The 57671-nt window shown below is 44.0% G+C and carries 39 protein-coding genes, 4 tRNA genes and 2 pseudogenes (2 of these 45 only partly in view); 26 read left to right on the forward strand and 19 right to left on the reverse strand.

Annotated elements, in window-relative coordinates:
- From JMV76_RS06395 to JMV76_RS06405, 3 genes are all read right to left on the reverse strand, one after another.
- Window positions 1–646 carry the 5' portion of a WG repeat-containing protein gene (locus JMV76_RS06395; RefSeq protein ID WP_201502019.1) on the reverse strand. 146 nt of this gene lie to the left of the window's left edge, so only the first 646 of its 792 coding nucleotides appear in the window; its start codon is at window positions 644–646; the stop codon falls past the left edge of the window.
- Window positions 647–768: 122 nt separating this feature from the next.
- Window positions 769–3747, reverse strand: a complete 2979-nt coding sequence (gene polA / locus JMV76_RS06400; RefSeq protein ID WP_374190045.1) for a DNA polymerase I — start codon at window positions 3745–3747, stop codon at window positions 769–771.
- Window positions 3748–3944: 197 nt separating this feature from the next.
- Window positions 3945–4358 carry an organic hydroperoxide resistance protein gene (locus tag JMV76_RS06405; protein ID WP_109591048.1) on the reverse strand — a complete coding sequence of 138 codons (414 nt, stop codon included), beginning with the start codon at window positions 4356–4358 and terminating at the stop codon, window positions 3945–3947.
- A gap of 278 nt (window positions 4359–4636) precedes the next feature.
- Here JMV76_RS06405 and JMV76_RS06410 point away from each other — a divergent pair, with 278 nt between their 5' ends.
- The 11 genes from JMV76_RS06410 (at window position 4637) to rimI (ending at window position 14715) form a co-directional block, all read left to right on the forward strand.
- Complete coding sequence (locus tag JMV76_RS06410) at window positions 4637–5560, forward strand: hypothetical protein (protein ID WP_201502020.1); 924 nt, start codon at window positions 4637–4639, stop codon at window positions 5558–5560.
- A gap of 188 nt (window positions 5561–5748) precedes the next feature.
- A complete protein-coding gene (locus tag JMV76_RS06415; RefSeq protein WP_045453786.1) occupies window positions 5749–7344 on the forward strand; it encodes a peptide chain release factor 3 in 1596 nt (531 codons plus the stop codon).
- A gap of 213 nt (window positions 7345–7557) precedes the next feature.
- Entirely contained in the window at window positions 7558–8412 is an 855-nt protein-coding gene (locus JMV76_RS06420; protein WP_201502021.1) for an RsiV family protein, read from the forward strand.
- 295 nt (window positions 8413–8707) lie between these two features.
- A complete protein-coding gene (locus JMV76_RS06425; RefSeq protein WP_201502022.1) occupies window positions 8708–9865 on the forward strand; it encodes an FHA domain-containing protein in 1158 nt (385 codons plus the stop codon).
- Between the two features lie 203 nt (window positions 9866–10068).
- Window positions 10069–11565 (forward strand): anthranilate synthase component I family protein, encoded by a 1497-nt coding sequence (locus JMV76_RS06430; RefSeq protein WP_201502023.1) that lies wholly within the window; start codon window positions 10069–10071, stop codon window positions 11563–11565.
- Window positions 11566–11748: 183 nt separating this feature from the next.
- Window positions 11749–11824, forward strand: a tRNA-Thr gene (locus JMV76_RS06435).
- 67 nt (window positions 11825–11891) lie between these two features.
- Window positions 11892–11975, forward strand: a tRNA-Tyr gene (locus JMV76_RS06440).
- A gap of 83 nt (window positions 11976–12058) precedes the next feature.
- A tRNA-Gly gene (locus tag JMV76_RS06445) sits at window positions 12059–12132 on the forward strand.
- A 119-nt stretch (window positions 12133–12251) separates the two neighbouring features.
- A tRNA-Thr gene (locus tag JMV76_RS06450) sits at window positions 12252–12326 on the forward strand.
- A gap of 523 nt (window positions 12327–12849) precedes the next feature.
- A complete protein-coding gene (tuf, locus tag JMV76_RS06455; RefSeq protein WP_055124836.1) occupies window positions 12850–14040 on the forward strand; it encodes an elongation factor Tu in 1191 nt (396 codons plus the stop codon).
- 180 nt (window positions 14041–14220) lie between these two features.
- On the forward strand, window positions 14221–14715 hold the full coding sequence (gene rimI / locus JMV76_RS06460; RefSeq protein WP_201502024.1) for a ribosomal protein S18-alanine N-acetyltransferase: 495 nt from the start codon (window positions 14221–14223) through the stop codon (window positions 14713–14715).
- Between the two features lie 63 nt (window positions 14716–14778).
- Here the strand turns inward: rimI and JMV76_RS06465 are convergent, their stop codons facing one another.
- The 3 genes and pseudogenes from JMV76_RS06465 to trxB all read right to left on the reverse strand — a co-directional run bounded on the left by JMV76_RS06465 (window position 14779) and on the right by trxB (window position 17141).
- A complete protein-coding gene (locus JMV76_RS06465; protein WP_201502025.1) occupies window positions 14779–15213 on the reverse strand; it encodes a MerR family transcriptional regulator in 435 nt (144 codons plus the stop codon).
- Between the two features lie 96 nt (window positions 15214–15309).
- The gene (aat, locus tag JMV76_RS06470; RefSeq protein WP_201502026.1) at window positions 15310–16119 is read right to left on the reverse strand and encodes a leucyl/phenylalanyl-tRNA--protein transferase; all 810 of its coding nucleotides are present in this window, start codon (window positions 16117–16119) and stop codon (window positions 15310–15312) included.
- Window positions 16120–17141 (reverse strand): annotated as a pseudogene (gene trxB / locus JMV76_RS06475) (thioredoxin-disulfide reductase). It abuts the gene before it with no gap.
- A gap of 569 nt (window positions 17142–17710) precedes the next feature.
- Here trxB and JMV76_RS06480 point away from each other — a divergent pair.
- Together JMV76_RS06480 and JMV76_RS06485 are read left to right on the forward strand one after the other, a co-directional pair.
- On the forward strand, window positions 17711–21082 hold the full coding sequence (locus JMV76_RS06480; RefSeq protein ID WP_201502027.1) for a DNA translocase FtsK: 3372 nt from the start codon (window positions 17711–17713) through the stop codon (window positions 21080–21082).
- A gap of 219 nt (window positions 21083–21301) precedes the next feature.
- Window positions 21302–22795 carry an amidase gene (locus tag JMV76_RS06485; RefSeq protein WP_201502028.1) on the forward strand — a complete coding sequence of 498 codons (1494 nt, stop codon included), beginning with the start codon at window positions 21302–21304 and terminating at the stop codon, window positions 22793–22795.
- Between the two features lie 30 nt (window positions 22796–22825).
- Here JMV76_RS06485 and JMV76_RS06490 read toward each other — a convergent pair whose 3' ends face one another.
- The 8 genes from JMV76_RS06490 to dapC all read right to left on the reverse strand — a co-directional run bounded on the left by JMV76_RS06490 (window position 22826) and on the right by dapC (window position 31840).
- Window positions 22826–23719 (reverse strand): DODA-type extradiol aromatic ring-opening family dioxygenase, encoded by an 894-nt coding sequence (locus JMV76_RS06490; protein WP_201502029.1) that lies wholly within the window; start codon window positions 23717–23719, stop codon window positions 22826–22828.
- 115 nt (window positions 23720–23834) lie between these two features.
- Entirely contained in the window at window positions 23835–24323 is a 489-nt protein-coding gene (gene rlmH / locus JMV76_RS06495; RefSeq protein WP_045447690.1) for a 23S rRNA (pseudouridine(1915)-N(3))-methyltransferase RlmH, read from the reverse strand.
- Between the two features lie 128 nt (window positions 24324–24451).
- Window positions 24452–25000, reverse strand: coding sequence for a DUF421 domain-containing protein (locus JMV76_RS06500; RefSeq protein ID WP_201502030.1), 549 nt, complete (start codon window positions 24998–25000; stop codon window positions 24452–24454).
- A gap of 147 nt (window positions 25001–25147) precedes the next feature.
- Window positions 25148–25663, reverse strand: a complete 516-nt coding sequence (locus tag JMV76_RS06505; RefSeq protein WP_201502031.1) for an ABZJ_00895 family protein — start codon at window positions 25661–25663, stop codon at window positions 25148–25150.
- A 43-nt stretch (window positions 25664–25706) separates the two neighbouring features.
- Entirely contained in the window at window positions 25707–27713 is a 2007-nt protein-coding gene (gene dacB, locus JMV76_RS06510) for a D-alanyl-D-alanine carboxypeptidase/D-alanyl-D-alanine endopeptidase (protein WP_227690147.1), read from the reverse strand.
- A gap of 119 nt (window positions 27714–27832) precedes the next feature.
- Entirely contained in the window at window positions 27833–28438 is a 606-nt protein-coding gene (locus JMV76_RS06515) for a 3'-5' exonuclease (protein ID WP_045447696.1), read from the reverse strand.
- Window positions 28439–28472: 34 nt separating this feature from the next.
- Window positions 28473–30413 carry a DUF294 nucleotidyltransferase-like domain-containing protein gene (locus JMV76_RS06520; RefSeq protein ID WP_201502032.1) on the reverse strand — a complete coding sequence of 647 codons (1941 nt, stop codon included), beginning with the start codon at window positions 30411–30413 and terminating at the stop codon, window positions 28473–28475.
- 158 nt (window positions 30414–30571) lie between these two features.
- Complete coding sequence (gene dapC, locus JMV76_RS06525) at window positions 30572–31840, reverse strand: succinyldiaminopimelate transaminase (RefSeq protein ID WP_201502033.1); 1269 nt, start codon at window positions 31838–31840, stop codon at window positions 30572–30574.
- A gap of 257 nt (window positions 31841–32097) precedes the next feature.
- Here dapC and JMV76_RS06530 point away from each other — a divergent pair, with 257 nt between their 5' ends.
- On the forward strand, window positions 32098–32769 hold the full coding sequence (locus JMV76_RS06530; RefSeq protein ID WP_201502034.1) for a hypothetical protein: 672 nt from the start codon (window positions 32098–32100) through the stop codon (window positions 32767–32769).
- Between the two features lie 385 nt (window positions 32770–33154).
- On the opposite strand, the gene glnD is transcribed toward JMV76_RS06530, so the two are convergent.
- Both glnD and map read right to left on the reverse strand, forming a co-directional pair.
- Entirely contained in the window at window positions 33155–35917 is a 2763-nt protein-coding gene (gene glnD / locus JMV76_RS06535; protein ID WP_201502035.1) for a [protein-PII] uridylyltransferase, read from the reverse strand.
- A 214-nt stretch (window positions 35918–36131) separates the two neighbouring features.
- Complete coding sequence (gene map / locus JMV76_RS06540) at window positions 36132–36923, reverse strand: type I methionyl aminopeptidase (protein ID WP_372815769.1); 792 nt, start codon at window positions 36921–36923, stop codon at window positions 36132–36134.
- Window positions 36924–37233: 310 nt separating this feature from the next.
- On the opposite strand from map, the gene JMV76_RS06545 reads away from it, so the two are divergent.
- From JMV76_RS06545 to JMV76_RS06595, 11 genes are all read left to right on the forward strand, one after another.
- Complete coding sequence (locus JMV76_RS06545; protein WP_109592717.1) at window positions 37234–38310, forward strand: esterase/lipase family protein; 1077 nt, start codon at window positions 37234–37236, stop codon at window positions 38308–38310.
- A 75-nt stretch (window positions 38311–38385) separates the two neighbouring features.
- Window positions 38386–39498, forward strand: coding sequence for a lipase secretion chaperone (locus JMV76_RS06550; RefSeq protein WP_201502036.1), 1113 nt, complete (start codon window positions 38386–38388; stop codon window positions 39496–39498).
- Between the two features lie 234 nt (window positions 39499–39732).
- Entirely contained in the window at window positions 39733–40173 is a 441-nt protein-coding gene (locus JMV76_RS06555) for a transposase family protein (protein WP_201501705.1), read from the forward strand.
- An 11-nt stretch (window positions 40174–40184) separates the two neighbouring features.
- Window positions 40185–40565, forward strand: a complete 381-nt coding sequence (locus JMV76_RS06560) for a transposase family protein (RefSeq protein ID WP_238069273.1) — start codon at window positions 40185–40187, stop codon at window positions 40563–40565.
- Between the two features lie 161 nt (window positions 40566–40726).
- Window positions 40727–41215 carry an META domain-containing protein gene (locus JMV76_RS06565; RefSeq protein WP_201502037.1) on the forward strand — a complete coding sequence of 163 codons (489 nt, stop codon included), beginning with the start codon at window positions 40727–40729 and terminating at the stop codon, window positions 41213–41215.
- Window positions 41216–41485: 270 nt separating this feature from the next.
- Window positions 41486–42490, forward strand: coding sequence for a PD40 domain-containing protein (locus JMV76_RS06570; protein WP_201502038.1), 1005 nt, complete (start codon window positions 41486–41488; stop codon window positions 42488–42490).
- Window positions 42491–42672: 182 nt separating this feature from the next.
- Window positions 42673–43338, forward strand: coding sequence for a hypothetical protein (locus tag JMV76_RS06575; RefSeq protein WP_201502039.1), 666 nt, complete (start codon window positions 42673–42675; stop codon window positions 43336–43338).
- Between the two features lie 251 nt (window positions 43339–43589).
- Window positions 43590–45602, forward strand: a complete 2013-nt coding sequence (locus JMV76_RS06580) for a flotillin family protein (RefSeq protein ID WP_201502040.1) — start codon at window positions 43590–43592, stop codon at window positions 45600–45602.
- Between the two features lie 287 nt (window positions 45603–45889).
- The gene (locus tag JMV76_RS06585) at window positions 45890–52060 is read left to right on the forward strand and encodes a DNA repair ATPase (RefSeq protein ID WP_201502041.1); all 6171 of its coding nucleotides are present in this window, start codon (window positions 45890–45892) and stop codon (window positions 52058–52060) included.
- A gap of 245 nt (window positions 52061–52305) precedes the next feature.
- Complete coding sequence (locus JMV76_RS06590; RefSeq protein WP_010196547.1) at window positions 52306–52476, forward strand: DUF2256 domain-containing protein; 171 nt, start codon at window positions 52306–52308, stop codon at window positions 52474–52476.
- A gap of 51 nt (window positions 52477–52527) precedes the next feature.
- Complete coding sequence (locus tag JMV76_RS06595) at window positions 52528–52674, forward strand: DUF2256 domain-containing protein (RefSeq protein WP_201502042.1); 147 nt, start codon at window positions 52528–52530, stop codon at window positions 52672–52674.
- A gap of 79 nt (window positions 52675–52753) precedes the next feature.
- Here the strand turns inward: JMV76_RS06595 and JMV76_RS06600 are convergent.
- Together JMV76_RS06600 and JMV76_RS06605 are read right to left on the reverse strand one after the other, a co-directional pair.
- A protein-coding gene (locus tag JMV76_RS06600; RefSeq protein WP_201502043.1) for an IS3 family transposase occupies window positions 52754–53919 on the reverse strand; the annotation gives its coding sequence in 2 pieces (ribosomal slippage) (window positions 52754–53661 and window positions 53661–53919; 1167 coding nt in all).
- 68 nt (window positions 53920–53987) lie between these two features.
- A pseudogene (locus tag JMV76_RS06605) lies at window positions 53988–55069 on the reverse strand (IS3 family transposase); the annotation flags it as partial.
- An 11-nt stretch (window positions 55070–55080) separates the two neighbouring features.
- Between JMV76_RS06605 and JMV76_RS15240 the strand changes: the two are divergent.
- Window positions 55081–55308 (forward strand): MvaI/BcnI family restriction endonuclease, encoded by a 228-nt coding sequence (locus JMV76_RS15240; RefSeq protein ID WP_201502091.1) that lies wholly within the window; start codon window positions 55081–55083, stop codon window positions 55306–55308.
- A gap of 114 nt (window positions 55309–55422) precedes the next feature.
- Here JMV76_RS15240 and metH read toward each other — a convergent pair whose 3' ends face one another.
- Window positions 55423–57671, reverse strand: the 3' portion of a protein-coding gene (gene metH / locus JMV76_RS06615; protein WP_201502044.1) for a methionine synthase. 1540 nt of this gene lie beyond the right edge of the window; 2249 of the gene's 3789 nt are visible here — the last part of the coding sequence; its start codon lies off the right edge, out of view; its stop codon occupies window positions 55423–55425.

Consider the following 57671-nt stretch of genomic DNA (forward strand, 5'->3'; position numbering starts at 1 on the left):
GCATGTCATACTCCGTAGGGACGATTATTTTATTATCTTTATTTATCATGCCATAACCATTCTCTTTTGCCACGACTGCCAAGCCATTATGAAATGAATCAGCATTCAGATAGTTTAAGGGTACAACAGTCTTTCCACTGCTATCAATATAACCCCACAGTTCATCCTTTCTTACAGGTGCTAGTCCTTCTGAGAAATACCTGATTTCGTCAAACTGATATGGAATAGTAAGTTCGCCAGTATCATTAATAACACCCCATTTACCCTCGTACTCAACAGCCGCCTTACCTTCAGAAAAAGGTCTGACATCATCATATATTATCGGAATAATGACTTGGTTTTTTTTGTTGATGTATCCATGATGTTCATTTTTTTTAACGATGGCGAGTCCATCAGAAAACTCAGCAGTAAAGTTATAACTGAATGGAACGATGATATTGGCTTGTTTATCAATAAAACCATATTTCCCATCTTTCTGAGCACTTGCTAAACCTTCATTAAAGTCACATAGCTCACCCCAACTTACTCCCTTCGACAACTTATATCCTGGCAATAATCCGCATGCTATTACGTAATTGCTTAAAGACAAGCTAAAAGCTAGGATGAGTGTGGTCGATAATTGTTTGATAACGGAATCCTTAGTCATCAACGTCAGCTCCTACGAATTAGATACTATCGATTGGGTATGATATGGGCAATCTAAAGAACAGCCCATATCCTATAAAATAAAAACGTTAGGTCTTGAGCTGTTTTATTATACAAAAACGCTTAATGCGCCTCATCCCAATTCTCGCCAGCACCCGTCTCAACCAATAACGGCACAGCAAAGTCGACGTTCCAGCCCTTTTCGACAGCAGTTGTCGTTAAGACGTCTTGCATAGCATGAGTAATGAGTTGGCTAATCTCATCTACCTTGTCACTATCCACTTCGAACACCAATTCATCATGGACTTGTAGCAGCATTTTGGCTTGCGCTTTTGGCAGTACTTTATCGACGGCAATCATAGCCAGCTTAATTAGATCTGCCGCTGAGCCTTGTAGCGGTGCGTTAATAGCCGCGCGTTCAGCGCCTTGTTTGACCATGCGGTTGCTGTGAGTGATATCAGGCGTGTAGAGCTTACGACCCAATATCGTCTCGACATAGCCTTGCTCATGAGCACTGGCGCGAGTATTGATCATATATTTTTTGACACCAGGATAGCGATCAAAATACATATCGATATAATCTTGTGCCTCATTGCGGCTCATTTGTAGCTGCTTGGCAAGTCCAAAGGCGCTCATACCATAAAGCAGACCAAAATTAATGGCTTTGGCATTACGGCGCTCGGTCGAGGTTACGTCGGCAACTTCTTTGCCAAGTACTTCAGCGGCAGTCGCAGCGTGAATATCTAAACCTTCATTAAAGGCGTCAGTTAAGTTTTTATCGCCTGAGAAATGCGCCATGAGACGCAATTCAATTTGTGAATAATCCGCCGCCAAAATAACGCGACCTTCTGGTGCGATAAAGGCTTGACGAATCAAGCGACCAGTCGCGGTACGAATCGGAATATTTTGTAAGTTAGGATCAGTCGAAGACAAACGCCCAGTACTGGTCAATGCTTGATGATAGCTGGTATGCACACGATCAGTCTCAGCATCTGCGACATTATCGAGCGCATCGGTATAGGTGCTTTTGAGCTTGGACAGTCCGCGATATTCCAATGTGATATCGACCAACGGATGGTCAATCTTTGATAATACTGCTTCGCCAGTCGAGTATTGACCTGACTTGGTTTTTTTACCGCCCGGAACGCCTAGTTTCTCAAACAGCATTTCACCAAGTTGCTTCGGTGAGCCTAAGTTAAATTCTTCACCAGCGACTTCATAAGCGCGTTTTTCAAGCGCGATAATCTCTTCATCAAAACGTTTCGATAGCTCGTTTAAAAACGGGCGCTTGATTAAAATGCCATTTGCTTCCATTTGGCAGAGGATTTCTGCGGTTGGAATTTCTAACTCGTGTAGCAATTTGGCGTTATTTTCGTCATTAGCCAGTTTTCCACTAAACAAATCAAACAACTGATAAGTAATATCGGCATCTTCGCAAGCATAGTCGCTGGCAATATCGATGGCGACTTGATCAAAGGTTACTTGCTTGGCGCCTTTGCCTGCGACGTCCTCAAAGCTGATGGTTTGGGTATGCAAATAATGGCGCGCCAAATCATCCATGCCGTGACGAGTAGCGGCCGCATTGATGACATAGCTGGCAAGCATGGTGTCCATCGCCCAGTTATTAGGGCTGGCATGAATAGCGCCTACTAAATCAATACCATAATGACTGAGAATGTGCGCGTCATATTTTAGATGTTGACCGATTTTGCCGATATTTGGGTTTTCCAAAATAGGTTTAAGTTTCGCTAATACCGTATCACGATCAAGCTGCTTTGCAGTCAGCTCATCACCTTCCAGACGATGAGTCAGCGGAATGTAATAGGCTTCATGCGCTTGCACGGCAAAAGACAGCCCAACGATTTCCGCCTGACGCCAATAGACGCTTGTCGTTTCGGTATCAATAACGAAGTGCGGTGCAGCCTCTAACAATTTAACCAAGCTATCAAAGGCAGGTTCATCAAGGATGGTATGCCATGCTCTATCAGGATTTTTGCTGTCAGTGATATTCTCAATAGTGCTTGATTGTAGCGACTTGGCTATTTGCGCTTGTGACTCGGCATCGGCTTGACTGTTAGCGACACTTTGCGAGCCGTTAGCTGGGTGATTTGGGTGGTCAAGAGAAGCAAGCTCATTTCTAAACTCAAGCTCGCTATACAGCTCGCGCAATTCATCTATATGAGCACAAGGATTGGTATCGATTTTCAAATCATTCCAGTCTTGACCGATATCTAAGTCTGTGACGATAGTGGCCAGTTTGGCATTGAATGGAATTTCCTCTGCATGCTCAATCAAGCCTTTAGCGCCGCGTCCTTTAATAAAGCCAATATGCTTTAACATATTGTCGATATCACCGTACTCAACGAGCAAGTCTTTCGCCGTCTTTTTACCGATACCGGGCACGCCTTTAATACCGTCAGAAGCATCACCCATTAAGGTCAAAAAATCAATCATTTGGTTTGGATTAATACCGAATTTTTCGATGACCGCTTGTGTGTCCGTTACTTTACCCGTGAAGCTATCTTCCAATATTACGCAGTCATTGACCAGTTGCATCATGTCTTTATCGCCGGTTGAGATAACCACATGATGACCTTGCTCGACCGCACGGTGCGCCAGTGTGCCGATAATGTCATCCGCTTCTGCACCTTCGATGCGTAACAGTGGAATGCCTAAGGCGGTCACCAAACGATGGATATAAGGAATTTGCTCCACCAGCTCTATGTCGATGGGCGGACGAGCCGCCTTATAATCAGCAGACATATGATGGCGAAAAGTAGGTGACTTGGTATCAAAACAGACCGCCATATGGGTGGGATGATATCGACGCATCAATTTTAACAGCGCATTGAGCGTGCCACGGATGGCATTCGTTATTAGCCCCTGCGAGTTTTGCATGGTTTTTGGCAAGGCGTGATAAGTGCGAAACAGATAATAAGAGCCATCAACCAAAATAAAAGGTGGCTGATTTTTGTCCACGTGACTGGTGTCCATAGTCGCTACGTTGGGCATGGTATCAAAATTTGGTAAGGCTCTAGGATCAAGCGCTTGATGCGAGTTGTGGTTATTGTCTGCGGAGGATTCGGTCATATGGTCAGTCATAGAGGTCACTTATTATTAGGTATCAGATAGAGTCAATATCAGATAAAACGATGCTTCCATTATAACGATAAAATCAGACCTTGCCGAACTTCTCGATAGTTATGATATTTCTACTGCTGATAGATGCTCATAAAAAAAGAACCCAGTATTCACTGAGCTCTCTTATAGATAAAGCCGATATTGTTATTGTTAAAAATCTATCTCACTTCTGAAGTCACTTCACTATCGATATTACCGTGAGTCGCTTTAGAATATGGGCAGACTTTATTGGCTTTTTCGACCAACTTTTGGAACTCATCCGCTGATAGCTCTGTGTTTTCAGCAGTGACATGAATTTTCACGGCTAATTGAAAATCTAAGCCTTCACCTTTCATTAAATCTACGGATACTTCAGTGGTAGAGTCAAATTTTGCTTTTTCTGCCCCTTTGACCGCAGCAAGTGCGCCATCAAAGCAAGCGGCATAGCCCATCGCAAATAACTGCTCTGGATTATTACCGTCTTTATCAGAGCCGGGTGCGACCATATTAATCGTCAAATCACTGTCTTGCAGACTGGCATTACCTGTACGACCGCCAGTAACTGTTGCTTTGGTGGAATATAGTGTTTTCATAACATATCCTTTGTTGTGAGTTTTTATGTTTAAGCAATAAATTTTGATAGGGATTCAGCATAACAAACCAGTGCATGAGCAATATAGGTCAGTCGTAAGTATATACTGTGGATTTGTAAGTGAACTGTTAGTAGAATCTTTAGCTGCATTTAACTATCGCAAGAAAAGCTTAATCGCTATAAGTGACAGAAGTATTAATGTAATATAGGAATATAGCTGTAAAAAATAAAGTTATCAAAATAGATGATAAAAAATCTAACCAATAAAGGTCTTATTCGATGAATAAATCAATAGTGTTACCTATTGCACTTTCTTTGCTAACATTTACCCTTGCCGGCTGCGGCGGGGAGGATGATGGTATTTATGGTTCGGGTAGTAATAAGATTACGCTGACCAGCTTTGACAATAGCTATGATAAGCAAGCGAAAGATAGCGCTATTGCACGCATCGATGAGACCTACCGTACTGGTGAGCGTGAAATCAAGATAAAAAATATCGTTAATAATTATAGTACTCAAGGTTTGAATACTTTGGACAGAACGGTATTGGCAGACAATTTTGAAGGACGACTGGAAAACAAAAACATTGAAGTTGATAACCGCATTGTCAAACGTCCTATTTATGAAAAAAACAGTAATAACAAGCTAGACTACGAAACCAATTATAAGACGCTCAACTTATCAGGCTTGCAGGCAAACAGTTATAGCGCTGGTACAAACATAAATAACAGTCGCGGTATTCTCACCGACTTAAATAATTATCCTAAGATTCCAGCCAATGCAGAGTTTCCGATAGGCTCTGTTTGCTATATTCCAGTAGTCGAGAGCGAACGCTCGTTTTTAGCCTTTAACGACAAAAACAAGACGGGATATACATCGCTCGATAAGTGGATTGATGCAGCTGAAAACCGCTTTAGCGATGATAGAGGCTACAGAACTTCTGAGTTTGGTGTAGGCATAGGCAATAAGCAAAAAGCGGCACAAGTGACGTTCTCTGAATACCGAAATCAGCCTGCTTATCAGTACAATGGTGTCGAATATAACGATGGCACGAATGATAAAAATGCTATTTATGAAGCAAATTATGTTGCCAAAGGTGTGATGAATCCGAATACTAACAGTCTTCGCGGTGTGGTGGATTGTACGATAGTCAATGAAGTCGCAGGAGATTTCTTGGCCGCACAAATCAAACGTTACTATTAATCTTAAAAATGCATCATGTTAAAAAATTGACCAACACTCTCTATTTGACTATCTAGGGAGTGTTTTTTTATGCGCTAATTCTGCACCTTGACGCTAAATCCGCTACAATACGCTCATTATTTATTCTATTTAGTTAGATTACTGTCTAAAAGACAGCCTTTTTGAAGTTAAGGTTGAAGCCAAAAATTATGAGCGTAGATCCAAAGAAATTAAACAAAGAAGTTGCTAAACGCCGTACTTTCGCCATTATCTCGCATCCCGATGCAGGTAAGACCACCATGACTGAAAAGTTACTGTTATGGGGTCAGGCAATTCAGGTAGTAGGCGAGGTCAAAGGCCGCAAAACTGATCGACATGCGACATCAGATTGGATGAGTATGGAGCAAGAGCGTGGTATCTCGATCACTACTTCTGTCATGCAGTTTCCTTATCAAGACCATGTGGTCAACCTATTGGATACACCGGGTCACGCCGATTTTAGTGAAGATACCTATCGTACCTTGACCGCTGTGGATAGCGCGCTGATGATGGTCGATGGTGCTAAAGGGGTCGAAGAGCGAACCATCAAGCTGATGGAAGTCTGCCGCATGCGCGACACGCCAATCATCTCATTTGTCAACAAGCTGGATCGTCAAATTCGTGAGCCACTTGAGCTGCTTAGCGAGATTGAGGCAGTGTTAAAAATTAAATGTATTCCAGTGACTTGGCCTATCGGTATGGGACAAGATTTCGTTGGTGTCTACCATCTGACTGAAAACAAAACCTACCTTTATGAAAAAGGTAATGGCGGCAAGATGACAGTCTCTGAGACTCGCGCGGGCTATGATTATCCAGACATTCGTGAGCGTTTGGGTCAATTGATGTTTGATGCCTTCGAAGAGTCACTTGAGCTGGTACAAATGGCGTTAGAAGAATTTAGCGTTGAGGCGTTCTTAGCGGGCGAGATGACGCCAGTATTGTTCGGTACAGCATTGGGAAACTTTGGCGTAAACATGGTACTTGATACCTTGATCAAATATGCACCGCCACCCAAGTCGCATCCGACCAATGAGCGTGAAGTAGCGGCAACAGAGACGGATTTTAGTGGTTTTGTCTTTAAAATTCAGGCCAACATGGACCCACGCCACCGTGATCGCATTGCATTTTTACGCGTGTGTTCAGGCAAGTATGAAAAAGGCATGAAGCTAAAGCATGTACGTTTGGGTAAAGATGTACGTATTGCCGATGCACTGACCTTTTTGGCAGGGGACCGCGAAGCGTTAGAAGAAGCGTATCCGGGTGATATCATCGGTTTGCATAATCACGGCACCATCTCTATCGGTGACAGTTTTACGGAAGGCGAAGAGCTGAATTTTACGGGTATTCCGCATTTCGCGCCTGAATTGTTCCGCCGTGTCATTCTAAAAGATCCGCTCAAATCTAAAGCCTTGCAAAAAGGGCTACAGCAGCTAAGCGAAGAGGGCGCGACACAGGTCTTTATGCCGCAGATTAACAACGATTTAATCTTGGGTGCGGTTGGTGTACTACAGTTTGAAGTGGTCGCGCATCGTCTCAAAGAAGAGTACAAAGTACAGTGTATCTTTGAGCCGGTATCGATTGCCACCGTACGCTGGATTCATTGTGATGATGAAGTGGCATTGGCGAAATTCAAACGCAAAGCCCATGACCAGTTGTCGCTAGATGGCGGTGGTTATTTAACGTATCTTGCCCCATCACGGGTCAACTTGCAGCTTATGCAAGATCGCTATCCAGAAGTCACTTTTAGTAATACTCGTGAGCATTAAAATCCATTATTTCATGAGTTAGTTTATCTTTTAAGACACGCCAGCCGTGTCTTTTTTATTAGCTTAGATTTAGGCATTAAACGAGAGAGGGTAGGTAGCTATTCGTTAGCAGGAGACAGCAAAACCCTAAAAACACAAACAGTGTTCCTACAATACATCGTCATTGTTACGGTAGAATATCAAGTAACATCTTATGTTTATGAAAGAGGATATATGAACGCTGCGAATCAAATTGATATCAATAAGCCAACAATGAATCCGCATTTATCGATGACAACAAGTCGTAGTCGTCTGCTGAGACTGCTTGCCGGCAGTTTACTGCTAGGTAGCATCGCGATGCCTGCAAATGCAGGTAATCTCATCAGTAGCACGGATTATCTAGAATATGAGCTGCCTAAAAAAGTGCAAGCAAAGTGTGTTGAGCGCGATAACTGTCCAGAGATTGACATCAAATATCTGAAGACCAATCACGGTTGGATCAATGATATCGCCAATGCGCGTATTAATAATTTAGTTGTCAATAGTAAACCGACTGAATCTGCGCCTATCAAAACGAACGTCAATCAGACAATGGTGAAAGCCGCCATTGATGATTTTGCCAGCTCACAGTTTATAGATATGCCAGAGGGCAGTTCATGGGCTTATAGCCTAATGGTAACGCCTGAGTATTTGGGTCATGTCAGTGATTTTGAACTGTTCGAAATCAATACTTATGTCTTTACTGGTGGCGCTCATGGCATGCCTTATAGCGAATACTTGATATTTGACCTTGGCACCAAAAAACAAATCACGCTTGAGGATATGCTTCAATCAGGCAAGGAATCACGTTTTAAAGCGCTTGCTTATGATGCTTATAAAACGTGGGTCAAAACGGTTGACGACGATGTCAGCAGTTATGAGAAAAACTGGCCATTTACCTTAAGTGACAATGTGACACTGACGGACAAAGGCATCGATATTCGTTATCAGCATTACGCTATCGGCCCATATGCCTACGGTATGCCGGTACTTAGTATTCCGTACAGTAAGCTCGACGGTGTCATAAAGCCGCACTTTATACCTAAATAGTTCGGAGGGTCATTGCATAACTTATTACGGTTTATATTAGGGCGTGTCTTCAATTCACTCGATAGTCCTCTAAATGGGCTAAAAATGGCTAAATCTTGCCAAACATCGTCAAATAGCTGGTTAATATCCCGATATTATCTGCGCTATTTTCCTTGTTTGACGGCAATTTATCTCATTTTTATCACCATTTTTGAAATGAAGACACGCCCTAAAAAAATCGTAAAATCTCTTAAAAAATTGGCAATGATTTATCTAAAACCATTTGAAATTTAATAAAAGAATAAGGAGTTACCGCATGACGAACAATACAGATAGTATGAAGGCAACAGTCGACACAGAGACTTGGCAACTTAATGCATTAACAGAAGCGCTTGGTGACCTAACGTTGACGGTCAATGACAGCCTGTCTGTTGGTCGTGGCAGCGACAATGACGTGGTACTTGGTAGCAAGCAAGTATCGCGTAATCATGCGGTGTTAAGCATCTTAGATGGTCGATTGTATGTCAAAGATTTAGACTCATCGAACGGTACATTTATCAACGAGCAGCGTATCGATGGTAATACATCGAGCCTTTTACAGGTAGATGATACCATTGGATTTGCCAGTTTCAGCTTTCAGGTGAACGCGCCACTTGCTGCTACAGATACTGATGTATTAGCGCCCGTAGCAGTAGAGGATTCAGTGGCTGAGACGGAGACAGTGGTTGCTGAAACGACTGCCGAAACACAGGCTTTCGAAGACTCGACAGTGAGTGAACCTGTTGTTCATGAATCAGTAGCAAAAGAGCCGATTGTTAAGCAAACGGGCATCGAAGCTATACTGCCTGTGACAGCTGATGTGAAGACAGTACCTGTTGATAGCGCCTTGGATAGAGTAGTAGACTCAGAAGCGGTAGCTGAGACCAGTGTTAATGAAACGGTTGAACCAGTCTTACAGGAGCCGATTCAGGAGCCTATTGTGAAACAAACGGGCATCGATGAAGTCTTAACGGCTATAGATAATACCGTGTCCGACACAACTGACGCGGCACCAGTCGCTGCTGCAACTGTAGCAGATACACAACCTGCTGTAAGTCAGCCAGAAGCCGTCACAGCGACAGAGGCGGCACCGACAGCACCTGCTCATGATACGTTATTAGTAGAGCAGTCAGCTGTACATGAAAAGCCAGCAGTTGAATCAGAGCATGACAAAACGACTAAAACTGCTCTACAAGAAGAAGCAGATCCCGATATTCTACGAGCTAAGCAGGCGGCAACCGCACAATTTTCTGGCACTGCCAATCTAGATCAATCTCGTGATCTTGGGACAGAAGGTAATAATGCGATGGATCAGGCTATCAGTAATTCAGGACAGGCAGAGAAAAAACCAAGCGGTGGTTGGTTTATTTGGGTGTTTATTACCATCATTATTATTGCGTTAGCATTATGGTTATTTAACATGGGCGGTGCGTAACCAAGTACTGACCAGTGCGTTTGAGATACGCTAATCCAATCGGGCTTTGGTATAATTGTTAGCTACTATCGGCTAATAGTCCAGCAACCCTCACGAATATGCCACTTTGATAGCGTCAACATTCAATAGAGTGTTGACGCTATATTTTATTTAACAGTCTGCTGTTTTATCTTTTGCCAATATTTTGTTAAGAGAGCATTATTATGATGAACTTTGAAGAATATCAAGCTTTTAAAGACCGTGGCTTTAGTCATGCTCCACTGATAAAAAAACGTCTAATGGACGCACAGACACCAGTATCTGTATTTTCTAAAGTACGTGATTTAAGCGGCTCTGCATATTTATTTGAGTCTGTCGTAGGCGGGGAGCGTTGGGCACGATATTCGATGATTGGTTTAGGTAGTGATCTCATTTTGCAGTATGCCAATGGTAATATGACCGTCAAAAAAAATGACCATACCGATATCGATGCAGTCGCTGACCCGTTTGACTATATCCGTCAGCTAATGGCGCAATATAAGATGCCAACAGTCGAGGATATTGCAACGCTACCGAGCTTTAGCGGCGGCTTAGTAGGTTACTTTGGCTATGACATGGTGAGGGTTATCGAGCCAAGCGTGGGTTTGTCAGACGCCCCCAATCCGATGACAATGCCGGATATGTGGCTGATGCTGTCAATGAGCGTGATTGTTTTTGACAGTTTAGAAAATACGTTATCTATCATCGTTTATGCTGATTGTCACACTGAAGATGGCTATAGCAATGCCATCCGCGAACTAGAAAAAATTGAAGAAAAACTGGCAGAAATGCCAAATCTGAGCGCACCCGTAATGCCGACGCCGACATTTACCTCACAAACAGGCGCGCAGAAATATTGTCATGATGTCAATAAAATAAAGGATTACATTTTAGCAGGCGATGTCATGCAAGTCGTTCCTGCGCAGCGTTTGACGGCCGATTATACTGGCGACTCATTAGCAGTCTATCGTGCCCTACGATTTTTAAACCCATCGCCTTATTTATTTTTGGTACATGGTTACACCCTCGATGATCACAAGCGTTTCGACATTATTGGTGCCTCCCCTGAGATATTATCACGTATCGAAAATGGCAAAGTGACGGTACGACCATTGGCGGGTACTCGTAGACGAGGAAAAAATGAGGCAGAAGATTTAGCGCTTGAAAAAGAGCTGCTGAGTGATAAAAAAGAGATCGCCGAGCACTTGATGCTTATCGATTTGGGTCGTAATGATATTGGCCGAGTTTGTGAATATGGCAGTGTCAAAGTCACCGAAAAGATGTTTGTCGAGCGTTATTCGCAAGTGATGCACATTGCTTCTAATGTTGAAGGGACGATATTGCCCAATAAGGATGCGTTGGATGTATTTTGTGCGACGTTCCCCGCTGGTACGCTATCAGGTTCGCCCAAAATACGCGCCATGCAAATCATTGACGAGATAGAGCCAGTACGCCGAACGGTATTTGGTGGCGCAGTGGGTTATCTGGGCTGGCATGGCAACATGGATACCGCCATTGCTATTCGTACTGCTGTGATGCGCCGTGGTAAAATTCATATCCAAGCGGGCGCTGGGGTTGTTGCTGATTCTATTCCAGAAGCAGAGTGGGAAGAGACCAACAAAAAAGCATTGGCGTTGGTCAAAGCGGTAAAAATGGCGTGTAATGGTTTACGGATTCGCTAGGGACTCCAGTCATAAACACACAGTATGCGGTTATTGTGGAAAAACAGCCTATATTTTAATTAAAAAAAACATCATTACAATCAATCAGTTATATTTTTTTATTGAAATAATCATAAAAAAGGCAAAAAAGGGCTTGCGTCTTTCAAAAAATTTGATAGAATAGCCACCACTTTAAGAGAACAAGCCGACTTAGCTCAGTTGGTAGAGCAACTGACTTGTAATCAGTAGGTCGCCAGTTCGATCCCGGCAGTCGGCACCATCTCTCTTAAAGTAGCTTTTTATGAATCTGTCTTAAACTAAAGTCATTTTTGTTTAAAGCAAACTAAGGTGGGATTGGGGAGCGGTCAAACCCAACAGACTGTAAATCTGTCGCGAAAGCTTCGAAGGTTCGAATCCTTCTCCCACCACCATATTTCTTAAGTTTGTCATAGCGCCAAGCATACTCTTTATCCTTAATGACTCTCGATTAGAGTCCTCTTGAATAAGAGTAATTGCGGGTGTGGTATAATGGTAACACCTTAGCCTTCCAAGCTAATGACGCGGGTTCGATTCCCGCCACCCGCTCCATATATACAACATCGCAAAGATTACCAATAAATCATCACGACAGTCAGTTTTGGTATTGCTGTATCGTGATATTTTTTTTAGTAAATCCATAAGTTGTTTTTTGTGGTTATTAAAAACATGCTCATATAGCTCAGCGGTAGAGCACTCCCTTGGTAAGGGAGAGGTCTTGAGTTCAATTCTCAATATGAGCTCCATTTATTGTTTAAACCTCTTGTGTTTGCTTTGCCATCTTTAAACAGTTCGTGTCGATATCGAAATTACAAAATATTGAAAATTATAAATTACAGTGTAGCAAATAATATTTAAGGGTGACACTGAGGTGTTGCCTTTTAGTGCTGTCAATTTATCAAGCTATCAATACATGAGTAATTATATAAAAGTATCTAAGACAAAATTATTTAAGATAAAAGCATCTAGGTCCGGCAGGCTCCAATATTATTAATGATTTACACTAAGATAAAGTAGTGCAACAGCGATAATGTATAATATCTTGCAATGTTCACTAGAGTAAAAAATACGTATAATGCTTAAACCTATGTGTGCAGCATTGAAATGCATGATTTGAGTACATATATACAGTCGTAAAATGATCAAACAGTTTTAGTAGATAAGCCATAGCGTCAACGGTTTGATGGTTCTGTATGCATCATGAGCCGTCAAACAGCTATTCACCGATCTTTGATTGATAAAGATTCACCAAAAAAAGAGGAAATACCCATGGCAAAGGCCAAGTTTGAACGCGTAAAGCCACACGTCAACGTCGGTACAATCGGACACGTTGACCACGGTAAAACAACCCTAACAGCTGCCATCGCAACGGTAGCAGCAATCACTTCAGGTGGCGAAGCCAAAGACTACGCGTCTATTGACTCAGCACCAGAAGAAAAAGCACGTGGCATCACCATCAACACCTCACACGTAGAATATGACACCCCAGCACGTCACTACGCTCACGTTGATTGCCCAGGTCACGCCGATTATGTTAAAAACATGATCACTGGTGCCGCTCAAATGGACGGCGCAATCCTAGTCGTATCAGCAACTGACGGCCCAATGCCACAAACCCGTGAGCACATCCTGCTTTCACGTCAGGTTGGCGTACCGTACATCATCGTATTCATGAACAAATGTGATGTTGTTGATGACGAAGAATTGCTAGAACTTGTAGAAATGGAAGTTCGTGAACTTCTTAATGACTACGACTTCCCAGGTGATGATACCCCAATCATCCATGGTTCAGCGACTGAAGCCCTAAAAGGCTCACAAGAAAAATACGGCCAACCAGCGGTTGTAGAACTTCTTAACGTTCTTGACACCTACATCCCAGAGCCAGAGCGTGACGTTGACAAAGCATTCCTAATGCCAATCGAAGACGTATTCTCAATCTCAGGCCGTGGTACTGTAGTAACAGGTCGTGTTGAATCTGGTATCGTACGCGTAGGCGACGAAATCGAAATCGTCGGTATCCGTGACACTCAAAAAACCACCTGTACTGGTGTAGAGATGTTCCGTAAACTGCTTGACGAAGGTCGTGCAGGCGAAAACTGTGGCGTACTACTACGTGGTACTAAGCGTGAAGACGTACAACGTGGCCAAGTACTTGCTAAGCCAGGTTCAATCACGCCTCACACCAAATTTGACGCAGAAGTATACGTACTGTCAAAAGAAGAGGGTGGTCGTCATACACCATTCCTAAACGGCTATCGTCCACAGTTCTACTTCCGTACTACTGACGTAACTGGCGCAATCCAATTACAAGACGGTACTGAAATGGTAATGCCTGGTGATAACGTTGAGATGGGCGTAGAGCTTATCCACCCAATCGCTATGGACAAAGGTCTTCGCTTCGCTATTCGTGAAGGCGGCCGTACTGTAGGCGCTGGTGTTGTTGCTAACGTACTGAACTAATCTATCCGTCTCAGTAATGAGATTGTAAGTTAGTCATAAAAAAGCCACCCTTGTTTAAGGGTGGCTTTTTTTTGGCTATAAAAAGGTAATGGCATAATCAATATTATAATGATAAATATTTGAAATACAGTAAGTGCTATTGTATTTGGGTTTGTATAAATAATAGTAAAAGGATACATAATGTTGATGATAAAGATTTTATCAACCCGTAGTGCAGATTTTGAGCAAGTGCTACAAGCAGTAGCGGGTATTGAAGCCATCGTTCAACCGCAAGATGCTTGGGGTTTTCAGACATTAGTGGAATCACTCAAACAAGATAGCATGCATATGCTGATCGTTTATGAGCAAAAAGACAATAGTATTAATAATACTGTGACAGGTTATTGTCTATATCAAGTGATTTTTGAACAAGCGGAGATTTTACGTATTGGCACGCATTCTGATTATCAACGTCAAGGTATTGCCTCACAAATTTTTGCCAGATTGAATACAGAATTGAGAAGGCATCAGGTGGAGAGCCTTTTATTAGAAGTGCGCTCAGATAATGTACCTGCGATAGCCTTATATGAGCAGCAAGAATTTGATCTAATTCATAAGCGTAAAGGGTATTACCAAACTCCACATCAACCAGCTATTGATGCCCTGATTATGCAGCGTCTTTACATCCGAGAATAATGAATGGTATCGAATGGAGCCAAATAAACCCGCAGCATAGTAGATGGATCGGCACTTTTATCATTATTGAGTGGGTATTTTCTTTTTGCAGATTTCAATATTGAGTTTATAGTCATTATCTACTTTCATACGCTCAAGAACATCGATACGTTCGCTTAATAGCTCTACCATGAGGCTGATATTGGCTTGCTGTTTTTGTATTTGCGCCAATTTTTGCTGAGTAAGCATCAGTTGTAAATCAACATCCAATTGACCATCGTAATAATCATTCAAGCTGTCTCTGATTTCAGTGAGTGTAAAGCCAATCGCTTGCGCACTTTTGATTAGCTCAATCCGTTCGATACATTCTGGATGAAACTCGGTATATAAACGCGAGCCTGCCTGACGCTTACGAGATTTTAGCAAGCCCAGTTGGTCATAATGACGAACAGTGTCTTTGGTTGTTTGAGCTTCTGTTGCCAGTGTTCCAATCAGTAAGAATAATGTGTCGGGTGCCATGATAACCTCGTCGGTAGGTAGCAGTTGATAAGGTACGAGTTAATAAAGTAGCGATTAACAAACAGACATAAGCCATCAATCACTTCCTTATCGTATTTATTTTAAGATAAGCTGCCAAGGTTCTATGGTATCAAGTAACGATACGGCGAGTGGTTTATGAGAGTTATTTTGCCATTTGACAGTGCTATTAGCCGTTAACAGATCCAATTGAGTCAAAAAGTCAGCACGCGGTAGCGTGGTTGCACCCAAGCTCATCAAATGCTCATTTGGTAACTGACAGTCGACCAGCGCCACATGGCTTTGTTCACATAAGCTCATTAAACCCCAAAATGCGAACTTTGAGGCGTTAGAGGCGATATGAAACATCGATTCGCCAAAGTAAATGCTACCTATTTTTAGACCATAAAGCCCGCCAATGAGTTGCCCTTTATCATTCCAAACTTCAATGCTATGTGCAAATCCTTGTGCATGAAGTTCGGTATAAGCCTGAATCATTTCATCATGAATCCAAGTATGTTCGCCTTCGGGCTGTTCATTATTGAGGGGATCACTGCGCGGTAAACTACAGGCATAAATAACGTCATCAAAAGCTTGATTCAGGGTTAATTGCCAACGCTCGCGGATGGCTTGCTTACGCAGCGACTTGCTTGGCTTATAATTGGTTGGCACCATCACACAGCGCGGTTCAGGGCACCACCATGCAATTGGTTCATCTTCATTAAACCAAGGAAACAGACCCTGCGCGTAAGCAGAAATCAATGTTTCGGCTGCCAAATCTCCTCCGACAGCGACGATGCCAATGCCGTCAGGATCAACCATCAAAGGGTCAGGAAAGTCATAACGCCCAAGACTTTTTAAGGTCTCAGGCGTGATGTGCTCATTGTTATATTGAGAGAAATTACCCATTTAGACTTCTTTATCAGCAGTCAATGTTGACGCATAAGTATGGTCAGCGGCTGTGGCTTCGCCAATCGCATCCAAGTATTTTTCAGCATCTAGCGCGGCCATACAACCCGTACCAGCAGAAGTAATTGCTTGACGATAGACATGGTCTGCGACATCACCTGCGGCAAATACACCTTCGATGCTGGTTTGTGTGGCATTGCCGTCTAAGCCGCTTTTGACAATAAGATAGCCGTCTTTCATATCCAGCTGACCTTTAAATAAGTCTGTATTCGGCTTATGACCAATCGCGACAAACATGCCAAACACGTCTAATTGTTTAGTGCTGCCATCAATCATAGATTCGATGATTACGCCATTGACGCCCATGTCATCGCCGACGACTTCTTTGACTTTATGATTCCACTCGATTTTAATATTACCGTTTTTGACTTTTTCAAACAGTTTATCTTGGAGGATTTTTTCAGAGCGTAAGCTATCACGGCGATGCACCAAGGTCACTTCAGCAGCAATGTTAGATAAATATAGGGCTTCTTCAACAGCAGTATTGCCACCACCGATGACGGCAACTTTTTGGTCTTTATAAAAGAAACCATCACAAGTTGCACACGCTGATACGCCTAGGCCACGGAATTTGGTTTCTGACTTCAACCCCAAATACTGTGCTGACGCGCCAGTCGAGATAATAAGCGCATCACAAGTGTAGCTACCGTTATTACCCGTCAGCTCAAAGGGCGCACGTTTAAATTGACTTCATTGATATGGTCATAAACCAATTCAGTACCAAAGCGCTCGGCATGGGCTTTCATGCGGTCCATCAATGCAGGACCTGTTAAGTCATGCGCATCGCCCGGCCAGTTATCGACTTCAGTGGTGGTAGTTAGCTGTCCACCTACTTCCATGCCCGTGACCATGACAGGTTTCAGGTTGGCACGTGCTGCATACACAGCCGCTGCATAACCAGCAGGGCCTGAGCCTAGGATAATGAGTTTTTCGTGACGTGGAGCAGTATTGTCAGTTGCCATGAGTTATTCCTTGCTAAATATAAATGTTAAAAATATGAGTGAGCAATATAATAAAAAACAGTCTTCAAAATTGATGCTAATGGGATTTTCTAATCGCTGCGTGATAATAACATAAGGGCATTGGACGAAAAGTACAAGTTTGCTAAAACAAACACAGGTATGATTACAATCAAAGTATATTTTTCTTGAAATATTATGGTTAGAAACCGCTGGTATTTTATAGGGCTTATCTAACATAACAGCCCTTGTTTTGTTCGTTATATTTTGCGAGTGACATGGATTTTTGCCTAAACCGTACACAGACTTATTTTATTGCACGCTTTCTTTGTAAGACGGTCGCCACTATCCCTATGTATTTGTTATTATAAGAAGTTATGCCAAGTGTGTTAAAGGCAAAAAGAAGGCTATTGTATATCGCTTTTATAATAGACAATGTTTTCTACACACTTCGCTAAGTGCATTTGTATCAGCACTTTATATCCAACCCTTTATCAGCGCTTTATGTCAGCATGATTAGGCTTAGTCATGCATTGGCGACCATTTAGTATTAATAACAAGGCAGATCTTACGTGATATCAGCACCGCTTATTGAGTATTTAAAAAAGGGAATATTTACCCTCCTTGGGTTAATACTGGCCGTTTATCTATTTGTCATTTTGATGACATATACCAGTAACGATCCTAGTTGGTCGCATATCAGTAGCGATATGACCACGATTAATAATGTAGGCGGCGAATCGGGTGCTTGGTTATCTGACTTGCTTTATAGCTTCTTTGGTTTTGGTGCATGGTGGCTGCTGGCGTTTGTGGTTTATGAGTCTATCCTTATTTGGTGGGACAACAAGCCAACGTTTTGGCTGATGCGAGTGGTTGCTTATGTATTTTTATTATTAAGTGCCAGCGCTTTGTTTGCACAATTGGTGGCGTTAGTACAGCAATTGACCAATCCAGAAACGCTAGGACTGGAAAGCGTGGCTGGTGGCATTATTGGGTTTGAATTACAGGCGCGTTTGGCACAGCTTTTATCGCAGTGGGGGAGTGTGATTTTCTTGACGGCATTCGTCATTATTACCGCGACCTTTGCCTTTAATATTCATTGGCTAGCGATTTATGAGAAGGTTAAGGCGCTATCGTGGCTTGGCTCAGGGGTGAAGCGTCAGGGTAGGATGCACGATAGCGTGTCAACCACGCCAGAAAATATCAATGCCAAGCAAAATGATGAAAACATAGCCAGCAGTAATGCGAAAAAAGACGCAGCCGATCACGAGCAGTTACCACTTGAGTTGCAAGTTGCTGGCAATGCTCAAGCCGTAGACAACAGTGGTCGGTTCAGCAATGTGTTGTCAGAGTTCTTGGCAACGTCAGGGTTGGCTGAGAGCGTTAAAGCTTCTGTAGTTGCCGCAACACAAGCGGCGATGCCTAATTCAGCTGCTAAATCTAGTCGTGAGAATAGTGAGCCTGTCCCTGTCTCAGTAGAAACACCTAGCAGTACTGTTCAAAATCTAGCAAGTCATACGAATACATCGACGCCGTCAAGTCCTGCCATGACTGCTATCCGTAAAGTCGAGCCAAGCTTTGCTTGGAACGATGCCAATACTGTCGATGACTTGTTAGCCAGCGAGCAAATGGCTTATCACGCTAATAATATGAACACTTCTGATTCAGCTGCTACTATTTCTGTATCTGCTGATATCGCTGTAGAGACAGTGGTGCTAGACTCTACAGCGATATCAGCCGTAGATATGTCCGAAGCTCAATCAACAGAGAACTTGCCTTCAATAGCTCAGCCATCAATAAATGAGCTGGTATACGGTGAGACGGCTGACGAAACGGATAATGAGCCTAAATCGTTCGAGTTAGAAGATAAAGTGGAGGCCGTTGATATACTGGCCGATGCATGGTTGGCAGAGCATGCTGATGTCTCAACATCTACAGCTATGCAGTCTGTAGAAACAGGGCAACCTACAGGAACAGTGCAAGCAGCCAATATGACTGAGCTGCCCAGACAAGCAGTAGTCACAGCGCCTGCGACAGACTCATTTAATAGCGAAATGGACGACTTTACTGATAAATGGTTTGATGAAGAGCCTGAACTGTCAGAGGATTTCGAACCTTCTTATATATCTAATGAAGCGAGTGTCGCCAAAGCAGTAGACGTGGTTGAACCAGTTGCGCCAGCCGCTGATATGACGCCGACCAATACGCCACCGTCTAATCCTAAACTGCCGCCTACGGTAGAAACCCGCGTCACAGCGTCAGCTATTGAACCAATAGTCGCGCCTAAACCAACGGTAAGTTTTGCGGTACCTGAGGGCGATAGTAGCAATCATATCACTGACATGATGCCAGAGGATGATAGTGCTGAAGATGTCAATGCGCCCGTTATGCCAGATATTAGTGATGATGCCGCCTTCAGTCAAAAATCACGCTCGATGCAAACGGCTGCCTATCGCAGTAGCCTAACGCCTATTCCAGAGATTTCTATTTTGGATAAGCCAGACCCTGATCGTAAGCCCAGTTATACCGTCGCCGAGCTTGAGCAATTATCAGAATTACTAGAGATTAAATTACAAGAATTTAATGTAAAAGCAAATGTGGTCAACGCCATTCCGGGTCCTGTTGTTACCCGCTTTGAAGTGGAGCTTGCTGCTGGTGTAAAAGCCAGTAAGGTTACCGGTATTTCACGTGATTTGGCGCGCTCGTTATCGATGGCGTCTTTACGTGTGGTTGAAGTGATTCCGGGTAAGCCGTATATCGGTATCGAAGTACCCAATAAGCAGCGCGAAATGGTACGTTTGATTGAGCTATTGAATACCGAAAAATTCCAAGACCCCAAAGCTCAAATCAGCATGGCGATGGGTAAGGACATCGGTGGTAATGCCATCATTACTGACCTTGCGCGCGCGCCGCATATGTTGGTTGCTGGGACTACAGGTTCGGGTAAATCGGTATTGGTCAACTCCATGCTACTATCGATGCTACTCAAATATACGCCAAATGAGCTGCGTCTCATTTTGATTGATCCAAAGCAGCTCGAGCTTGCCAACTATAATGATATTCCACATCTATTAACGCCAGTCGTCACCGATATGACTGAAGCAGCCAGTGCTTTGTCATGGTGCGTGGCAGAGATGGAACGTCGCTATCAACTGATGAGTTTACTCAAAGTGCGTAAGCTTAATGAGTTTAATAAAAAGGTCATTGCTGCTGAAAAATCGGGCAATCCGATGCTTGATCCTTTGTGGCGACCTAATGACAGCGTGAGTATCAGTCAAGCGCCGAAGCTAAAAACCTTACCGATGATTGTCATTGTCGCGGATGAGTTTGCCGATATGATTATGCAGGTCGGTAAGCAAGCCGAAGAGCTTATCACCCGCTTGGCACAAAAATCACGCGCAGCAGGTATTCATTTAATGCTTGCTACCCAGCGTCCATCGGTCGATGTTATTACTGGTTTAATTAAAGCCAATATTCCCGTGCGGGCGGCACTACGAGTGAACTCAAAAGTAGATTCGCGGACGATTCTGGACAGTGGCGGTGCCGAAGACATGCTGGGTAATGGTGACATGCTATTTTTAGGGCCTGGGCAAATTGAGCCAGACCGTGTGCATGGTGCGTATGTCAGCGATGAAGAGGTCAACCGTGTTTGTGATGCGTGGCGTGAACGCGGTGCGCCTGACTATATTGATAATATGGCAGGTAACTTTGAACTGTCTAGTCCTAGCGGCGGTGGTAGTACGGCTAACGCCTCTGGTGAGGACGACGACCTTTATAACGATGCTGTGGCCTTTGTTATGGAGACGCGAAAAGTTTCTGCTTCTAGTATCCAGCGTAAATTTAGCATCGGCTATAACCGTGCCGCACGTATCGTAGATTCTATGGAGGACGCGGGATTGGTCAGCTCAATGGGCAAAAGCGGTAAGCGTGAATTGTTAATGTAGCTGTCAATAAATCTGCGTGATTAATAAAAAAGACGAGTGACGAAAGTGGCTCGTCTTTTTTATTGAAGAAATATGATAATGCTCATGTCTGAATGACCAATCAGTTTTTTTATCAATTATCAGCACTCGTTTTTTATACTAAACTGACCTTTGTTGATAGCATAAATATCACTCAATTTTCAGAAATTTTAGGTTCATTACTCAGCAAGGAGGCAGGTTATGTTTAAAGAATATACCCAATATGATGCCATAGCATTGGCGGCATTGGTCAATGCAGGTGAAGTCAGCGCTAAAGAGTTATTAGATGCTGCCGTCTATCAAGCCAATACACTCAATCCCAAATTAAACGCCATCATCCATCGTTTTGATGACCGTGCTTATCATGCTGCACAGGCGGGATTACCCTCAGGTATATTTAATGGTGTGCCTTATCTGCTCAAAGATTTGTCATTTAGCTTTGCCGATGAGCCAATCACGATGGGCAGTCGTAGTGTTAATATCATCTCTGAGAGCGACAGTGAAATCGTCAAGCGCATGAAAGCCACAGGTGTGAATACCTTTGGCAAGACCAATACGCCAGAATTTGGTTTAATCATTACCACTGAACCAAAAGCCCATGGTGCGACTCATAACCCTTTCAAAAAAGGTTACAGCTCTGGTGGTTCATCGGGCGGTAGTGCCGCGTCAGTAGCAAGTGGTATCGTACCGATGGCGGGTGCGGGTGATGGTGGTGGCTCGATACGCTTCCCTGCTGCTTGGTGCGGAGCGTTTGGACTCAAACCCAGCCGTGGTCGTAACCCAATAGGCCCTAAATTTGGGGAAGGCTGGGAAGGTGCAGTCGCAGATCACGTGATTACCCGCAGCGTACGTGACAGTGCCGCGATGCTCGACGCTACAAATGGCGCAGAGATTGGTGCGCCTTATGTCATTGCGCCACCTGATGGCACATTTTTGCAAGCAGCGATGCGAGCACCAAGGCAATTAACCATTGCCTTACATCAACAGCCATTGATTGCCAATACTGTGGTGGATAAAGAAGTGTTAGCCGTATTAGAGCAAACCGCTAAGCAGCTGGAAGCCATGGGTCATCGTGTCATACCCGCCGAGCCGAATATCAATATCGAGCAGTTTTGGCATGACTTTATGGTGGTGGTCTGTACCCATACCGCTTTTACCATTGATAATATCGAGCGTGACTTTGGGGCAGAACATATCAAAAACCTAGAGCCGCAAACCTACAATATGGCATTGCTAGGTCGCTCATTATCAGCCGTTGATTTGGCGCATGCTAAGCATGGTTGGCATCACAGTCAGTATCAAACGGGCTTGCTACTCGAAACCTATGACATGATTTTATGTCCGACCGTGCCGACACCTGCAGTTAAGCATGGTGTACTGCCACCAAGTGTTATGGATGAAATGCTCATGCGTAGCGCAGGAGTGCTCAATAAGGGCGTCGACATGGGTAAGTATGCCTTTAGCTCAGGTATGATCGAAAAGCTTAGTCAGCCTGTATTGGGCAAAATGGCCTTTACACTACTGGGTAATATCACGGGATTGCCAGCGATGTCATTACCGGTAGGAATGAGTAAAAAAGGTTTGCCAATTGGGATGCAGCTGATTGGGCGTATGAATGATGAAGCGACATTATTCAGTATGGCAGGGGAGATGGAGCGAGCAGGGTTGTTTACCAAGGCAGCCTTTGAGAAGTAGATTTGAACGCTTTGATTAGATAAGTACTATTTAATCAAAGCGATAAATATCCATGCCTAAACTATGATGTGCCATGCTTTGATGGACAACGGAGACACGCTGACCTGCACCCAAAGCAAAGAACAGGGGCAGTAAATGCTCATCACTAGGATGAATATCTTTATAGTCAGGATATTGCTGCCAATCTAAAGTGCTAGGAATGTCTGTTTTGAGCTGTTGTAGCAGCCATTGCTTAAATGCTTTAGCCGTTTGGTCAACACTATCTGCTTGCCAGCGTAATGCTTGCAGATTATGGGTAATGTTACCTGAACCGATGATCAGTATTTGCTCTTCACGTAGGCGCGCCAGCTGCGCACCCAATTGATAACAGGCGATACTGTCATAATGCTGCGGTAGAGAAACCTGTACGATAGGTATCTCAGCCTCTGGATATAAGTGCCTGAGCGGCGCCCACACCCCATGATCGCAAGCCCGCACTGGATTAACACTACAAGTAATACCGCGTGCAGTGAGCTGCTGGGCAAGGGATTCAGCAAGTGCTGGCTGACCAGATGCAGGGTATTGAAGCTCATATAGCTCAGGCGGAAAACCTGAAAAGTCGTGCCAAGTCTTGGGTTGCGGATTACTGCTCATTTCGAGTTTGGCGGATTGCCAATGCGCTGACATAATCAGGATGGCACGTGGCTTTGGTAAGTTTTGCCCAATACGTGCCAGTGCACTGGTCGTGGCTGATTGCTCAATGGCAAGCGTGGGTGCGCCATGCGAGATAAACAATGCTGGTAGCTTAGCTACATTTGACCCTAAAGCAGATACATCTGTCCAAACGCCAGTCGCTGTAATAGGCGTTGGCGAATGAGAGTACGAGTCATCAGGCTGATGAATTGAATGAGGGGCGGTAGGTGTCGCATGTTTTGGATATTTCATGTAGCGTTTATTAGGGCGCTCAGTGGTTTTTCAATCCTTTTTATCATTGATGTTGTTGCCCATAAACTATCAGCACAAAATATTAGCACAGAGTACGGCAGTGTTTAATGATTGCTTAATTGCCACGATGATAAGGATGATTGTTGTTGATACTCATCGCACGATACAATTGTTCCATTAGTACAACACGTACCAACGGATGCGGTAAAGTCAGCGCTGATAGTGACAATTTTACATCGGCTTTGGCTAATACTTCTGGCGATACGCCGTCTGCACCACCGATCACCAGTGCAATATCATCACCTTGCTGCATGCCATCAGCTAATTTGTCAGCCAGCCCTTCTGTTGAAATCATTTTACCTTTGACATCCAATACCCATAGTTGCTCACGCCCTGAAGCATTATGAGCGGCTAATATTGCCTGTCCTTCTTGCTCACGGTATTGTGCCAAATTGGCATCAGAAGGGTTTTTTGCACGCTTTGCGGCAGCAATTTCCACGATTTCTGTGCTGAGCATAGGCTGGATACGCTTAAAATACTCATCGAACCCCGTCTGTACCCATTTAGGCATTTTATTACCGACGGTTAAAATCCTTACTTTCATAGCCAGTCCACTTTAATTTTAGTCATTAGTAAAATATAACAAAAGAATTTTACGCTGAAGTGAACGTAACAAACAAGATTCTACGAAGCTTTTTTTATGCTTTACTAATCTTGGATAAACAATAGGTCTTACATCAAGGGCTGTATGGTTTGCGAGACACTATCTTCTGTATTTTGGTCATTATCGCTCACATCAGTTGGGCTAGGTTTTGGAATGATGGTGAGCTTGGCATCCGATTCAAAAACGATGGCTTCAACATCATCGAAACGATGCACTCCTTCAGAGCGCATCGCACATTCAATCTCTTGACGAGTCAGCCGCTCAGCGCGCATGGCATCTGGCAAAAACTGCCCCTGATAAAAAACAATACGCGGCTCTGACAAAATAAAGCTGCTAAATTGCGGTGAGATAGAGGCGTATTTGGTGACTAAAAACTGCAATAGATAAAGTACTAAAATCGATGAAACCCCTTCGACAAAAGGAATGTCTTTGAGCAGAATAGTACTGGCACCAAGTGAACCGATCATCACGGTGACGATCCAATCAAAATTATTGAGCTGCGAGGTGGAGCGTTTACCTGAGACCTTGGTCACCAGTACGATCAACACATAAACCATGACTGTCGTCAAAACGATGCGTCCAAGCTTGTCTATATTGTCAAAAAAAACCATGTCCATGATAAATGCTCCTATTAAAATATAAAACCGTTAATCACCCACAATCATCCAAAAGCTTGCTCATTAAAGTTAGCCTAACGGATTTTATGTATTAATAGGGAGAAAAACTTGTAGCACCTTGTAGAGATTCGGCTGAGGTTTCCTCTCTCACATAGTTTTGCGTTTAGGGTCAAGCAGGCGATTGATCGCCCAAAGACTGATGCGAGCACTGACCAGTGTCAGCACCAATATCATCACCAACGATGAGACCAATGGCAATGGTTGCTGGACGGCCATCTCTAGTAGGACTTCACGATTTACCGCATCAAACAACCAAAACCATATGGCTAAGAAATAAATGACAGTCAGTAGCCAGACCACCGCGACGCCGCCAAACATTAAGCGATTGATTTCACCGCTATTCAATGCGCGCTGCTGATGTTTGACAAATTTATGAACCGCGATATAAGCCCCGATAATGATAGACAATACCGTTACCAGTTGCGAATTCAACGCAAGCTTGGTTTGAATCATCATAAATATTGCGCTGGCAAGCGTATAGCCTATCGCGAAATATCCTACATATTGTGCCAATTTAGGCTGCGCTGACTCATGGTTTTTCGGCAGCGGCTCGCCACCTGAATGAGTCTTGGATTTATTGAGATTGGTTGTCTTGCGTGACATAAGTGAACCTTTATAAAGGTGAAAAATAGGATGTGAAAAACACTTAATGCTGCGCCGTCCAATCAAGCATCGCATCTAGCACGGGTCTGGCTGTATAAGCGTTATGTGCTTGCTCACTATTGATGAGTCCAACCACGACATAATCCTGTCCCGACAATCCTTTGACATAGCCTGCCATCGAGGTGACGTTGTTTAAGGTACCTGTTTTTATCCACGCACGACCAATGGCTGCTGATTCTGGTAGGCGTTCACTATGAGCGGTAATGGTGCCACTGACGCCAGCGATACCTAACGAGTTGACGTAAGCGTTAAAACTTGGATGGCTATAAGCATAAGTTAATAGCTCGCTTAGGTTTGCAGCTGTGATGGTACAGTCGCGGCAGAGTCCTGAACCATTGGTCAAATAGGGCGGCTGTGTGCTTAGATTGGTCTGCCACCATTGATTAATAGTTTGCAATGCGACAGGATAGCTCGTCGCAGTCGGCTTGCCAAATTGATACAAGCTATGTGAATTACTAATAGCTTTATCGAGTGTTTTATTATCAACTTTGTCATAAACACCAATCGATAGCGCCACTTGCTCAGTCATCACATTGTTTGAGAAGTGATTGATATCGTAAATCTGCTGCGTCAAATTCAACGATGGGTAGCTGACAATAGGCAGCGGTGATATAGGAAGTGCTGCCAAACCATGCGTTGATTTGGTGTTTTTCATTGTAGTGTAGGGCGCTTCTTGAGTGATGACACTACCACTCAGCGTATTGCCTAGCTCTTGCCATTTTGCGGCAATAACGCGTGCGGCAAAATCTTTGGCATCAGGATAAGCCACATAAAAAGCATGCTCTTGGCAGCTGTTTGGCAACTGAGTATTTAACACCAATTGTTTTGCTTGCCACTCAGGTGCGAGACTATAACGCGCTTGTCCACAGGCCGCCGAACGCGTATTTATGATGCTGGGCAAAGCATAATTTGCTAATTTTGGTGTATAAGTCAGATTTGCTTGGTCATCGTTTAACGGATAGCTTTTGATACCGATGGTACTAAAATTCACCAAAAAACCATCGGGACTGGCGTTATAAGGACGCAGTGGCGAATTGTCAAAGGCGGCAGGGTCTTTACTGACATTTTTAAAGACGCCACTGTCAATGATAATATCACCGTCGATATGATGGATACCGGACGACTGTACTTTATAAAGGAGCTGTTTTAAACGCTCGTGGGTCATTTTTGGATCACCGCTGCCTTGAATAATCAAATCGCCATGCAGACGGTCACCGATGACAAGGCCTGTATGATAGACACGAGTATGCCAAAAAAAATCAGCGCCTAGAGTGTCTAAAGCAATAAAGCTGGGAACGAGTTTCATGGTGCTGGCAGGCGTGCGAGCGATATCAGCTTGATGGTTCAGCAACGGCGAAAATGAAATTTTTATGGAGGGGTTATCAGTACTGATGTCATCAGTTTTATCATTATTAGCATTGTTGTTAATGACAGCTGTTTTTGCCTTATCACCCAATATCGTTGGGATGCTTTCTAAGCTTTGATAAGTGTAAGGATCATCGGTGTAAGCATGCAGTTTTTTCTCATGCTTTTCAATGGTACGCTGCTCAATAGTAATCAGCGTACTCTGTTGGCGCACATGGTTATTATTGGTTTTGTCATTATTATTTTGCGTGGCTTTTTGAGAGTTACTTTTTATATCAGCATTTATATTGGCAGTCGGTTTTGGCTGAAGAGTGGGTTTAGATGAGCGGTGTGTGCTGCTATCAATAACCTGAATGGGAGCGGGCAGGTGACTGGCATTTTTATCACCGACTGGTGTGACGATAATACTAATATCAGCTTCTGTTAAATCGGCTCGTGATAATGCTGCTTCGATGGCTTTTGGTAGTGCTGCTTGTGCATGGATGGGCAATAGTGTCGCCGTTGCTAATAACGCCATGATAGGTACGTATTTAGCAGGTGGCTTCGACGGTCGCAGATAACGAAAAAAAGGGGATAACTTGGCAGTAAAAGCAGAGGAGTGACGGAGTTTAGAGGTGGGTCGCATGAGCATCTTTCATCAGGTGGCAAAAACAGCCTATGGTAACATGAGTTGCCGTTTTCGCGTAGATGGCAGGCGTAGATGAAAACCTGTTTTTATCTGAATTTTTAAAATACGCACACACGCTAGCGCACATGTAAAAATGCCATAGCGGTCATGATGGCATCGTTGTAAGCATCATGAGCGCCTAGATCGGGTATATTATAATGCGCTAAAATATTAGTCAGATGCTGCGCTTGGCTAGATAGCCCTTGGGTTTGACCACTCATGCGCCGACTATATAAATGGCGCAAATCGATGACTTCGTTGGGTAATGCTGTGCCCATATAGCGTTTGACCAGAGGGTTTAAAAACGCTGTGTCTAAACTCGTACAAAACCCCACAATTGGGCGATTGCCTATAAATGGCAACAACAGCGCTAGCATCTCATCGTAGCTCATACCATGCTCAACGTCGGCAGTACGTAGACCGTGAATCACAATGGTGTCACGGTCTGGCATCACAGGTGGTCTGCATACGATATGCATGCCATTGCCAGTGTCGATTGTATTGTCATTGATATGAATCGCGGCGACAGACAATAAATGGTGGTTTTTTGGATTGAGTCCCGTCATTTCGCAGTCAATTGCTACCCATTGCTTAGCCACAGGTTTGGTAAACATTGATGCCAATTCTGGGCGCTGTAGCTGCGTTTTTTGCCAAGCGCAGGATAACTGTGTTAGCCAACTCATAGTTGTCGCTCATCCATTTATGCGATTGTTTTACTTATGCGAGTTCTAGTTGATAATGCTGACGTAGCTGGTTTTTAAAGCTTTTGACGACAGCCAAACACTCTTTTAATAAGTCGCGCTCAAGCGCGGTCAAGGTCATTGGGTTGACTTGCCGTGCATGTTTATCATCGGTTGATAGAGCGACTGATAGGCGCTGTGCCATAAAAAACTCCAAGGCCTCTAATAAAGTATCTGCGCGCTCTTGGGTCAAGGCGCGCGCTTGTACCAAAGCTTCGAGACGATTTTTCCTACTGGGCAGCTCTAAGATATCGTTTTCTAATGCTAAGGTACGAATGCCATGAACCAGTGGAAAGATACCGGCTTTCTTTAGATCAATGTCTTCTGACCCGGATTTACCACCGAGCAAAGGCACGAACTTTTGCCACCACTGATTGACATCACCGAACTGTAGCGCGGCGCGCGCGAACTGGCGTACAAACATAGGGTCTGACTGCCTGTGGGCAACCTTTAAATGTTGACGTACCTGAGTCAATAATGACTCATCTCCGCAGACGTATTCGCTATCGAGTATCGCTGACAAATAAATACTATGCATGGGATCGGTGTTTTTAAACCATAAACCAATCTGGGCATTAAACTGTTTTAGCGGCTGTCGCCACATAGGGTTGGTCATCATGATATTACCATCGCATAGTGGATAACCGAGGTCTGCTAAATGCTGATTAAAAGTATCCGCAAATTGTGCCAGATCAGGGTGAGTATAGCCGTCACGTAAGATGAGCGCATTGTCTTGGTCAGTACGCATGATTTGCTCACCGCGCCCCTCGGAGCCCATCACGATCAGGCAGGTATTTGTCATGACCTCATCAGGCACGATAAGCTGCCAGAGCTTAGTAAATACCTGTGCATTCAAGGTCTGTACCATGCGGCTGATATTACCAATTTTGACACCGTTTTGATGTTGTGCGCGAATATAACGACCGATAAGCTCGACGGCAGTATCTAAGCTCGATAAGTCTTTTGCTTGCTCGATTTGGATACTAATGAGCTGTGAATGATGACCAATATGCGCAAGCATATCGCTTTGTCCCAATATACCGACGACATCCCCATTTTGATCAATCACTGGTAGCCGATGGATGCGATAGCGGGTCATGGTCAATAATGCATCGCCAATCTCATCACTGGCTTTGATGGTACGCAGGTTAAAATTAGCATAGCGCTGGCATGGGGTAGTGGCTGGATCTTGCTGGTCACTCACGGCGCGGCAAATGTCGGTATCGGTCAAAATACCCAATAGATGACCAGTACCAAATCGCACCTCTCCCTTATTTTTTAGGTGGTCTAAAGGTTGCACCAGTACATGTTTTAGCCCCGCTTTCGTCATGATAGACGCGGCTTCGTATAAGCTGTTATTGGCGTTGACGATATGGACTGGCAATAGATTGACATCAATGACGGGCTGCAACATGATTTGCTGCACTTCTTGTTGGTCATTGTAGCTGGCAGAGACTATGGATTTATTATTGCGGCGCTGCTGTAATGCCTTTAGCCGTTCGGGCAATTTGTCTGATAGCATTTGGCGTACTAGATGATTTTGGGCGCTGATTTTATCGACTGCGCTACCAGCGACTTGGAGCAGCAAGGTATCCTCAGCGGCTCGAAACTGATAGGTCTGCAGGGCTTTAGTATTAAGGCTATTTTCAGTCAATGATTCAGGCAGACGACGGCTGTCGAACCAGTCGTTATTATTGAGATGGTCGGAGTGGTTACTACCCAAGTAAGAGGCAACAAACTCACCATCAAGCAATTGCTCAATCTGCCCTTTAATGACCACATACAGATATTGCAACTCTTCGGCAGTTAGATTCTCGTTTTTGGCAAGGTAGCGGATTTGGGTATTTTTTCTGATGCTTTGGCGTTCAGCCAGACTCAATACGTCAAAGGGCGGCTGGGTAAAATCAAGATGGGGCATGGCATCATCCTTGATGGCATATTGAGTAAAAGATAATTGAAGATAAAAGACACTTTACTATAGCATTATTAAAGCAAAAAACCTCTAATAACCACAGTAATATTGTGGCTATTAGAGGTTGCTGTTTTTTTTGAAAATTTTACGTATAAAGCGACTGCTTATGCGCCTAGTAATTTTCGAATACGGTTTATCGCTTTACGGCTCTCATCAACACTAGCAACGAGCGCAATGCGCACATAGCCTTGCCCAGGGTTTTTGCCATCAATATCACGTGACAGATAGCGCCCTGCTAGTGCGTGAATATTGGCCTGCTCGTACAGTGCTTTGACAAACCGCTCATCATCCCCATCGAACGGCTCAGGGACCTTTATCCAAAAGTAAAATCCAGCCTCAGGCATTCGTAACTCTAGTAGTTCACCAAGCTCAGACATCCACAAGGCAAACTTTTCTTGATACAGAGCGCGATTGTGTGCCACATGCTTTTCATCTTGCCATGCAGCGATCGAGGCGAGCTGATGTGGTATCGGCATCGCACAGCCTTGATAGGTACGATATTGCAGGTAAGCTTGCAAAATAGTGGCATCACCTGCCACAAACCCTGAGCGCAAACCAGGCAGATTTGAACGCTTAGATAAAGAGTGAAAGACAATACAGTTTTTGAAATCATGACGACCGAGGGCAGCGCAGGCTTGCAATAGTCCAATCGGTGCCGTATCAAAATACAGCTCGCTATAGCACTCGTCACTGGCAATAATAAAATCGTACTGATCTGACAGACGAATGAGATACTCCCAATCCTCCATCGTCATGACCGAGCCAGTCGGATTGTTCGGACTACAAACAAACAGCAACTGCGTGCGCGCCCAAACATCTTTTGGTACGGCGCGATAGTTACCTTTAAAGTCATCGTCCAGTGTGCAAGGCACAAAATAAGGCTCGGCTTGCGCCAGTATCGCTGCACCCTCATATATTTGGTAAAAAGGGTTGGGCATCACTATTGTAGGAACAGTCGTAGGAGCAGCCATAGGAGAAACGGCAGATAACGGGTCAGAGACAGACAGCGGACTACTCTCTGTATCGCTTACTTTATGATCCACGACTGCTTGTACCAGACTAAAAATAGCCTCGCGTGTGCCCATTACTGGCAATACTTGCGTGTTGGCATCGACATGGTTCAAAAAGAAGCGTTTTTCTAGCCAATGCGCGATGGTTTGGCGCAGCTCAAACATGCCATTAGTCGTTGGATAACGACTTATTTTGTCCAAATTTTCACGTAGTACGTCCAGCACGAACGCTGGTGGCTCATGTTTTGGTTCACCAATACCGAGCTTGATTTCACTGTAGTCATGGGCTGGCACACTGTTAGCAAGCAATGTTGCCATCTTTGCAAAAGGATAAGGATGCAGGTACGTTAAGTTGTGATTCATAAGTAGGGTAACTATAATAGACAATTAATAATAAAGTGATAAAGAAAAATTACATTTAAGCAGTGTAGCACTTCTCTTATTTTTTGTCTTTTACTTCTCATGCTCAAGCTGCTTAGCTATTTAATCATAAATTATAATAACTAATGAAGCCGTCACAGATTTAAAAATCCTAAAAAAAGCTTATCAATTGATAACTTATAACAATACAAAAAACTGCTGTCAGCCCTAATGATAGATTATGGTGAGGATAATTTGATATGCCTAGTATCTCAAAAACTAATGATCTTAACGCGGCAGACATTCAAGATGAAAATTTTGATGATGCGCAACAGCGAACCAAATTGTACGAACTATTAAAACAGCGGGAGCAAAGCTGGTGGCAAGCTCGCCAGCAATTAATTAGCCATAAAGAACGAAAAATGTTTTGGTACGGTGAAAATAGCTTGATGATGTGGTTACTGTGGCAGCTGGTCAGTTACGTGATCGTTGCGATGGTGCTGATGTTGCTTAGCAATCAGCTCGGTATTTTACTACCCTTATGGCAATATATTGCCTTATTTGTCTTACAGACAGTGATTTTTGTGGCCATGCTCGCGTCCAAAAGTCGAATGGCAGACAGCTTGCAACGTAAAATCGATAAAGATGAGTTGATGCGTGAAGAGGCACTGAATGAGATGATTATCTTAGCAGAGGACAGCCTTTATCCCGATGTGCACGCTAAATCGCCTATTTCTCTAAGACAAATCTATGAGTGTTTTGGCAGAGATTTTCATTTAGCAAGTTTACATTGTTTGCTGCAAAAAGAGGTCAACGCTGGGCGCTTAATACTGACGCAAAAACAGATTGAAGCAGAGATTCTGCCACCAGATCTTGCGGATGATGAGCTCAATGAGCACGCTAGCGAAATGATATATAAAAGCACCTTATAAAAGGTGCTTTTGATATTAGGGCGTGTTGAACATTCGACCATGGCACTGACAGAGACTATTTTTCAGGCGATTCAACGTTAAAAATAGTAAGTTTAGTCACTCTAAGCGTCTCTTTTTAACAATGAAGCGGCAAAAAAGAGTTCTGTCCCCTTCTGTTAATATCGGGGCTGATACTAAAACTGCCCCATACTGCGTTGCAATTCTAGCTAAGGTATTAACATTATCGTCGACTTGCGCCTTGGCTGGAACAATTTTAGCCATCAGCAGTGCCCATTTGTGAATGTTCAACACGCCCTAAAGGATTAAAAAATACAAAGCATGCCATCAATGAATGGATGATACACGCCGAGTATTTATCTTAGACTTATCTTGTAAGCCCATTTGTTCAATCACATTTACTGTAAGCAGCAGGCTGCTCTCTTTGCATACTGAGACTGGACATCAAGGCGGATCGTAGTGCGTCAAGTCTAGCAGCAGATAGCGGTTCATCATTTTGATCGCTGATATAAAACATATCTTCTGCACGTTCGCCCAAAGTGGTGATACGCGCCGCATGCACCTCAATTTTCTCCTGCAAAAACACCTGTCCTACTCTTGCCAATAGTCCCGGCTGATCAAGGGTTTCTAAGCTCATAATATGCTGATCAGAAGCCTCATTAAACTCAAAATTAATCACCGTGGTCACTTCAAAATGTCTAAGCTGACGCGGTATACGCTTATTGGTAAGCTTCAATACTGTCGGGTCTTTAAAGGCATTGATTAGGCGCTGTTTGAGCTCTTGTTGACTGTCCTCATCGACCAATAGTGTGCCACTGGGATCGAGCAGTACATAGGAGTCCAAAGCAAAATCGCGGGTAGCAGTAATGATACGGGCGTCTAAAACATCCAAGTTCATTTGATCAAATACAGCCATGGTGACTGCAAACAGGTTCGTCTGATCTTGGGTATAAACAAAGACCTGTACCGCATCAAGGGCCAACTCACGATGCTCACGTAATACCACCAATGGCGGGCTATCTGCATTAGAAGCAAGACCAATCGGCGGATGGTTCAAAATGGCTTCGGTATGCCATAAGATGTCTTCAGGAATTTCTCTCAAGAAATATTCATCACCCAAATCATCCCATAGCCTCAAGACTTCATCACGATTCATGTGTTGATTGTTGACATTATCGAGCATCGCTAAGGCTTGGGTACGTGTGGCACTGATCATATCTTGGCGGTTAGTAGGTGCATCGATATCAGCGCGCAAAATGCGCCGAGTTTGTGAGTATAACTGTTTCATTAATGTGGCACGCCAGCTGTTCCATAACTGTGGATTGGTCGCATTCATATCCGCAACAGTGAGCACATATAAATGATTGAGGTGGGTGACGTTACCGACTAAATTGGCAAAAATAGTGACCACTTCTGGATCTGAAATGTCTTTTTTCTGAGCAGTCATCGACATCAATAAATGATAGCGAGTCAGCCAACCGACCAAATTGGCATCTGCCAGACTCATACCATGCGCCAAACAAAATTCAGTCGACTCGGTTTGACCAAGCTCACTATGGTTGCCACCGCGACCTTTGGCAATATCATGGAACATGGCGGCCAGTACCAAGATTTCCTTGCGCTCGATACGCTGAAAGATAGAGCTGACCAGTGGGAAATCTTCATAAAACCGTGGGTCGGTGAAGCGATGCAAAATCCGAATCAAAAATAAGGTATGCGCATCAACCGTATAACGGTGAAATAAATCATATTGCATCAGACCCGTCACTTGGGCGAACGCAGGAATGTAGCTGCCTAAGACGCCGTAGCGATTCATGGCACGCAGGCGATGAAACAGATAATTCTGCTCTTTTAAATTGGCTAAGAAGAGCGCTTGGTGAGCGGGGTTATCACGGTAGACTTGATCGATGCCACGCGCGGCGATTTTTAGCGCACGCAACGTATGAGTGCGCACGTTTTTGATACCGTACTGACCCATCAGTAAAAACATCTCTAAGATAGAGTCAGGATGCTGAGCAAAAACCCGATGATGCGCCATGGCGATTTGGTCACCAACTTGGTTAAAGCGGGCATTGATTGGCTGTTTTTTTGGACGCTCATCATCAGGCAACTGCGGCTCTATAATCGTCTCGTAATAGTGATTGGTCAGCATCTCAGACAGCGTTGATATCTGCATGGCACAGCGATAATAGTCGCGCATAAAACGCTCGACGGCGGCATTTGGCTGATCGTCTGGCTGCGTCTCATAACCCATCAACTGGGCAATTTCACGCTGATAATCAAACAGCAGCTTGTTTTCGTTGCGACCAGTCAATACATGCAGATAATGACGTATTTGCCATAAATAACCTTCTGCAAAGTTCAGCTCATCGAACTCTTTTTCAGTCAAAAAGTTTTGTTGTACTAAGTCATACAGCTTACCCACTCGAAAATAGCGTTTGGTCACCCAGCCGATGATATGAATATCGCGTAGACCACCAGGGGCGGTTTTTATATTGGGTTCAAGGTTGTACTCGGTGGCATTGTGCTGTAAGTATCGCGCTTTAGCTTCTGCGATTTTTACTTCAAAAAACTCACGTGGCGACCACTGTTTATTGACAATTTGAACAGGCACATCCTGTAAAGCCTCATTACCAATTAATAGCCGAGCTTCTAGCTGTGCACTGCCAATGGTGTGATCGAGCGACGCCTCTAAAGCGTCATTAACACTACGTACCGAGAGAGCAGGCTCTAATCCTATATCCCACAATAGCGCCACCAACCGATCTATTTTCCCACTGGCATCAGCACCAATCTCATCAGGAGAGAGCAATAAAATGTCGATGTCTGAATAAAGCGACAGCTCGCCACGACCATAACCGCCTGTAGCAAATAAAGCCAAATCTGTCTTATCCAGCTCAAACCAGTTGAACAAGGCAATCAGCAATTCGTCAATCGCACCAGAGCGTGCCGCGACCAATTGACGAATATTGACACCGCGTTCAAGTGCACGGTTAATATCTTGATTAATTTGAGTCAACCAGTGAGGAATACCCAGTAGTGACTTTTCAGTGACAGGGGTGTCCGCTAGCAGTGACGCGTTTGTCGCTATATCCTTTGATAATAGAGGTAAAGGTGTCAGATCGATAGAAGCGACATCACAAGTAAACATGAGTGTTATCCCGTTAAGAGTTTAAAAATAAAACGTTTCAGCTGAAAAGCGTAGAATCACCAGTGTGCTGGTAGCTGACAAAAGCCACGAATATAATTACCAATATAAGTTATTAAGTCATCAGAGTATAAAGATAAAAAGCGGGTGAGCACAATACTCAATATGACCTAATTATTGGCCAAAAAAAAGACCGCCTAGGCGATCTTTTTTGATATTACTGGGTCAAAAAACTCAAATCTTCTTCAGGGCGAGTGGTAAACACCTCACAGCCATTATCGGTCACGACCATCGTATGCTCCCACTGTGCTGACAGCTTACGGTCTTTAGTAATCGCCGTCCATTCATCAGGCAAAATCTTGGTTTGCCATGTACCTTGGTTAATCATCGGCTCGATGGTAAAGGTCATGCCTGTTTTTAGCTCAAAGCCTGTACCTTTTTTGCCATAGTGCATAACTTGTGGCTCATGGTGAAACTCATTACTAATGCCGTGACCACAGAACTCGCGAACGATACTGAAACGTTCAGGCTCGACCACTGCTTGGATAGCAGCACCGACATCACCTAGACGCGCACCGTTTTTGACGACACTCATACCAGCATATAGGGCGTCTTGTGCCACTTTGCAGATACGCTGTGCCATGATAGAGCCGTTACCCACGATCCACATTTTTGAGGTATCGCCATAGTAGCCATCTTTTATCACGGTCACATCGATATTGATGATGTCACCATCTTTGAGTAGCTTGTTTTCGGCTGGAATACCATGACAAACCACATGATTAATCGAGGTGCAAATTGATTTTGGGAAGCCATTATAGTTAAGCGGTGCAGGAATAGCCTGTTGCACATTAACGATATAGTCATGGGCGATTTGGTTAAGTGCCTCGGTACTGATGCCAACTCGAACGTGCTCATCGAGCATGACAAGGACATCACTGGCAAGTTTACCGGCCACGCGCATTTTTTCTATGGCTTCTGGGGACTGGATAAGGGATTTTTTAGTCATCATTATATTACTTATAGTTATGGAATTAATGGCTTGAATTATAACATAAATGAAGACGCCGCTGTTTTACGTTAAGTGATAGTGAACCTATCATTATTATTGATAATAATTGCTTTACAGCGAAGTAGGGGCAGTTGTGACCCTATAGTCACGATAATATATTCATATTTTGACAATTTAGTTGAATGTTACAGAAGATATAAGTAATGTAATTTTGCATGCTAAAGGAATTAGCAGCAATCTTTGCCGCTTCTGCTGTCGTATTTGAGAGGTAAAGATAATCAAAATTAATGATAACAAGGACGTTATTATGACGCTAAAATCTTCTCTAGCTTCGGCTTTCACGCCCAGCGCATTTCTCCCCTCACTTGGTGTTATCGGTGCCGGTGTACTTTTAATGGCTCTACAAACCACCTCAGCTCAAGCTGCTGGTCAATACTATAATTGTGCCAATTCAACCGGATGTAAGCTGGTCAGCAACAAATACTGGACGTCAAATCATACTGATACAAAATACCCAATTGTTATGGCACATGGTCTTGGCGGCTTCACTAACTTGTTTGGGATTATCGACTACTTCAATGGCATTCCTCAAGAGTTGATGAAAGGCGGCTCAGAGGTATACACCACCAAAACGTCAGCCGTCAATAACAGTGAGATTCGCGGAGAGCAACTGCTACAACAAGTCAAAACCATCACTGCCATTTCAGGTGAACCTAAAGTCAATTTATTTGGACACAGTCAAGGCGGTATAGATATCCGCTATGTCGCTGGCGTCGCGCCAAAATATGTCGCATCAGTTACGGCAGTATCAAGCCCAGAACAAGGGTCAAAAACGGCAGATTTTGTCAAAAACACCCTGGAGCCAAACAACACTACAGGTAATCCATCCAATGTCACAACACAGCTAGTCTCAGGCGTGTTCAATTTGATTGGTGGCTTTACAGACGTTGGTTCAGGTATCAGTTTTAAAGAGATACAAGAGCAAGATGGCTGGCAAGCGCTCGTGGCTCTATCAACCGATGGTGCTGCTAAGTTCAATGCCAAATTTCCCGCGGCAATGCCAAAAAATTATTGTGGTCAGCCGACCAGTACTGCTGTCAATGGTATCAAATACTATTCGTTCAGCGGGGTTGGGCAAATAACGAGCGCACTTGATCCTAGTGATTATTTATTAGCAGCAACGAGCGTGCCGTTTGCAGGCGAGTCTAATGATGGGTTGGTGTCTGCTTGCTCAAGTCGTCTTGGTTATGTGATTCGGGATAATTATAGAATGAACCATTTGGATTCAGCCGATCAAGTATTGGGTCTGACGGCATGGGGCGATTCTGAGCCAAAATCTATCTATCGTACTCAGGTCAATCGTCTTAAAAACGCTAACCTTTAATAATGTAAGCTTTTAATAACATACGCTTTTAAAAACATAAGCCTTTAAGCTGACTTATAAAAAGAACCCTCATCTATGTCGAATAATCGCCGCCCAGCCTATCTACCAATAGTTATAATCGCCTTGGTTAGCATAGCCATAACGGCGGCGGTGATTATGTGGTTCAAACCTGATAATACACGTATGGCTACAGAGCAACCAGTATCCAGTGCCCTCACTAATGAGGCTGATGCTACTCTATCAACTGCGCTGGATAATGGCCAAGTAGTGCAAACAACTGCCGCCCAAAACCAGTCTCTATTTGTCACTGGATTGGAGCGTTTGCCGCGCTCATTACAAGGCACGCAAATTGACGGCGAAATCATCATTGACGAAAATAAGCAGTTGGTCGTCACTGAAGGTCTACGGCATTTATTCGATTATTTTTTGTCGGCGCTGGGTGAAGAAGATGAAGCGGTTATTTATGCCCGTGTCGAAAGCTATATTCGTCACCACACGCCAGAGCCTGCCGCTAGTCAAGCGGTCGCTATATTTGATCAATATATTACCTATCTTAAAGCCATTTCTGAAATAGAACAACGTTACGGTAATCTGCAATTACAAGCGGCAAAAAGCGGTGAGCTGGATCTAAATGTCGTCGCTCAGCAAAAGCAAGATGTAGCCAAGTTGCGTCAGCAGTATTTTACTAAAGAAACCATTACCGCTTTCTTTGGTGCAGAAGAGGAGTATGATAATTATAGTATGGAGATGGTCAGAATTAACCAAAATCAGCAGCTAAACGATGTGCAAAAAGAGGCAACACGGCAGAACTACATTAGCCGTATGCCAGATAATGCGCTCAAAGCCGGTATCATCCAGCAAGCCAATCTGAACGAGCTGATGAGTCGCACAAAACAGATGCAAGCAAAAGGGGCAACGGCTCAGGAATTGTATAACATGCGTCGTGATCTGGTAGGTGCTCCAGCCGCCGCACGCCTCGCGCGAGTTGATGCAGAAGATGCTAACTTTGCTCAACGTTTCGACCAATATCAAGCCCAAAAACAGCGCTTATTGAGTCAAAGTGCAGATAAAACGCAAGCACAAACCCAAATCAATCAAATCGAACAGCAGCTATTTAGTGAGGCTGAACGCAAGCGTTTGGTAGGCTATGCTGCTTTGCAACAACAGAACAGTGCCAATCTAGAGTAATACCTAGCATGAATGAGTAAAACGGTAATTTTAACGAGAAATTATCGGTTTTTAGGGTATATTCAAGAAGTTATAGAAAAAGTGTTAGCAGTTAATGTAACGTCTAACAATAGAGGTTAGCAAAAAGACTATAGATCGCAACAAATAACAGGGTAATCATACACTCAATAGACCTCTTGCAAAAGTAGTTTCAAGACTCAAAGACTATAACTGAACCCTAAATATTTAAAAGATATGCCAAATATAGCCAAACTACTTGAACAGAGCGATGCAGGTTTTAAACGTTATACTGGCATCCACAAAGCCACTTTTGAGAAAATGCTAGAAGCCATGCAAGAGCATGAAGCTTCCAAGACCAAATCAGGTCGTCCAAGTGAACTTAGCTTAGAGGCGCAGATTTTACTCGCACTGACCTATTGGCGTGAATACCGAACCCTTTATCATATTGGTGTGGACTTCAACGTTCATGAGTCCTCTGCCAGTCGCATTGTCAGAAGAGTAGAAGACATCCTTATCCACTCAGGCAGATTTGATTTGCCACGAAAACTGCCACACGGTAAGCCTGAGGATATCAATTGGTCAGCAGTCATCATTGATGCCACCGAAACGCCCATTGAACGGCCAAAAAAAACCAAAAACAGTACTACAGTGGAAAAAAGAAACAACATACCTTAAAAGCGCAAGTCATCGTACATTGGCAAACAGGACTGATATTGGATGTGCAAACCTGCAACGGTTCAGTACATGACTTTAGTCTTTATAAACAAACTTGTCCTGATTGGCTGCCTAAAAACACCAGCTATCTAGCAGACAGCGGTTATCAAGGTATAGCCAAGCTACACGATCAGACCTTTATCCCCTTTAAGAAACCAAAAGGCGGTGAGTTGCTAGCGCTTTGCAAACAGGCCAATCAATATTTGGCAAAATGTCGTATTCTGGTTGAGCATAAAATAGGGCTGATTAAGCTATTCAAAATTGTGGCTGAACGCTACCGTAATCGACGTCAACGTTATGATTTAAGAATGAAGCTGTTCGCAGGACTGGTAAATCTTGAGCTTAATATCTGACTTTTGCAAGAGGTCTAATCTATAATGACAGTTAAGCTCCAGTTGTGCATAATGACCGCATTATTGAGAGTAATGAATAAAACAGTAAATTAATCATAATAAAAACGAATGTTTAGGATAAGAGCTATTTTTTATTCTAAAAAACCACTAGAGGAGTTTATATGAAAAACATGACTAAAATGATGATGGCAGCGACGCTTGCGGTAGGTACATTGGCTGCTGGTTGCCAAACCACCCCTAGCGTAACAGCGCCAGTGACTCAACCAATTACTTCTAATACGCTACAAGCATATGATTGGCAGCTGGTTGACGCAAAACGCAGCAATGGCGATAAAGTTAGCCAATTGTTCTTTGATCCAGCGAAGCCGTTGACGCTAAAGTTCTTCAAAGATAGCGGCAGTGACCGTGTGACCTTTATGAACACCTGTAATAACATGGGCGCTGACTACAAGGTTGTGAATGGCAATGTCGTATTAGGCAACGTTTTATCTACTATGATGGCATGCCCTGAGCCACAAGCAAGTCTTGATACTGCGACTTTAGCGACCGTACAAGGTAAATATAGCATCAGTAAAAATGCCAATAACACGCCTATCTTGACCATTACCAATAGCAATCAAGTTGCTCATTTCAAAGCCGTTTCTAAATAATTCAATCATTACAGATGGTTTTTAAATAGTATTTGCGAAAAGCAATGTTGAATAAAAGCAGTGTTCTATAAAAGCCAGATGTAGTTTTAAAAATGCCTCACTATCTAGTGGGGTATTTTTTTGTCCAAAATTCGGCATGGTTTACGCTACACTGTCATTTGCTATTAAGTAAAGTCTTTAGGCTAGGATGCCTTAGTGCGCTCAATCTTTTAGCGTTAATTGTCAAGATTCTCAGTACGCAATAATCAACACTTTATTGGACGTTATTTTATGTCAAAAATGCTTGTATCAAAATCATCTGTCAATATACGAATGATAAGTAATATCACCGCACTAACGACTTTTATTTTGTTGACGGGTTGTCAGACCTTGCCTAGTACGATGTCTAAAACGATGCAAGCACCTGCTAATAATATGAATGCGAGCAATCCACTAACGGCGCGAATGTCAGCGATAGATCGGCAAGGGCGCATTGCCTATGTCGAGGAGCAAGGAGTCGGAGCTGCAAAGATATCGACGCTTTATAGCATTCGTCCTGATGGTAGTGATCGTCAGTTAATCGATCAGCTTAATGGTTATATTTATGCGCCAGCGTGGTCAGCTGATGGGCAACTGCTAGCATATAGTAAACAAGCGCCGCGCCAGCATCCTAAGATTTATATCTATGATCGCAAAAGCAACATCCGCAACCTTGTGGTAAATGCTGAAGGCAGCAATATGTCAGCGTCGTTCTCACCTGATGGTCAAAAACTCCTATATAGCTCAACTGTCGGTGGCAATGCTGATATCTATGAGATACGTCTGAGTGACGGTAAGACCACACAGCTCACTACGTTACCGAGCACGGAAGTACAGCCAAGTTACGCCAGTGATGGGCAAAGTTTTGTTTATACCAGTGATAAAGTCCGCGCTGGACGTCCACGTATCTATCGCTATAACTTCGAGACTGCTAGTGCCACGCCTGTGCTAACAAGTGGCTATGTCGCCAGTCCGCAACTGAGCTTGGACGGTCAGCGCATGGCATATCTCAATGGTCGTAAGGCTGCGGTGATGACCCTGAGTACTGGGCAAGTTATCAATCTAGCAGAGACTGGACTGGATGAACCAGCACGTCTGTCACCATCTGCACAGTATGCTGTCTATCCGACAAAGCTTTCACAAGTGGGCGGTCAAAATGGCGGAAGTTTGGTCATTCACTCATTATCTGGTAATACAAGTTATGCCATTGGCAGTAAGGTGGGCGGAGTTGTACGCTCGCCGATATGGGGACGCTAAAGGTAAAACCTATGTATTATGGAATGGAATGTATATATAATCTTTGATAAAGCAACATAAGTTGATTTAAAAAATGTAAACTTGGCAGCATTAATTCGAGTGAGCATCATCCACATAATACCAATTTGTATAACCAAGTCATTGAGCTAATAGATTGGGTGAGCAAAAGGAGAGTACGCGCAATGCAAGAAGCTTTTTTAGTCTTTATCACTAAAATCAGTTTATATCCCACGATTATTTTTACGGGGCTTGTGATGTTCGTCACCTTATATTGGGTTGTGTCTTTACTCGGCATGGCAGATATGGATAGCGTAGACCTTGGTGGGTCAGGTGGTGAAGCTGATGTCTCTACCTTATCATCGACTGGTTTTTTTACCGGTCTCATGCTCAAATTTGGTCTTTACGGTGTCCCTTTAATCATCATACTAAGCTTAATTAGCTTGATCGGTTGGTTGCTTAGCTATTTATATACCAGCTTTTTACACCAATATCTCGATTCTGGCGTTCTGTATTATTTATTCGGTACAGGGGCACTCATTTTCGTATTGGTCGTATCCATGTGGTTGACAGGTATTATTATTTCGCCGATTCGCAAAAATATCGCCAAAATTCCCAAACGTAATTCGTCTAATAATGTGGGTAAGATCGCTGTTGTGCGTACGCTTAGTGTCACAGATAAACATGGCGAAGCAGAGCTAAATGATGGCGGTGCAGGATTGATATTAAAGATTCGTTCAGACAGCAATGATGGGTTGCTAAAACAAGGCGATAGAGTGATGTTGGTCGAGTATTTAAAGGATGCCAATACCTACCGAGTTGTTGTCGTCGAAGATAAAAAAATATTGTAAAAGTATGAATAAAGCCAATTATTTTTAGAAATAATTGATTGTTAGAAATAGCGAGTTTTTAGAAATAGCACAAATCGTTTTAAATTTGGTTATAGTCGGTTCAATGTAGTTCAGATATCAGAATGGTGCATGACAGGGCTATAAAGCACACATGCTATAAACAGTGCTATAAATTGTAGATTTAGCAGGCTTGATAGCGTATCTGATTTATATTGAATGGATTATGGAATGTTTTAATTAAAGGAATGGATATGGACACACTCATTATCGTCGGCGTGGTTGTAGTGCTGGCGTTTGTTTTTATGATGGTCGCACTATTGATGCTCAAGGCCTTTTACTTTAAGGTCGAGCAGGGCAAAGCACTCATTATTAACGGTGTGAGTAAAATTGCCGTACGTTTTGATGGTGGTTTTGTTTGGCCAGTCATCAACAAAAAAGAATTGATGCGCATATCGCTCATCACGTTAGAAGTGGACAGACGCGGTAAAGAAGGTTTGATTTGCGCAGACAACATGCGTGCTGATATCACCGTGGCATTTTATTTACGCGTCAATGAAACCGAAGAGGATGTGCTAAAAGTCGCCAAATCGGTTGGGGTAGAGCGCGCGTCAGATAAAGTCGCTGTCAACGAGCTGTTTAATGCTAAGTTCTCTGAAGCGTTGAAAACGGTTGGTAAGCAGATTGATTTCGTCAAACTGTTTGAAAATCGCAGCGAGTTTCGTGACAGCATCGTTCAAGAAATCGGTAACGATCTGAACGGCTATGTCTTAGAAGATGTGGCGATTGATTACTTAGAGCAAACGCCAAAATCTTCATTAGACTCAAGTAATATCTTAGATGCTGAAGGTATCAAAAAGATTACTCAGTTAACGGCTTTTCAGAACGTTATCACCAACGAGCTTGAGCGTGATGAAGAACTGGCTGTTAAGAAAAAGAATGTCGAAACCAGAGAGGCGATGCTAGAGCTAGAGCGTCAACAAGCCGATGCCGAAGCCAAACAGCAACGTGAAATCTCGTCAGTGATTGCACGTGAGACTGCTGAAACTCGCAAAATTGAAGAAGAAGAGCGTAAAAAATCTGAAACGGCTGTTATCTCGGTTGAGCAGGATTTGGCCATTCAGCGTGAGAATCAGCAGCGTGAAATCGAAGTAGCAGGACAAAATCGTCTGCGTGCGGTCGTCATCGAAGAAGAAAAAGTCACGCGCGCCCGTGATTTAGAAATTGTCTCTCGTGAGCGTGAAGTTGACTTGCAACGTATCGAGGCTGAACGCGCGATTGAGCTTGAGAAAAAAGAAATCGCCAACGTTATTCGTGAACGTATCGCAGTGGACAAAACGGTTGCGCAAGAAGAAGAGCGTATCAAAGAAGTCCGCGAAATTAGCGAAGCTGAGCGTTCTAAGCAAACACGTGTGCTAGCAGCAGAAGCCGATGCGGAAGAAATCAAAGTACGTCAGGTGAAAAAAGCCGAAGCAGAAGAGCTGTCTGCCAAGCACAAAGCTGTCGAAATCACCACGCTTGCCGCTGCGAATCTTGAAGCATCCGCCAAAGATTCAGAAGCCAAAATTAAAATGGCCGAAGGTATCAAGGCAGAAGAGTCAGCACATGGCTTCGCTGAAGCGGCTATCCAAGAAGTCAAAGCGGCTTCTTTGGAAAAAGAAGGCATTGCGAAAGCCAATGTTATCAAAGCAACTGGACAAGCTGAAGCGCAATCAGATCGTGAAAAAGGCATGGCAGACGCTGAGGTTATCGCGGCTCGCGGTGAGTCTACCGCCAGAGCTGAGCGTGAAAAAGGCATGGCAGATGCTCAAGTCATCGCGGCTCGCGGTGAGTCAAATGCTAAAGCAGAACGTGAAGTTGGATTGGCAAAAGCCGAAGTTACTCGTGCACATTTCCAAGCCGAAGCAGATGGTCTGGTCGAGAAATTCAATGCCATGGGTAGCATGAGCAAAGAGGCGCGTGAGCACGAAGAGTTCCGTATGAGTCTTGAAACAGCATTGCAAGAAGCGCTTGCTTCGATTGACGCTGGTAAAGAGATTGCGAAAGAAAATGCTGAAGTATTGGCTGTGGCGTTACAGAAAGCCAAAATCGATATTGTTGGCGGCGAAGCGCATTTCTTTGACAACTTTGCCAAGTCATTGTCTATCGGTAAAGCCATTGATGGCCTAGCAGGTAAGTCAGATATATTGAGCGGTATCATCAATGGTGTGATGGCCAATCAAGCTATGAAATCAAACCAGAAAAATGATGATAAAACGACTTATTAATAAGGTCTAAATGCCTAGTATTAATGGGCAAGTTTTTATCTAACAGTATGAATGAGTAATATTTTCTAAAATAAAAAATCTGTCGTGTAGGCGGCAGATTTTTTTGCTAACTCAGGGTGATTCGGAACGACGAATCATGATGAGTTGGTTAATCTAAAAAAATAGCAGTGACCACTCGTTTTTTTAGATTAGCCAAGTGCTACTTTATCAAATGCCTTAATATTTCCTTATTTTCTCTATTGCCCAAAATTCTCTTATTATGTAAAAACAGAAACGGACGAGCAACGATGGCGGATACGCAAGCTTCAAAAAACTCAAATAGCAACGATAATAATAGCGCTAATCAAGCCAACCAAACCGATCAGGCAGTTGCTTCAGGCAATGCTTATGAGCTCATCAAAAAACGTCTGACCGAACAAGGCGGTCGTTTAGAGCAACAGACGCAGACGCTCAATAATTCGCGTCTCGAAGAGTTTGGTAGCACCCAAATGCAAGTCATCGCCCGTACTCGTATTCGCACCGAGTACAACTGTGTGGCACAAGACATGGTGCAGGTCGGTGATTATCTACTGTTTGGCTACAACGTTTTTATGGGGCTCAAACGTGCGAGTAATATTAAAGACGTATTGTCGTTATATCGTCTGAACGAGCCAGTTGGTAATGAAGAAGAGTATCAGCTTGAAGAGGTTGACTTAAAAGGCACTTTTTTGGCTCAAGACGCCTTTGTCCAAGACTTCAATGAGCTTTATCGATACTACAAGCAAACGCGCCTGATTCAAATAACAGTTAAAGACAGCAAATTACTGTTGGCGTTTCAGATTGGCGAGCGTATCACCGATATTCGAGTGTTCCGTTTCGCGTTAGATTTTAGCCAAGGTACGCCAGAGTCGGCGCAAGTCGCTTATGTGGACAATCGAGGCGAGCGTGATATTGAGCTGCCGCCTGCTTATGATTTTGACTGGATTGAGACCACCCGCGATCAAATGGTGAATGGCAAATATCCGCATATGAATATCTTAGACACGATATTTGTGGAAACGGTCGGTGGCGATTTGACCATCAAGATTGAGGACAACACGCAGTCCGGTCAGGGTATTTATAGCGAACCGGTCAATGACCGTACCCAGTCGCTGACGGATGCTGAGATTGCTTATGCCAAAGTCGGCAGTCTAATACTGCTTAAGATATTGCCTTATCGTGAAGAGGACTACCGTTATTTCGTTTATAACACTTTGACCGAAGCGGTGCTGCGATTGGATGCTATTGGTCAATCATGTGTCCAGCTACCAGAAGACCACGGTATCATGTTTCCGGGTGGTTATTATCTACAGACGGGTGAGTATAAGCTGTTTGAGGCCAATAACGTTGGCGCTACTGACTTACGGTTTAAGCGTAAAATTGTATCGCCGAATGGTGAAGATGTTCTATTCTTATTTTACGACAGAGACTTGGGCGTTACGGGGCTGTTTCCTTATAACTTGATTAAAAAGCAATTGGCAAATCCTATCTATTGTAACGGTATGGCTTTGGCAGAGAATGGCCGCTTGGTGCTGTTTAGTGACCAAAGTGAGCCGTCTCGTATTCACCCAATGCAAATCTGGCACACGCCTTATGCCTCACACGAGTATGTGAGTGAGCTGCCAGAGAGCACGAGTTTTTATGGCAAGATTGGCAATAAAGAACTGGTGCGCGGTATCTCAGACCTTTATAGCATTACTCGCCTGATTGATAATCAAAGCGTATCACAGAAGCTCTATGAAGAGCTTACCAATAATACCAGCCGACTCTTTGACAGCTATTATTGGTTGTCTGAGCCTGAGCTGAGCGAAGTCGCTAGTAGTATTAAAGAAGTGACGGCCACGGCTGAGCTGGTCATTGATGAGTTCGCCAAAGTACAAAGTATCCAGAAGCAAACCCAAACCGCGCTAGCCGATGCCGATACGCAGCAAAGTGAGATTTTGCGGCAGATACGCGTCACTAGCTTTGAGTCTGCCAGTGATTATGTCGATCAGCTGTCAGCATTAAGACGCCAGAAAGGCCGTTTGGTCAGCTTGGAAGATTTGCGTTATCTAGATGCTGATAAGCTACAAGCATTGCAAAAGCAATTAGAAGAAGCAGAGGGCGAGCTTGCCGAAAAAACGGTGCTGTTTTTAAGTGGCGAAGAGGCGCTATCAAGCTACGAAGGCATATTAGTCGATGTCAGTGAGCGTTTAAACACCGCTGAAACCAATGCCGAGCTAAAACCTGTACTGGAAAAAATTGATGAGACGGCACAAGGGTTAGATTTATTAACCGAGTTGCTAGGTACGTTAGATGTAGCCGATGCTACGGTGCGTACGCAAATCATCGATGACATATCGACCATTTATGCCAGCTTGAACCAGAGCAAAGCCAAGCTCAATCACAAACGCAAAAATCTAGGCTCAGCGGAGGCCGTTGCGCAATTTGGCGCGCAGTTCAAGCTGTTCGGTCAGTCGATTGCCAATGCGTTATCCATTGCCAATACGCCTGAGAAATCAGACGAGCAAATGGCAAAGCTATTGGTACAGCTAGAAGAGTTAGAGAGTCAATTCGCTGATCCAGAGACTAATAGTGGCGATCAGTTTTTAGCAGACATCATCAGTAAACGTGAAGAAATTTACGAGACTTTTGAAAACCATAAGCAGCAACTGCTCGATGCTCGTAACCGTAAGGCGCAAAACTTAGATGATGGCGCGCTGCGGATGCTTGAGAGTATTAAAAAACGCACGCAAAGTACTGGCGTCACAGGCTTTACAGAGGAAGAGGCGCTAAATACGTATTTTGCGGCTGATGGTCTGGTGCAAAAAGTCCGCAACATCGCAAAAGAGCTGCAAGCGATGGGCTTTAGTGTAAAAGCTGATGACATCGACGCGCGCCTAAAAGCGATTCAGATCGAGAGCTATAAAAGTCTAAAAGACAAGTCTGATCTGTTTGAAGATGGTGGTCAAATCATCAAGCTGGGCAAGCACCGTTTTTCGGTCAATACTCAGCCACTTGATTTGACCTTATTGAGCCGTCAGCAGTCAGATGGCAAGCGTGTGTTGAACTTGCATCTAACGGGTACAGATTATTATGAAGTGCTTAATAATGTTGAGCTAAACGCCTTGCGCCCGTACTGGGACATGAATATTGCTTCCGAATCGGATACCGTTTACCGCGCCGAGTACTTAGCATATAGCATTATCGAAAGTGCCAAAAACAGCCAAGAGGGTTTGACGGAAGCGCGTCTATATCAAGCATACGATGCGACTGTCATTACCCTTGATGTGAATGGCGATATTGATAATGACAGCCCCTTGTCCAAACTGGTCAAAGCTTACGCGACCCCTCGCTATCAGCTCGGCTATGACAAAGGCATTCATGACCATGATGCCACGCTATTACTGATGCAAATACTGCCGACTCTACGTGAAGCAGGGCTGCTGATTTATACCCCGCAAGTACGTGCGTTGGCTCAATTATTCTATTGGCAGCTCAATATCGTACAAGCGCTAGGCTTAGACAGCTTACGCCAGTTCGGTTATGACGCTTGGTTAAATGAGTCCGTGCTGACGCGCGCGAGCAACTGGACGGACAGAGCCGCGACCGCTGAGCAACTGCGCCGTGCCTTGGGTAGTGACACGGCCAAATCTTTATTGGTCGAAGACATGAGCCAAGTGATGCGTGATTTTGTCACTGCTTATAACAATGACAATGCTAACGTTGATAACAACGCCAACATCTTCAAACCAAATTATGTCCAGCTTGCTTGCGAATATTTGGTTAGCGTGATGGGGCAGTCGGTTGAAACCAGTGCAGGCGCAAACAGCACAGTAAACTGGCAAACCAGCCAACAAGCGCAGCAGTTGTGTGAGCAGCTAAGCCAAACGCTAAACAGTGCGTCAGGCAGCCTGCAAAGCACAGCTGGCTTTGACCAACTGCAATCTTCTATTGGCAAGCTTGGCTTCCAACCAAAATCAGCTTATGAGCTGTTGGCAACCTGGTTCCATGCATTACTTGAGAAGATTTGCGGTGAGAATGAATCGGCTAACGTAGCGACTGATGGCACCAACGAAGCAGGTGAAGCACTCAGCGAAGCGCAGCTTGCCGAGATTGAAGCACAAAACGTGCTACGTAAGCAGCAATTAGAAAGTGGCCGTCATTATGTGCCGGAGGCGATAGCCGTTTTACTCACTCAATTGAACGATGCCCAACGTGAAGCCTTGGTGCAACGATTGATTTATTCAGGTGCTAGCTTTGATAAACGGATGGGTGTTAAAGGGTCAGGTAATAAAGGACTAAATGCTAAAGGACTAGGTAATCAAGGTTTAGGCAGTACAGGCACCAGTGCCACGCCATCTGCTTTATCATTTTCCTCAATCACTTCATCGACTATGTCATCGATCACGTCATTGACCAGTATTAATAATCCGCTCAATCAAGTGCAAAGCTTTGAGCGTAGCACGGGTAAAGTGTCGCTTGAAATACAAGTCAATCATTTACTGGGTGAGCATCCACGTATTCATCAGCAGACGTTAACCTTTGCCGTTGATGATTTCTTAAATCGTCTGCATCATCATGATACCCAAATTATCCCTGCCTATAGACGCTATCTGGCCATGCGCTCAGAGATATTGCATGACTCAAAAGAGACGTTGCGACTGGACGAGTTTAAGCCGCGTCCACTATCCTCATTTGTGCGTAACCGTCTGATTAACGAGAGCTATCTGCCACTCATCGGTGATAACCTTGCGAAACAGATGGGTACGGTCGGTGAAGATAAGCGTACCGATTTGATGGGTATTCTCATGATGATATCGCCACCAGGGTATGGTAAAACGACTTTGATGGAGTACGTGGCAAACCGTCTGGGCCTTATCTTTATGAAGATTAACTGTCCGTCACTCGGTCATGATGTGAAGTCTTTAGATCCTGAAAAAGCGCCCAATGCCACCGCACGAGAAGAGCTGAATAAAATCAACTTAGCTTTTGAGATGGGCAATAATGTCATGCTTTATCTCGATGATATTCAGCATACGCATGCGGAATTTTTACAGAAATTTATCTCGCTCGGCGATGGTACACGCCGTATTGATGGCGTCTGGCAAGACAAAACCAAAACTTATGACATGCGCGGCAAAAAGTTCTGCGTGGTCATGGCAGGTAACCCATATACCGAGAGCGGCGAGGCCTTCAAAGTGCCAGACATGCTCGCCAACCGTGCCGATATCTACAACTTAGGCGATATCATGAGCGGCATGGAAGAAGTGTTTGCGCTTAGTTATATCGAAAACTCGCTGACCTCTAATGCCGTATTAGCACCACTTGCCAACCGCGATTTGAGCGATGTGCATCGTCTCATCAAAATGGCGAAAGCGGACAATGCGAATCTTGCCCAAGCTCAAAGCGGTGATTTGACGTATCCGTATAGCACTTCAGAGATTAATGAGATTGTCGCGATCTTGCGTCATATGTTTAGGGTGCAAGAAGTCATTCTGGATGTTAACCAAGCGTATATCGCCTCTGCTTCGCAAGACGATAAGTACCGCGTTGAGCCGATATTTAAGCTGCAAGGCAGTTATCGTAATATGAATAAGATGACTGAAAAGCTGTCGGCGGTCATGAATAAGAGTGAGCTGAACCAGCTGATAGACGATCACTATTTGGGAGAGTCACAGCTACTGACCGAAGGCGCAGAGAGCAATCTGCTCAAGCTTGGCGAGATGCGCGGTGTGTTGACCGAAGCAGAAATGCAGCGTTGGACGCAAATCAAAGCAGACTTTTTACGTAACAAAGCCATGGGCGGAGAAGACGGTGATACGGGCGCGCGTATCGTTGCCCAGCTGGTCGACTTGGCCAGTGGCTTCAATGCCATCAGTAGCCAGTTTGAGATATACTTAACGAAAAATGATCCTGAACAAATCGCTCGATTACGAGAGGCAGGACAACAAGCGCAGCTTGATGCGCAGTTAAACGGCCAATTAGAAGCACAGAAAATCCTTGCCGATAGCGTGATCAATAATGCCAAAGTCGTCAGTGACAGTATCGATAATGGCTTTGAGAAAAGTCTGAATCAGCTGATGCAAATATATAAGCATGATCACAATGCTGAGAAGGCAGAAGGTGAGTATCTCAAGCAAAACCAAGAGGTGCAAAAAGCGCTGATGGTGCAGCTGGTCAATGCCGTTGAAGAGCTAGCACAGAAAATGGCCAATAGCTTGTCTAGTAGTCTGACTGAGAGCCTGATTAAAAATGAAGAGCATCAAACCGTAGATAGCGATGCGCCTGACATCACTCAGCAGACCGCACTTATGGCAAACGCATTAAAAGAGGCGCTTGCACCGCTGACGATGCGGATGGATGAGAAATTACTCATCGATAGCAGTACCGATCAATCAGGCAAGCTAATTGTCAATAGCCTCAACAGGCTAAATAAAATCTTTGATGATTATGATTAATAACTACTGATTAATAGCTGACGATTAACAACTAATGATTGGTTATTAACGCTTATGAGCAATGCTGATGAATAGCACTATAAATAGGGCTTATGATTGAGAGACAGTGGTAATATAGTCGGCAACAGCTACTTTGGATACGATGACGGCGAGTGAAATCACTATAAACAGTAGATCAAGCAAGCCTGACACCGTATCCGATGATAGTGAATCGACTATATATTAAACAAACCAATGAGAAAATTATGGCGCACAAAAAGAAGAACGTCCGCAAAAAACTCTGCCCTGTCTGCGAGCGCGAGTTTAGTTGGACTAAGAAGCTGGATAAAAACTGGGAGAGCATGGTCTATTGCTCCGACCAATGCCGACGGGTGAAAAAGTATGAAGGGCTGGATCATCAAAAAGAAGATAAATAGGCAGTAAACATTAACCATAGATATGAGATATACGGCAGAAAGGAGCAGACCATGGCACATAAGAAGGTAAACCTACCGCAAAAAACCTGCCCCGTCTGCCAGCGCCCGTTTACGTGGCGTAAAAAGTGGGAGAAAGACTGGGAGCAGGTGATTTATTGTTCTGAGCGGTGTCGGCGGACTAAAGGTAAAGTAGATTGAGTTAAAATCTGAACAATAGAAAATCGCCACGTTTGACCCCTGCCGTCAAATCCGTACAGTTAAACTTGGGAGATTTTAGTTACGCCGCTTGACGATAATAGTCAAACCACACCTGTCTTGGCGATTTATAGCCTAAACCCTTTTGAATTCTCGTTTGGTTGTAGTACAACTCGATATATCTAATGATATCGGTAATAGCGGCAAATCTGGTCTTATAGTCCTGATGATATACCAGCTCATTCTTTAATACACCCCAGAAGCTCTCTATGGGTGCGTTGTCATAACAATTACCTTTGCCACTCATTGAGCCTATAAACTGATGCTGTTTAATAATCTTATGATACGCATGGCTACAATACTGACTGCCTCTGTCAGAGTGAACAATTAGTCCCTTGCTTGGTCTCTTATTCTTAATTGCCATGTTCAATGCTTTGCAAACTAAGTCAGCGGTCATACGTTTGTTGATGGCATAGCCAACCAGCTCTTTGGTATACAAGTCTTTAACGCCTGCTAAGTACAGCCAGCCCTCGGTTGTCCAGATATAGGTGATATCACTGACCCATGCTTCGTTAGGGCGGTTGACGTCAAACTGCTGATCGAGCACGTTGTCATAGACCAGCTTGTTGTGGTTTGAGTCGGTAGTAACTTTAAAACGCTTATGACGACGGCATTTGATACCGTGTTCTTCCTTGATGCTTCTGACCATGTATGGGCTGATATCATATCCTTGCTCATTTAGATGCGCATGCAGACGCTCAAAGCCGTAGCGCTCCTTTGTTTCACTGTGTGCCGCTTTGATTAGTAGCTCAGACTGGTTACGATGTATCTGCTGAGCGCTGATGTCACGACCCAGCCAGTCGTAGTAACTTGAGGGTCTAATATGTAGTACACGGCACATGCTACTGATGCGAAAGAGTTGCTGGTTGTCTTTAACAAAGGCGTACTTTACTAGCTGTGTTTGGCGAAGTACGCCGTCGCCTTTTTTAGAATTTCGCGCTCCTCTTCGGCAACTTTCAGCTGTCGCTTGAGGCGCTTATTCTCTTCTAGCACGGCCATTAGCTGTGGGTCATATTGCTCAGTCCCTGCAAGCTTGCCTTGAGTGGCTTTGTTTTGCCAGTTAGATAGCGTTTGCATGGCTATGCCAAGCTGCTTTGCAGTCGCTGAAACATTACCCTTATTGTCTGCTATATTCTTAATAGCTTCGGCTTTAAATTCATCGCTGTAGGTTCTTACTTTCTTGACCATGGTAAACTCCTCTTTGAGTCGTTAGTTTACCAAGTTTAATTGTACGGTTTCTTCAGCATAGCTCATTAGTACAGCTCAATATAGCCAATGATATCGCTGATGGCTGTAAACCTTGTTTTATAGTCTTCGTGATATACCAGCTCGTTCTTTAAAGTGCCCCAGAAGCTTTCTATGGGTGCATTGTCGAAGCAATTACCTTTAGCGCTCATTGAGCCTGTAAACTGATGCTGTTTGATAATCTTGTGGTAGGCATGGCTACAGTACTGACTGCCTCTGTCAGAGTGAACTATTAGCTCTTTGCTGGGCCGTTTGTTCTTGATGGCCATGTTCAATGCTTTGCATATTAGATCAGCGGTCATACGTTTGTTAATGGCATAGCCAACCAGCTCTTTAGTGTATAAGTCTTTAACCCCTGCTAAGTACAGCCAACCCTCATTCGTCCAGATATAGGTGATGTCACTGACCCAAGACTCATTAGGACGCTTAGCATCAAACTGCTGATCCAACACGTTTGGATAAACCATTTTATTATGGTTTGAGTCTGTAGTGACTTTAAAGCGTTTATGGCGACGGCATTTTATGCCATGTTCTTCTTTGATACGTCTGACCATGTACAAGCTAATATCATGGCCTTGCTCTATGAGCTTTGCATGCAGTCGCTCAACACCATAGCGCTCACGAGTTTCACTGTGAGCAGCCCTAACCAGTAGCTCAGACTGATTACGATGTATCTGTTGGTCACTGATATCACGACTCAGCCAGTCGTAATAACTTGATGGCTTAACACTTAGCACACGGCACATAGTGGTGATGCTAAAGAAGTGCTGATTATCTTTGATAAAGGCGTACCTGACTAACTGTGCTTTGCAAAGTACGCCGTGGCCTTTTTTAGGATCTCTCGCTCCTCTTCGGCAACTTTAAGTTGTCGCTTGAGCTGCTTTATTTCTTGAAGAGCCGTCATAAGATCAGGATCGTATTGAGCTGTTCCTACAAGTTTGCCTTGATTAGCTTTGTTGTTCCAGTTCGATAAGGTTTGCATGGCGATACCAAGCTGCTTTGCGGTCGTTGAAATATTGCCGTTGTTGTCTGCTATCTTTTTAACAGCTTCGGCTTTAAATTCGTCACTGTAGGTTCTTACTTTCTTGGTCATGATAAACTCCGATTAATACGCTTAGTTTACCAAGTTTACTTGTACGGTTTCTTCAGCATAGCTCAGTACATCAGTTATTACCATTGATAGATCAAGGAATAATAACTTTAGATCACTTGATAAAAAGAAAAAATGGAACAAATCGTACAAGCGAAAAAGGACCATTTTTTAAAATAAAACCTGAGAATTTGAACATGCTTTTCCCAGAACCTGTATTTTACTCTCTAGTTGAAGATTGAGTAAATCTATATTAATTCACCTAGACTGGTAGATAAAAGCAAAAGCAGGATTGGTTACTTAAGCAACCAATCCCGCAGCAAAAATTATTATAGAGACTCCTAACTAAAACCATCTTACAAATTCGGATTTAACCACTTCTCAGCAGTCTTCATATCCCAGCCTTTACGCTCAGCATAGCTCTCTAGCTGATCACGGCTTATCTTACCGACGTTGAAATACTCACTGTCAGGATGCGAGTAATAGAATCCGCTGACCGATGACGCAGGCCACATCGCATAGCTTTCGGTTAGCGTTGTACCAATCGCATCTACCGTACCGAGCCAATCAAACAATTTGCCTTTTTCGGTATGCTCAGGGCAGGCAGGGTAGCCAGGCGCAGGGCGGATACCCACGTATTTCTCTTTGATCATCTCATCATTAGTGAGTGATTCAGTCGGTTGATAGCCCCAATACTCTTTACGGATGAGCTCATGCAGATGCTCAGCAAAGGCTTCAGCTAAGCGATCAGACAATGCCTGCACCATGATGGCATTATAGTCATCACCTGCTGCTTTGTACTTTTCAGCCAGTGCTTCTGTACCGACGATAGAGACGGTAAAGCCGCCCAAGTGGTCAGTGTGGGTGTTAGATGGTGAGATAAAGTCTGCCAAGCTAAAGTTAGGCTTGCCGCTGGCCTTGTCGCTTTGCTGACGTAAGTGCTCGAATTGATATTCTGCTGCGCCGCCTTTAGTAGTACGGTCATAGACAGTAACGGTATCGGCACCCGTACGGTGAGCTGGCATAAGTTTGAACACCCCTTTGGCGACGATTAATTTTTCATCAATCATCTTTTGCATCAGCTCATTGGCATTATCGAACAAATCGCGTGCCGCTTCGCCGACTACATCATCTTGCAATATTTTCGGATACTTACCGACCAGACCCCAAGAGATAAAGAATGGTGTCCAGTCGATATAAGGCAGCAAGTTAGCGATTGGATAGTCATCAAATATCACTTGCCCCAGCTTATTGGGGACTGGTGGCACATAGTTTTCCCAATCATACTGAAAACCAATCTTGACCGATTCGGCATACGTGACCTTCGCCGCTTTTGGTTGACGCTTGGCAAGGCGTTCACGTACTTTGACATACTCTTCGCGAGTTTCATCGATAAGCGCTTGACGGTATTCTTTGGAGAGCAGTTTAGTGACTACACCGACTGAGCGTGAGGCATCAGATACATAGATGACGGCATCATTTTGGTATTGTGGCTCGACTTTAACTGCTGTATGCGCTTTGGAGGTCGTTGCACCGCCAATCATCAAGGGTAACGTCATGCCGCGCTCTTGCATTTGCTTGGCGACATAGACCATCTCATCGAGACTTGGGGTAATCAGACCTGATAAGCCAATGATATCGACTTCTTCTGCGATAGCGGTATCGAGGATTTTTTCACACGGGACCATGACGCCCAGATCAACGATATCATAGCCATTACAGCCCAGCACCACGCCGACGATATTTTTACCGATATCATGGACGTCACCTTTGACCGTTGCCATGAGGATTTTGCCTTTCTTTTCACCCTCGACTTTTTCCGCTTCGATATACGGATTTAGCCACGCAACGGATTGTTTCATCACGCGAGCTGATTTGACCACTTGTGGTAAGAACATTTTACCGGCACCAAATAAGTCACCGACGATATTCATCCCGTCCATCAATGGCCCTTCGATGACTTCTAGTGGCTTGGGGTATTTCTCCCATGCTTCTTTGGTATCGGCTTCGATAAAGGTGGTAATACCTTTCACTAAAGCATGGGCAATGCGTTCTTCTACCGTGCCTTCGCGCCATGACATATCAACGGTGCTGTCTTTTTTCTTGCCACCGTTTTGGTAGTTTTCAGCCACAGTCATCAGACGTTCGGTGGCATCTTGACCGCTCTCACCTTGGTTGCGGTTGAGCATCACATCTTCGATGGCGTCGCGTGCTTCCTTTGGAATATCATCGTACAGTTCAAGCATGGCAGGATTGACGATACCCATCGTCAGACCGTTTTGAATCGCATGATAAAGGAATACGGAGTTGATGGCTTCACGGATAGGATTACCACGGAAACTGAACGAGACGTTAGAGACACCACCCGATACCATCGCATTGGGCAAATTATCGGTAATCCATTTGGTGGCGTTGATAAAGTCCGCACCATAATTATTGTGCTCAGTGATACCAGTGGCAACGGCAAAAATGTTCGGGTCAAAAATAATGTCTTCTGATGGGAAACCAACTTCATTGACCAACACATCATAGCTGCGTTGACAGATTTGAATCTTACGCTCGTAAGTATCGGCTTGACCGTCTTCATCAAATGCCATGACGATAA

It is taken from the genome of Psychrobacter cibarius, from assembly GCF_904845955.1.
Taxonomy (GTDB): Bacteria; Pseudomonadota; Gammaproteobacteria; order Pseudomonadales; family Moraxellaceae; genus Psychrobacter; species Psychrobacter cibarius_B.

Excerpts from the sequence above, each read along its gene's own strand:
- polA (WP_374190045.1), bottom strand. The coding sequence starts at position 3,747 with ATGACTGACCATATGACCGAATCCTCCGCAGACAATAACCACAACTCG.
- JMV76_RS06405 (WP_109591048.1), bottom strand. The coding sequence starts at position 4,358 with ATGAAAACACTATATTCCACCAAAGCAACAGTTACTGGCGGTCGTACA.
- JMV76_RS06410 (WP_201502020.1), top strand. The coding sequence starts at position 4,637 with ATGAATAAATCAATAGTGTTACCTATTGCACTTTCTTTGCTAACATTT.
- JMV76_RS06415 (WP_045453786.1), top strand. The coding sequence starts at position 5,749 with ATGAGCGTAGATCCAAAGAAATTAAACAAAGAAGTTGCTAAACGCCGT.
- JMV76_RS06420 (WP_201502021.1), top strand. The coding sequence starts at position 7,558 with ATGAACGCTGCGAATCAAATTGATATCAATAAGCCAACAATGAATCCG.
- JMV76_RS06425 (WP_201502022.1), top strand. The coding sequence starts at position 8,708 with ATGACGAACAATACAGATAGTATGAAGGCAACAGTCGACACAGAGACT.
- JMV76_RS06430 (WP_201502023.1), top strand. The coding sequence starts at position 10,069 with ATGATGAACTTTGAAGAATATCAAGCTTTTAAAGACCGTGGCTTTAGT.
- tuf (WP_055124836.1), top strand. The coding sequence starts at position 12,850 with ATGGCAAAGGCCAAGTTTGAACGCGTAAAGCCACACGTCAACGTCGGT.
- rimI (WP_201502024.1), top strand. The coding sequence starts at position 14,221 with ATGTTGATGATAAAGATTTTATCAACCCGTAGTGCAGATTTTGAGCAA.
- JMV76_RS06465 (WP_201502025.1), bottom strand. The coding sequence starts at position 15,213 with ATGGCACCCGACACATTATTCTTACTGATTGGAACACTGGCAACAGAA.
- aat (WP_201502026.1), bottom strand. The coding sequence starts at position 16,119 with ATGGGTAATTTCTCTCAATATAACAATGAGCACATCACGCCTGAGACC.
- JMV76_RS06485 (WP_201502028.1), top strand. The coding sequence starts at position 21,302 with ATGTTTAAAGAATATACCCAATATGATGCCATAGCATTGGCGGCATTG.
- JMV76_RS06490 (WP_201502029.1), bottom strand. The coding sequence starts at position 23,719 with ATGAAATATCCAAAACATGCGACACCTACCGCCCCTCATTCAATTCAT.
- rlmH (WP_045447690.1), bottom strand. The coding sequence starts at position 24,323 with ATGAAAGTAAGGATTTTAACCGTCGGTAATAAAATGCCTAAATGGGTA.
- JMV76_RS06500 (WP_201502030.1), bottom strand. The coding sequence starts at position 25,000 with ATGGACATGGTTTTTTTTGACAATATAGACAAGCTTGGACGCATCGTT.
- JMV76_RS06505 (WP_201502031.1), bottom strand. The coding sequence starts at position 25,663 with ATGTCACGCAAGACAACCAATCTCAATAAATCCAAGACTCATTCAGGT.
- dacB (WP_227690147.1), bottom strand. The coding sequence starts at position 27,713 with ATGCGACCCACCTCTAAACTCCGTCACTCCTCTGCTTTTACTGCCAAG.
- JMV76_RS06515 (WP_045447696.1), bottom strand. The coding sequence starts at position 28,438 with ATGAGTTGGCTAACACAGTTATCCTGCGCTTGGCAAAAAACGCAGCTA.
- JMV76_RS06520 (WP_201502032.1), bottom strand. The coding sequence starts at position 30,413 with ATGCCCCATCTTGATTTTACCCAGCCGCCCTTTGACGTATTGAGTCTG.
- dapC (WP_201502033.1), bottom strand. The coding sequence starts at position 31,840 with ATGAATCACAACTTAACGTACCTGCATCCTTATCCTTTTGCAAAGATG.
- JMV76_RS06530 (WP_201502034.1), top strand. The coding sequence starts at position 32,098 with ATGCCTAGTATCTCAAAAACTAATGATCTTAACGCGGCAGACATTCAA.
- glnD (WP_201502035.1), bottom strand. The coding sequence starts at position 35,917 with ATGTTTACTTGTGATGTCGCTTCTATCGATCTGACACCTTTACCTCTA.
- map (WP_372815769.1), bottom strand. The coding sequence starts at position 36,923 with ATGACTAAAAAATCCCTTATCCAGTCCCCAGAAGCCATAGAAAAAATG.
- JMV76_RS06545 (WP_109592717.1), top strand. The coding sequence starts at position 37,234 with ATGACGCTAAAATCTTCTCTAGCTTCGGCTTTCACGCCCAGCGCATTT.
- JMV76_RS06550 (WP_201502036.1), top strand. The coding sequence starts at position 38,386 with ATGTCGAATAATCGCCGCCCAGCCTATCTACCAATAGTTATAATCGCC.
- JMV76_RS06555 (WP_201501705.1), top strand. The coding sequence starts at position 39,733 with ATGCCAAATATAGCCAAACTACTTGAACAGAGCGATGCAGGTTTTAAA.
- JMV76_RS06565 (WP_201502037.1), top strand. The coding sequence starts at position 40,727 with ATGAAAAACATGACTAAAATGATGATGGCAGCGACGCTTGCGGTAGGT.
- JMV76_RS06570 (WP_201502038.1), top strand. The coding sequence starts at position 41,486 with ATGTCAAAAATGCTTGTATCAAAATCATCTGTCAATATACGAATGATA.
- JMV76_RS06575 (WP_201502039.1), top strand. The coding sequence starts at position 42,673 with ATGCAAGAAGCTTTTTTAGTCTTTATCACTAAAATCAGTTTATATCCC.
- JMV76_RS06580 (WP_201502040.1), top strand. The coding sequence starts at position 43,590 with ATGGACACACTCATTATCGTCGGCGTGGTTGTAGTGCTGGCGTTTGTT.
- JMV76_RS06585 (WP_201502041.1), top strand. The coding sequence starts at position 45,890 with ATGGCGGATACGCAAGCTTCAAAAAACTCAAATAGCAACGATAATAAT.
- JMV76_RS06590 (WP_010196547.1), top strand. The coding sequence starts at position 52,306 with ATGGCGCACAAAAAGAAGAACGTCCGCAAAAAACTCTGCCCTGTCTGC.
- JMV76_RS06595 (WP_201502042.1), top strand. The coding sequence starts at position 52,528 with ATGGCACATAAGAAGGTAAACCTACCGCAAAAAACCTGCCCCGTCTGC.